This window comes from Saccharomonospora sp. (genome assembly GCF_027317685.1).
Taxonomy (GTDB): domain Bacteria; phylum Actinomycetota; class Actinomycetes; order Mycobacteriales; family Pseudonocardiaceae; genus Saccharomonospora.
Window position 1 is genome coordinate 1 of the sequence record NZ_DAHVQP010000046.1, and the last position, 44,332, is coordinate 44,332.

At 66.4% G+C, this 44,332-nt stretch carries 40 protein-coding genes and 1 pseudogene; 15 read left to right on the plus strand and 26 right to left on the minus strand.

Features of this window, described 5'->3' with window-relative positions; genetic code table 11:
- Positions 1-163 precede the first annotated feature (163 nt).
- Positions 164-574, plus strand: a pseudogene (locus tag M7H19_RS06030) (TIGR02206 family membrane protein); the annotation flags it as partial.
- 54 nt (positions 575-628) lie between these two features.
- Here M7H19_RS06030 and M7H19_RS06035 read toward each other — a convergent pair.
- From M7H19_RS06035 to M7H19_RS06050, 4 genes are read right to left on the minus strand one after another with little or no spacing between them, the layout of a single operon-like run.
- On the minus strand, positions 629-2,680 hold the full coding sequence (locus tag M7H19_RS06035) for a M3 family metallopeptidase (protein WP_298178043.1): 2,052 nt from the start codon (positions 2,678-2,680) through the stop codon (positions 629-631).
- The gene (locus M7H19_RS06040; protein ID WP_298178046.1) at positions 2,677-3,390 is read right to left on the minus strand and encodes a histidine phosphatase family protein; all 714 of its coding nucleotides are present in this window, start codon (positions 3,388-3,390) and stop codon (positions 2,677-2,679) included. The genes M7H19_RS06035 and M7H19_RS06040 overlap by 4 nt, the downstream gene beginning before the upstream one ends.
- 9 nt (positions 3,391-3,399) lie before the next feature.
- Positions 3,400-4,260, minus strand: coding sequence for an undecaprenyl-diphosphate phosphatase (locus M7H19_RS06045; RefSeq protein WP_298178048.1), 861 nt, complete (start codon positions 4,258-4,260; stop codon positions 3,400-3,402).
- Entirely contained in the window at positions 4,260-5,303 is a 1,044-nt protein-coding gene (locus M7H19_RS06050) for an LLM class F420-dependent oxidoreductase (protein WP_298178050.1), read from the minus strand. Before M7H19_RS06050 ends, M7H19_RS06045 begins: the two co-directional genes overlap by 1 nt.
- Positions 5,304-5,388: 85 nt before the next feature.
- Between M7H19_RS06050 and M7H19_RS06055 the strand changes: the two genes are divergently transcribed.
- From M7H19_RS06055 to M7H19_RS06065, 3 genes are read left to right on the plus strand one after another with little or no spacing between them, the layout of a single operon-like run.
- Positions 5,389-6,354 carry an aldo/keto reductase gene (locus M7H19_RS06055; RefSeq protein WP_298178052.1) on the plus strand — a complete coding sequence of 322 codons (966 nt, stop codon included), beginning with the start codon at positions 5,389-5,391 and terminating at the stop codon, positions 6,352-6,354.
- The gene (locus M7H19_RS06060) at positions 6,351-7,409 is read left to right on the plus strand and encodes a hypothetical protein (protein WP_298178054.1); all 1,059 of its coding nucleotides are present in this window, start codon (positions 6,351-6,353) and stop codon (positions 7,407-7,409) included. Before M7H19_RS06055 ends, M7H19_RS06060 begins: the two co-directional genes overlap by 4 nt.
- Positions 7,406-7,633, plus strand: a complete 228-nt coding sequence (locus M7H19_RS06065; RefSeq protein WP_298178056.1) for a DUF5703 family protein — start codon at positions 7,406-7,408, stop codon at positions 7,631-7,633. The genes M7H19_RS06060 and M7H19_RS06065 overlap by 4 nt, the downstream gene beginning before the upstream one ends.
- 125 nt (positions 7,634-7,758) lie before the next feature.
- Here M7H19_RS06065 and M7H19_RS06070 read toward each other — a convergent pair whose 3' ends face one another.
- Positions 7,759-8,379, minus strand: coding sequence for an L-threonylcarbamoyladenylate synthase (locus M7H19_RS06070; protein WP_298178058.1), 621 nt, complete (start codon positions 8,377-8,379; stop codon positions 7,759-7,761).
- Positions 8,380-8,530: 151 nt separating this feature from the next.
- Between M7H19_RS06070 and M7H19_RS06075 the strand changes: the two genes are divergently transcribed.
- Positions 8,531-8,755, plus strand: a complete 225-nt coding sequence (locus M7H19_RS06075) for a hypothetical protein (protein ID WP_298178060.1) — start codon at positions 8,531-8,533, stop codon at positions 8,753-8,755.
- A gap of 217 nt (positions 8,756-8,972) precedes the next feature.
- A complete protein-coding gene (locus tag M7H19_RS06080; protein ID WP_298178062.1) occupies positions 8,973-9,194 on the plus strand; it encodes a hypothetical protein in 222 nt (73 codons plus the stop codon).
- Between the two features lie 179 nt (positions 9,195-9,373).
- Here M7H19_RS06080 and M7H19_RS06085 read toward each other — a convergent pair whose 3' ends face one another.
- The 5 genes from M7H19_RS06085 to M7H19_RS06105 form a co-directional block, all read right to left on the minus strand.
- The gene (locus tag M7H19_RS06085; protein ID WP_298178065.1) at positions 9,374-10,192 is read right to left on the minus strand and encodes a xanthine dehydrogenase family protein subunit M; all 819 of its coding nucleotides are present in this window, start codon (positions 10,190-10,192) and stop codon (positions 9,374-9,376) included.
- On the minus strand, positions 10,189-10,662 hold the full coding sequence (locus M7H19_RS06090) for a (2Fe-2S)-binding protein (RefSeq protein ID WP_298178119.1): 474 nt from the start codon (positions 10,660-10,662) through the stop codon (positions 10,189-10,191). Before M7H19_RS06090 ends, M7H19_RS06085 begins: the two co-directional genes overlap by 4 nt.
- A 5-nt stretch (positions 10,663-10,667) precedes the next feature.
- Entirely contained in the window at positions 10,668-12,923 is a 2,256-nt protein-coding gene (locus M7H19_RS06095) for a xanthine dehydrogenase family protein molybdopterin-binding subunit (protein ID WP_298178067.1), read from the minus strand.
- A 167-nt stretch (positions 12,924-13,090) separates the two neighbouring features.
- The gene (locus M7H19_RS06100) at positions 13,091-13,585 is read right to left on the minus strand and encodes a hypothetical protein (protein ID WP_298178068.1); all 495 of its coding nucleotides are present in this window, start codon (positions 13,583-13,585) and stop codon (positions 13,091-13,093) included.
- Positions 13,586-13,632: 47 nt separating this feature from the next.
- A complete protein-coding gene (locus M7H19_RS06105) occupies positions 13,633-15,264 on the minus strand; it encodes an NAD(P)/FAD-dependent oxidoreductase (protein WP_298178121.1) in 1,632 nt (543 codons plus the stop codon).
- A gap of 80 nt (positions 15,265-15,344) precedes the next feature.
- On the opposite strand from M7H19_RS06105, the gene M7H19_RS06110 reads away from it, so the two are divergent.
- Positions 15,345-16,436 carry an NAD-dependent epimerase/dehydratase family protein gene (locus tag M7H19_RS06110; protein ID WP_298178070.1) on the plus strand — a complete coding sequence of 364 codons (1,092 nt, stop codon included), beginning with the start codon at positions 15,345-15,347 and terminating at the stop codon, positions 16,434-16,436.
- 20 nt (positions 16,437-16,456) lie between these two features.
- Here the strand turns inward: M7H19_RS06110 and M7H19_RS06115 are convergent, their stop codons facing one another.
- Positions 16,457-16,897: an SRPBCC family protein gene (locus tag M7H19_RS06115; protein ID WP_298178073.1), complete on the minus strand. Its 441-nt coding sequence runs from the start codon at positions 16,895-16,897 to the stop codon at positions 16,457-16,459.
- A 215-nt stretch (positions 16,898-17,112) separates the two neighbouring features.
- Here M7H19_RS06115 and M7H19_RS06120 point away from each other — a divergent pair, with 215 nt between their 5' ends.
- On the plus strand, positions 17,113-18,081 hold the full coding sequence (locus M7H19_RS06120) for a bile acid:sodium symporter family protein (RefSeq protein WP_298178123.1): 969 nt from the start codon (positions 17,113-17,115) through the stop codon (positions 18,079-18,081).
- Between the two features lie 13 nt (positions 18,082-18,094).
- On the opposite strand, the gene M7H19_RS06125 is transcribed toward M7H19_RS06120, so the two are convergent.
- Positions 18,095-18,460, minus strand: a complete 366-nt coding sequence (locus M7H19_RS06125) for a hypothetical protein (RefSeq protein WP_298178075.1) — start codon at positions 18,458-18,460, stop codon at positions 18,095-18,097.
- 207 nt (positions 18,461-18,667) lie between these two features.
- On the opposite strand from M7H19_RS06125, the gene M7H19_RS06130 reads away from it, so the two are divergent.
- The 3 genes from M7H19_RS06130 to M7H19_RS06140 all read left to right on the plus strand — a co-directional run bounded on the left by M7H19_RS06130 (position 18,668) and on the right by M7H19_RS06140 (position 22,459).
- Positions 18,668-19,216, plus strand: coding sequence for a DUF2231 domain-containing protein (locus M7H19_RS06130; RefSeq protein WP_298178125.1), 549 nt, complete (start codon positions 18,668-18,670; stop codon positions 19,214-19,216).
- Between the two features lie 88 nt (positions 19,217-19,304).
- A complete protein-coding gene (locus tag M7H19_RS06135; RefSeq protein ID WP_298178077.1) occupies positions 19,305-21,377 on the plus strand; it encodes a glycogen debranching N-terminal domain-containing protein in 2,073 nt (690 codons plus the stop codon).
- A gap of 59 nt (positions 21,378-21,436) precedes the next feature.
- On the plus strand, positions 21,437-22,459 hold the full coding sequence (locus M7H19_RS06140) for a glycosyltransferase family 4 protein (protein ID WP_298178079.1): 1,023 nt from the start codon (positions 21,437-21,439) through the stop codon (positions 22,457-22,459).
- Here M7H19_RS06140 and M7H19_RS06145 read toward each other — a convergent pair.
- The gene (locus M7H19_RS06145; protein WP_298178081.1) at positions 22,441-24,666 is read right to left on the minus strand and encodes a DUF6351 family protein; all 2,226 of its coding nucleotides are present in this window, start codon (positions 24,664-24,666) and stop codon (positions 22,441-22,443) included. The genes M7H19_RS06140 and M7H19_RS06145 overlap by 19 nt on opposite strands.
- Positions 24,667-24,879: 213 nt before the next feature.
- Here M7H19_RS06145 and ligD point away from each other — a divergent pair, with 213 nt between their 5' ends.
- Positions 24,880-25,848 (plus strand): non-homologous end-joining DNA ligase, encoded by a 969-nt coding sequence (gene ligD, locus M7H19_RS06150; RefSeq protein WP_298178083.1) that lies wholly within the window; start codon positions 24,880-24,882, stop codon positions 25,846-25,848.
- A 143-nt stretch (positions 25,849-25,991) separates the two neighbouring features.
- On the opposite strand, the gene M7H19_RS06155 is transcribed toward ligD, so the two are convergent.
- The 10 genes from M7H19_RS06155 to M7H19_RS06200 form a co-directional block, all read right to left on the minus strand.
- Complete coding sequence (locus M7H19_RS06155) at positions 25,992-26,825, minus strand: SAM-dependent methyltransferase (RefSeq protein WP_298178085.1); 834 nt, start codon at positions 26,823-26,825, stop codon at positions 25,992-25,994.
- Positions 26,826-26,959: 134 nt separating this feature from the next.
- Positions 26,960-28,492 carry an acetyl-CoA acetyltransferase gene (locus M7H19_RS06160; protein ID WP_298178087.1) on the minus strand — a complete coding sequence of 511 codons (1,533 nt, stop codon included), beginning with the start codon at positions 28,490-28,492 and terminating at the stop codon, positions 26,960-26,962.
- An 81-nt stretch (positions 28,493-28,573) separates the two neighbouring features.
- On the minus strand, positions 28,574-29,608 hold the full coding sequence (locus M7H19_RS06165) for an electron transfer flavoprotein subunit alpha/FixB family protein (RefSeq protein WP_298178090.1): 1,035 nt from the start codon (positions 29,606-29,608) through the stop codon (positions 28,574-28,576).
- Positions 29,609-30,382 (minus strand): electron transfer flavoprotein subunit beta/FixA family protein, encoded by a 774-nt coding sequence (locus tag M7H19_RS06170; protein WP_298178092.1) that lies wholly within the window; start codon positions 30,380-30,382, stop codon positions 29,609-29,611.
- Entirely contained in the window at positions 30,379-32,913 is a 2,535-nt protein-coding gene (locus M7H19_RS06175; RefSeq protein ID WP_298178094.1) for an FAD-dependent oxidoreductase, read from the minus strand. Before M7H19_RS06175 ends, M7H19_RS06170 begins: the two co-directional genes overlap by 4 nt.
- A 105-nt stretch (positions 32,914-33,018) precedes the next feature.
- Entirely contained in the window at positions 33,019-34,710 is a 1,692-nt protein-coding gene (locus M7H19_RS06180; RefSeq protein ID WP_298178096.1) for a formate--tetrahydrofolate ligase, read from the minus strand.
- A 14-nt stretch (positions 34,711-34,724) separates the two neighbouring features.
- On the minus strand, positions 34,725-35,531 hold the full coding sequence (locus M7H19_RS06185) for a methylenetetrahydrofolate reductase (protein ID WP_298178098.1): 807 nt from the start codon (positions 35,529-35,531) through the stop codon (positions 34,725-34,727).
- 94 nt (positions 35,532-35,625) lie between these two features.
- Complete coding sequence (locus M7H19_RS06190) at positions 35,626-36,858, minus strand: glycine cleavage T C-terminal barrel domain-containing protein (protein WP_298178100.1); 1,233 nt, start codon at positions 36,856-36,858, stop codon at positions 35,626-35,628.
- Between the two features lie 199 nt (positions 36,859-37,057).
- Complete coding sequence (locus tag M7H19_RS06195) at positions 37,058-37,531, minus strand: DUF3592 domain-containing protein (protein WP_298178102.1); 474 nt, start codon at positions 37,529-37,531, stop codon at positions 37,058-37,060.
- Between the two features lie 117 nt (positions 37,532-37,648).
- Positions 37,649-39,118, minus strand: coding sequence for an aldehyde dehydrogenase family protein (locus M7H19_RS06200; RefSeq protein WP_298178104.1), 1,470 nt, complete (start codon positions 39,116-39,118; stop codon positions 37,649-37,651).
- Positions 39,119-39,354: 236 nt separating this feature from the next.
- Here M7H19_RS06200 and rraA point away from each other — a divergent pair, with 236 nt between their 5' ends.
- Positions 39,355-39,861, plus strand: coding sequence for a ribonuclease E activity regulator RraA (rraA, locus tag M7H19_RS06205; protein ID WP_298178106.1), 507 nt, complete (start codon positions 39,355-39,357; stop codon positions 39,859-39,861).
- A 41-nt stretch (positions 39,862-39,902) separates the two neighbouring features.
- On the opposite strand, the gene M7H19_RS06210 is transcribed toward rraA, so the two are convergent.
- Positions 39,903-40,481, minus strand: coding sequence for a TetR/AcrR family transcriptional regulator (locus tag M7H19_RS06210; RefSeq protein ID WP_298178108.1), 579 nt, complete (start codon positions 40,479-40,481; stop codon positions 39,903-39,905).
- A gap of 197 nt (positions 40,482-40,678) precedes the next feature.
- On the opposite strand from M7H19_RS06210, the gene M7H19_RS06215 reads away from it, so the two are divergent.
- On the plus strand, positions 40,679-41,233 hold the full coding sequence (locus tag M7H19_RS06215; protein ID WP_298178111.1) for an NAD(P)H-dependent oxidoreductase: 555 nt from the start codon (positions 40,679-40,681) through the stop codon (positions 41,231-41,233).
- Here M7H19_RS06215 and M7H19_RS06220 read toward each other — a convergent pair.
- Positions 41,208-42,620: an APC family permease gene (locus M7H19_RS06220; protein ID WP_298178113.1), complete on the minus strand. Its 1,413-nt coding sequence runs from the start codon at positions 42,618-42,620 to the stop codon at positions 41,208-41,210. The two genes, M7H19_RS06215 and M7H19_RS06220, sit on opposite strands and share 26 nt — an antisense overlap.
- 227 nt (positions 42,621-42,847) lie before the next feature.
- On the opposite strand from M7H19_RS06220, the gene M7H19_RS06225 reads away from it, so the two are divergent.
- Entirely contained in the window at positions 42,848-43,672 is an 825-nt protein-coding gene (locus tag M7H19_RS06225) for an oxygenase MpaB family protein (RefSeq protein WP_298178115.1), read from the plus strand.
- An 86-nt stretch (positions 43,673-43,758) separates the two neighbouring features.
- On the opposite strand, the gene M7H19_RS06230 is transcribed toward M7H19_RS06225, so the two are convergent.
- Positions 43,759-44,332 (minus strand): alkaline phosphatase family protein (locus tag M7H19_RS06230; protein ID WP_298178117.1); only part of this gene is annotated, 574 nt, incomplete at its 5' end.

Sequence of the window (44,332 nt, forward strand, 5' to 3'; positions counted from 1 at the left end):
GACCAGTCCTCGCCGACCAGCGTCCACGACGCCACCAGCTCCTCGTCCGACCACTCCATCTGCATGGCACCGGACCATAGAAGACCGCTGTAATACAGCTCACAGCGAGTCGGCTACTCACTGGTTACTTTGCGGCTCAGGACAGCTTCGGGAGTTCCAGGCCTACTACTGGTGCCTCTCGCTGTCCACACAAGCCCTCGTATCCCCCGTTCTCGCCGGTCCCGACTTTCCCCACTACGAGTTCCTGGCGTTCTGGGCACTACACCTGTTGGTCGTATGGGCTGCCGTGTACCTCACTTGAGGGCTCGGACTGCACCCTTTCTGGCGCGACTACCGCATCGCGGTGACGGTCACCGTGGCTTGGGCCACCACCGCGATGGTGTTCAACAGTCTCACCGGCACCAACTACGGCTATCTCAACCACAAACCCGACACCGGCTCTTTCCTCGACCTGCTCGGCCCTTGGCCGTGGTATCTGCCGGCAGAAGTCGCACTCATCCTGGCGGCCTGGGCACTGATCACCTGGCCGTGGGCACGACGCTCCTCAGGTCGTGGGCGGCGACACAGCCCGTGACACCGGGTGCTCGCCGCCCACGACAGACTCCTTGACTGCCCTCGGATCGCCCGATCAGGCTCCCGTCAGACCGCGACGCACCAACAAAGGCTCGATCTCCGGAGCCCGACCACGGAAGTTCGCGAACGCCACCATCGGGTCTATACTTCCGCCCTTCGCCAGCAACTCACGGCGGAAACGGTCACCGTTGGCTCGGGTCAGACCACCGTTCTCCCGGAACCACTCCACCGTGTCGGCGTCGAGCACCTCACTCCAGATGTAGGAGTAGTAGCCGGCCGAGTAGCCATTGGCGAACACGTGCGCGAAATACGTACTGCGATACCGCGGCGGCACCGCGTCCACAGCCACGCCCGCCTTCCGTAGTGCCTCGGCCTCGAACTCGGCCACATCATCCACTGTCGTGTCGGCGTCCAACATGTGCCAAGCCAGGTCCAGCAGCGACGCGGCCAAGTACTCCGTCGTGGCGAATCCCTCACCGTAGGCGCGGGACTCCTCCAACCGCTTCACCAGCCGCTGCGGCAACGGTTCTCCCGTGCGGTGGTGCTTGGCGTAGTTCGCCAGCACCTCCGGCCACAACACCCACATCTCGTTGACCTGCGACGGGAACTCCACGAAATCCCGGGGAACGTTCGTGCCCGCGCACGTCGGGTACCGGGTGTCCGAGAACAAGCCGTGCAGTGCGTGACCGAATTCGTGGAACATGGTCACCACCTCGTCGTAGGTCAGCAGCGTCGGCTCACCCTGTGGCGGCTTGGTGATGTTGAGGTTGTTCACCACCACCGGACGGCGCCCCAACAGCCCCGACGGCTCGCAGTAGAAGTTCATCCACGCGCCACCGCGCTTGGATTCCCGCGCGTAGTAGTCCCCCAGGAACAAGCCCAGCAGAGCGCCGTCGGCGTCGTACACCTCGAACACCCGCACGTCCGGGTGGTAGGTGGGCAGGTCCTGCCGCTCGCTGAACGTCACCCCGTACAGCTTGTTGGCCGCGTAGAACACGCCGTCCCGCAACACCGTGTCCAGCTCGAAGTACGGCCGCAGCTCCGCGTCGTCGACCTCGAACCGGCGCTTACGCACCCGCTCGGCGTAGAACGCCCAGTCCCACGGCTCCAGCGAGTGGTTCTCACCCGACCTCGTGATCTCGTCGGCCAGTTCCGCGGCCTCAGCGCGTGCGTTGGCCACCGCGGCCGGAGCCAACCGGCGCAGCATGTCCAACGCCGCGTCCGCCGTCTTCGCCGTCTGGTCCTCGATCACATAGGCCGCGTGGTGCGGATATCCCAGCAACGCGGCGCGCTCGGCCCGCAACCGCGTGATCCGCGCCAGCACCTCGGTGTTGTCGTACTCGTTCCCTCGGTTTCCCCTCGCGATCGAGGCCCGGAATATCCGTTCCCGCAGCTCCCTGTTCTCCAGCGAGGCCAAAAGTGGTTGTGCCGTCGGCAGCGACAACGTCAGCAGGTAGCCACCGTCGTGCCCCCGTTCCGTCGCGGCCTCGGCCGCCGCCGCGATCTCCGCGTCGGACAACCCGGCCAGTTGCTCACGATCGGAGACCAGCACCGCCAGGTCGTTCGTATCGGCCAGCAGGTTGTTCGAAAACCGTGTGGACAGCGACGACAGCTCGGCATTCAGTTCCCTCAACCGTTGCCGGTCGGTTTCGGGCAGCGCCGCACCGGCGCGAACGAAGTCCAGGTGGTAGCGACGCAGCAACCACGCGGACTCGGCGTCCAGCTCCAACGTCTCCCGACGCTCGTAGAGCTCCTCGATCCGGGCGAACAACGCCGGGTTCAGGTGGATGGCATCGAAGTGTTCGGCCAGTTTCGGCGCGACCTCGGCGTGGACGGCCCGCAACGTGTCGTTGGTGTGGGACGCGGCGAGGTTGAAGAACACCGAAGCGACCCGGTTCAGCAGTTGCCCCGAGCGCTCCAACGCCACGATCGTGTTGCCGAACGTCGGTGGCTCCGGATTGTTCGCGATGGCCTCCGCCTCGGCGGCGTGTTCGGCCATGCCCGCCTCGAACGCGGGCAGGAAATGTTCATCAATGATCCGGTCGAACGGTGGCAGCTCGCAAGGCAGCTCACTCGGCGTCAACAGCGGGTTGTCCGCGTTCGTCACGATCGATCCTTTCGTCCCGTCGTCCCCCCGATGTCGGCATCGGAGGACAACGTGCCTCGTCGACGTCGTTTCGGTTTCGGCGGCACGATCCCGTCCAGATCGCCGCCGTGGTCGTTGACCCTCAGCACGAACGGCCGCGTCTGCGTGTAGCGGACGACCGACACCGAGCCGGGGTCGACGACGATGCGTTGGAAGGCGTCGAGGTGCTGACCGAGCGCGTCGGACAGCACTGCCTTGATCACATCACCGTGACTGCACACCACCCACACCGCGTGTTCACCGTACTCGCCGGTGATGCGGGCATCGTGATCTCGCACGGCGGCCACCGCCCTGGCTTGCATGGCAGCCAGCCCCTCGCCACCGGGGAACACCACCGCGGACGGATGCGACTGCACCACCTTCCACAGAGGTTCCTTGGCCAGTGACTTCAGTTCGCGACCGGTCCACTCCCCGTAGTCGACCTCGGATAACCGGGAGTCGGTGGTCCGATCGAGACCTCGGTCGGCCAACAGCGGCGCCACCGTCTGCCTGCACCGCAGCAACGGCGAGGTCACCACGGCAGCGACGGGTATGCCGGCCAGGCGCTGCACCAACGCCTCGGCCTGCGCACGGCCGGTCTCGTCGAGGCCCACTTTCGGTGTCCGGCCTGCCAGCACACCCGAGCTGTTGGCGCTTGACCGGCCGTGCCGCAGCAGGATCACAGTACCCACGAGGCCACCCTACGGGTTCGCCCCCGCCTCCCCCACGGTGGCAGGCCCCGCGTCCGGGTCGAGCACTCCTGTGAACACCAGCACCAACACCGCAAGCCCGAGGGCGACGCGGTAGATCACGAACGGCAGGAAGCTGTTGTTCTTGATGTAGGACATAAGCCACGCGATCACCGCGTAGCCCACCCCGAAGGACACGATGGTGGCCAGCAGAGTCGGCCCCACGCCCGGCGCGTCGCCCGCGCCGATGTCGGTCAGCTTGTACACCCCCGAGGCGAGCACGGCGGGTACCGCGAGCAGGAACGCGTACTCCGCGGCGTCGGCACGCTTGTAGCCGAGCAACAGCCCACCGGTGATGGTGCCGCCCGAACGTGACACGCCGGGGATGAGCGCCAACGCCTGCGCGAATCCGTATCCCAGACCGTGCGGCACGGTCAGCTGGTCCAGCTCGCGCTGCTTGCTGCCCATGCGGTCAGCGACCAGCAACAACAGGCCGAACACGATGAGCGTCGTTGCTGTCAGGCGTAGATCTCGGAACACGCTTTCGATGCGTTCCTCGAACAGCAGGCCGAGGACACCGATCGGGATGGAACCGATGATGATGAGCCAGCCCATCCTGGCATCGGGGTCGGACCGGTACTCCCGCTTGGTCAGCGAAAGGAACCAGTTGCGCAGGATACGGCCGATCTTCCGGCTGAAGTACAGCAGCACCGCGAGCTCGGTGCCGATCTGCGTGACAGCGGTGAACGCGGCACCGGGGTCGTCCCAACCCGCGAACGCCGCCGTCAGTCGGATGTGCGCGCTCGACGAGATCGGCAGGAACTCGGTCAGCCCCTGCACCAACCCGAGAACGAGCGCTTCGAACCAGCCCATCAGGCCGCTCCCGACCTTTCCAACGCTTCCACTGCCGTACGCAACACGTCGGCGCCGAGCGCCGGGTCGACGAACGGGGCCAGGCTCAACGTGGTCACGCCTGCCTCGGCGAACGCGGCCATGCGCTCGGCGATCCGCTCCGTCGGACCGAGCAACGACGTCGCGTCGAGGAATTCCAGGGGCACCGCCGCCATCGCTCCCATGTAGTCCTTGGCGAGGTAACGCTCCTGCACCTCAGCGGCGGCGTCGGCGAAGCCCATCCGCACCGCCAGGCGGTTGTAGAAGTTCTTCTCCCGGCTGCCCATACCACCCAGGTACAGCGCCGCATAAGCGCGCACGGAATCGGCGCACACGGTCCAGTCGTCACCGGGAACGAACGGCACGGTCGGCGCGATGTCGAGTTCACCGAGGTCACGACCGGCCCTGGCGGCCCCGGCCTTCAAATGGTCGAGTTGGGTGCTCGCGTGCTCGGGAGAGAAGAACACCGGCAGCCACCCGTCGGCGATCTCCCCGGTGAGTTCCAGGTTCTTCGGCCCGATCGCGGCCAAGTAGGTGGGGATGCGTTCCCGCACGGGGTGCACGGTCAACGCCAGTGCCTTGCCGGGCCCGTCCGGCAGCGGCAGCTGGAAGTGCTTCCCGGAGTAGCGCACCTTCTCCCGCCGCAACGCGGCCCGCACGATGTCCACGTACTCGCGGGTGCGCCCGAGTGGCGCGGTGAACCGGACACCGTGCCACCCCTCCGACACCTGTGGCCCCGACACTCCGAGTCCGAGCCGGAACCGCCCACCGGAGAGCGTGTCCAAGGTGGCGGCGGTCATGGCCGTCGCAGCGGGAGTGCGCGCCGGGATCTGCAGTACCGCGCTGCCGATGTCGATCGACGACGTCTGGGCCGCGATCCAGGCCAACACCGTGGGCGCGTCGGAGCCGTACGCCTCCGCGACCCACACCACCGAGTAACCGAGTGTGTCGGCCTCCTTGGCCAGTGCCAGATTGGACGCGTCGTTACCAGCGCCCCAGTACCCGAGATTCAGCCCTAGTCGCACGAACGTCGACACTAGCGGGCGGCCTCCGACGAGCTGACACGCCTTCGTCACGAGCTCGTTCGAGTGACGGTTAGGCTCTGGCGCTATGGAAAGCCGTCAACTCGGCACCTCCGGTCTTCGGGTGTCCCGGTTAGGGCTAGGCACCTTGTCGTGGTCGACCAACACTGACGCCGAGGACGCCGCCAACCAGCTCGCGGCGTTCGTCGACGCCGGTGGCACCCTCGTCGACACCGCCGACATCTACGGCGACGGCGAGGTCGAACGACTGCTCGGATCTCTCCTGGGCCACCTGGTGCCACGAGAGAGTGTGGTAATCGCCACAAAGACTGTCGCTCGTCGGGGCGACGGACCATTCGACGGTGGCGCGTCCCGAGGAGCGCTGTTGTCTGCGCTGGACGGCTCACTACGCAGGCTCGGGGTCGACCACATCGATCTGTGGCAGCTGCACGCCTGGGACACCGCGGTACCGATCGACGAGACCCTATCCGCCCTCGAGTACGCGCTACGCAGCGGCAAAGTCCGCTATGTCGGTGTGTGCAACTACACGGGCTGGCAGCTGGCAACGGCCGCCGCGAACATGCGGGAGAACCGGATCGTGTCGATCCAATCGGAGTACTCGCTGCTGGAACGCGGCATCGAACGGGAAGTGGTGCCCGCCGCGGCCCACCACGGCATCGGAGTGCTGCCGTGGGCCCCGCTCGGGCGGGGCGTGCTGACCGGTAAGTACCGCACCGGCACTCCCGCCGACTCGCGCGGCGCCTCCACCGTCTACGCCGGCTACGTCGAGCAGCACCGCACCGAACGAGCGGCGCGCATCGTGGAGGCGGTCGTCACCGCGGCCGAGGGACTCGGTACCTCGCCGCTGTCGGTGGCGCTGGCATGGGTGCGGGACCGTCCCGGTGTCGTGGCACCGATCGTCGGTGCCCGGGACAAGAGTCAGCTCGCCGGTTCGCTCGCCTCCGAGTCTCTTACCTTGCCCTCTGCGATCAGGGCCGCACTCGACGACGTCAGCGCCATCGAGTTCGGCTACCCGGAACGGTGGCTGTCATGAACGTCCGTAAGTCCCGCGCCTTCCCCCGTGTCACCTCGGTGGTCCTGGCCGCCGTGCTGGTGTGGCCGCTGGTGGCCTGCGCCGACGACGGCGAGGTCCAGGACGAACTGCAGGTCGTCGAGAATCCGACAGCCGCCACCGCACCACCGTCGCCGGAAACCACGACCGCCCCCGAAGGGGTGGTGATCGGCGCGGACGACGAAGCTCCGATCGGTGACGTCACCGCGTTGGCCACGGACTCGGACACTGGCGTGCTGGCCGTTGCCGTGCAGGACCCGGATCAGGTGTTGCTCTACGACCTCGACACGCTCGAGGAACCGGCGCAGGAGCCGACAACGGTGGTGGAACTGCCCGGTCCGGCTGAACAACTCACGGTCTCGCAGAACACCCTCGTCGCCGCCGTGCCGTCCGCGAGCGTCCTCGCCCGCATCTCCCTTCCCGAGGGAGAACTGCACACGACGTCGATACGTGGCCGCCCCACCGGCACCGCACCGTTCGAGGACCGGCTCCTGGTCAGTCTGCGGGAGAGCGAAGCGGTCGCTGTCGTCGAGGACGGCCGCGTGGTGTCCACCATCCAAGGCGGGTTGAACAGCGCTGACGACGTGGTCATGGCCGATGGGTACCCGGTCGTGCTCGACCGCCTCCGCAGCGCCGTCTTCGCCGTCGACGTCGAGGGCCGAAACATCGGTGAAGGACTCCGCGCCGGTCAGGGCGCCACCAACATGGTGACCGACTCCTTCGGACGAGTGTTCACCATCGATACCCGCCGCGGCGCCGTTCTGGCGTTCTCCACCGACCCGCTGCTGTTACGGCAGCGCTACCCGGTTTCCGGCGGTGCGTACGCACTCGCCTACGACGAGCGGCGCCACTTGTTGTGGGTCACTTTGACCGAACGCAACGAAGTGGTCGGCTTCGACGTACGCGGTGGCGAGCCGACGGAGAAGCATCGCTACCCGACCATCCGGCAGCCGAATTCGATTACGGTCGAGGAACGGACGTCCCGAATCGTGATCGGCTCGGCAGCCGGGGAAGGGATCCAGGTGATCGCTCCATGACGAATACCGAAGTCGTGACCGACGATGACTGGGAGTATCGCCGGGTGCAGCTGCCTCCGGGGGTCTCTCGTTTGACCGCGACCGTGCAACTGTCGTTGCAGGCCGAGTTCTCGGGTTGGGAATTGTCCAACGTCCGGCTGTATTCCGACGGCACCCGCAAGATATGGGTGCGTAGACGTCGCTCGTCGACTGCGGCGGGCCTGCTGCCCGGATTCATCGTCTAGCTCCGGGCAGCGCTTCTTCCGAGCTGCTTTTCCGGCTCCGATAGGGATGCTGTCAGCGACCCTATCGGCTCGCTGTGTGCCCCACACCGACCTTCGCCCAGGGGAAGATCCAGGAACGCCGTGAGTCAGCGGAACCGTTCGGGGTCGCCGGCTCCTTCACGCACGATCTCCGGAAAACCGTCGGAGAAGTCGACCACGGTGGTGGACTCGGCACCGCAGTCACCGGAGTCCAGCACCACGTCCACCACCGTGTCCAGACGTTCCTTGATGTCCCACCCCTGGGTCATCGGCTCTTCCTCGCCGGGCAACAGCAGCGTGCTCGACACGATCGGCTCACCCAGTTCCGCCAGGAGTGCCTGTGCCACCGCATGGTCGGGAATACGTGCGCCGACGGTCTTCTTCTTCGGGTGCCATAGCTGACGCGGCACCTCCTTCGTGGCGGGCAGGATGAACGTGTAACTGCCCGGCACAGCGGATTTGATGGCACGGAACACCGTGTTGTCCATGTGGACGAACTTCGCGAGCTGCGCGAAGTCCCGGCACACGAGGGTGAAGTGGTGCCGCTGGCCCAGCTTTCGGATCGCGCGGATACGGTCCATGCCCTGCTTGTTACCCAGCGCACAACCCAACGCGAAGCAGGAGTCGGTCGGATAGACCACGACACCGTCCGACCGCAACGCTCTCACCGTCTGTGCGATGGCGCGCGGCTGCGGGTTACGCGGGTGCACGTCCACATATCTCGCCACGCCAACAGGCTAGGTGATGCGCGACACAAAGACCACCACGGTGTCCCGACCCACCGAGCCGGTTTCGACACCCCCACCGTGGCCGGCCGTGATCGGCTGTGATCGTCGCCGGACGCCGAGACCCCGAGGACGGCTGGCACAATCTGGGCACATGACCGAACAACCACAGCGCCCCACAGTCAACCTGTCCCGACGACGACTGATCTCGGTCGCGCTCATGACGGTTGTGGGGATCACTCTGTTCGTGGTCGCGATCCTCACCACCGAACCGAACTGGATGATGTGGTTCTTCGGCGTTCTCATGTTGCTGAGCGCTCTCGCGTTCTGGACCACCTACGCCATCTACCTCCACAAGCGCCGCAACGCCGGGCGGTGAGCCGCTCGAACGGGACCACCGTGCCAACGACACGGAAGGGCGCGATGGCAGCTGATCGGCCGGTGACCAGGCGATACTCCCGCGACTGTCCGACCTGAGTGTGTACAACGAACTGGGCGGCGCAGTCCTGCAACGTGGTGGTTAGTTCGGTCGGGGCGGCCTCGCCGTGGTTCTCGCGACCACCGGATAGTCGGGGCAGCTGGCACAATCCGGGCGCATGATCGAACAACCACAGCGCCCCACAACCAACCGATCCCTGCAAGAACTGGCTCCGGCCGCGTTCATCTCGGCCATGGGGATCATGCTGCTCGTAGTCGTGGTCCTCGCCATCGAACCGACCTGGCTGAGGTGGCTCGTCGGCATCGCCATCGGGCTGAGCGAAGTCGCGTTCTGGGCCCTCTACCTCACCCATCGTCGCAAGCGCCGCGCCACACAGTGAGCCGCTCATCCGGGTCCGGCCGCGGGCGCCCATGGATACGTGAACGGAGGACGAGATGAGTGGCTCCGTTCGCGGGTGATGAGGACATGTCGGCTGACAAACCGTGCCACCCGGCCCCAGTCGCGGTCCACAGTGGAGAACTTTGGCTGTGGACCGACCCCGGGGCCGGGTGGCGCGACTCAGCCGCGTTGGTCCGCCTGCAGAAGAGCGCGCTCGGTGAGTACCCGGGCCAGGTGACGGCGGTACTCACTCGTCGCGTGCGGTTCGTCGGCGGGGCTGGTGCCCTCGGCCGCCAGACGAGCGGCCTCGCCGATCGACGCGCCGTCGGCCAGGGCCCGCTCGGTGGCTTCGGCCCTCATCGGCGTTCCCGCCATGTTGATCAACGCGACCGCCTGTCCGCACACGGCCACGCCCACGATGGCCCAGTCGATGGAGCGGCGCGTGAACTTCTCGAATCCCCACCCCACGCCGGTCCGTTTCGGCACGCGTATCTCGGTGAGCACCTCGTCCGGGCCGAGGGCGGTGGTGAAGGGACCGAGGAAGAACTCCTCCGCCGCGATAGTGCGCTGACCAGTCCGGGTACGCACAACGAACTCGGCGTCACAGGCCAGCAACGCGGCGGGCAGGTCAGCCGCGGCGTCTCCGTGCGCCACCGACCCTCCGATGGTGCCTCGATGCCGCACCTGGGGGTCGCCGATCGTGCCCGCGACATGTGCCACCAGCGGCACGTGTCTCTCCAACAGCGGGTCGGACACCAGATCGTGGTAACGGGTCATCGCCCCGATCGCGATGTGATCGTCCTCGTCTCGCACATAGGACAGTTCACGCAGTCCCGCGATGTCCACGACGATCTCGGGCGCGGCCAGGCGCAGCTTCATCAACGGCAACAGTGAGTGCCCGCCCGCCAGAAGCTTCGCCTCGTCACCGTGTTCGGCCAGTACGGCCAACGCGTCGTCCACGGAGGACGCCCGTCGGTATTGCAAAGCGGCAGGGATCACTGGCCGACCTCCTGACCGGACGCGTCGATCACCGCATCGACGATGTTCTGATAACCGGTGCAGCGGCAGAAGTTGCCCTCGATCCCCTCGCGCACCTGCTCCCGCGTGGGTTTGGGGTTCTCCTCCAACAACGACGCCGCCGCCATGATCATGCCGGGGGTGCAGAAACCGCACTGGAGCCCGTGCCGTTCCTTGAATGCCGTGCGCAGCGGATGCTCCTGCCCGTCCTCACCACCGGCCAGCCCCTCCAGCGTCGTGACCCGGTGGCCGTCCGCCTGTGCCGCCAACATCGTGCAGGACTTCACCGACTCGCCGTCCACCAGGACGGTGCACGCACCGCAGGACGTGGTGTCGCAGCCGACGTTGGTGGCCGTCAGCCCGGCGACATCGCGCACGAAGTGCACGAGCAGGGTCCGGTCCTCGACCTCCTCGGAGACCGTCTGTCCGTTGATCTCGATCGTGACGCGCAACGCTGTCAATCCGCCTCTCGTACTCGCGCCAGTGCCTCCCACACCCGCATCGGGGTCGTAGGCATGTCGATGTGTGTCACGCCGAGGTGCGACACCGCGTCCACCACGGCGTTCTGCACCGCGGGCGTCGACCCGATGGTGGCGGCCTCGCCGATACCCTTGACTCCCAACGGGTTGCGGTCGGTGGGAGTGGCCATATCCACCAACTCGAAGTCGGGTAATCCCGTGGCCGTGACGAACGAATAGTCCGCCAACGTGGCCGTGGTCGGGTTGCCGTCGGCGTCGTAGTCCATCACCTCCAGCAACGCCTGCGCCACACCTTGCGCCAGACCGCCGTGCCGCTGTCCCTGGAACGTCACGGGGTTGAGCACGGGTCCGGCGTCGTCCACCGCGACGATGCGCCGCAACGTCACCTTGCCGGTGAGGGTGTCCACCTCGACCACCGCCAGGTGGGCGCCGAACGGGAACGTCGGTCCGACCTCGTCGAACCACACGTCCGCGGACAACGCTCCGGGTTCGGCCTCGGCAGCCAGGTCCGCCCAGCTCACAGAGCCGGCGGCCCCGGCCCCGCGCACGCGCCACGCGCCCGCCTCGACATCCAGTTCGAGGTCATCGGCCGACGCCTCCAGCGCATCGGCCGCCAGTCTGCGAGCCTTGTCGATCACGTCGTCGGCGGCCTTACGGATCGCCGAACCACCGAACTGCAACGACCGCGACCCCATCGTGCCCACCCCTTTGGGCACCTCGTCGGTGTCTCCGTGCCGCACCGTGATCCGGTCCATCGGCACGCCGAGCCTGTCGGACAGCAGCATCGCCAGCGTCGTGTGAATGCCCTGACCGTGCGGTGAGACGCCGGTGTACGCGGTGACACTGCCGTCCGGGTTGATGTCCACCCGGCCACTGTCACCCTTTCCATCACCACCGGTGATCTCGACGTAGGTCGACATCCCGATCCCCAGCGCGACTGGGTCGCCCGCGGCGCGCCGTCGCGCCTGTTCCGCCCGCAGGTCGGCGTAGCCCGCGGCCTCCAACACCTTGTCCAACGCGGCGGCGTAGTCACCGCTGTCGTAGGAGGCGCCCGTGGGCGTGGTGTGAGGGAAGGCGTCGGGCGGAATGAAGTTCTTCCTCCGCACGTCGGCTGGGTCGGCGCCGATCTCGGCGGCGAACAGATCGATGGCCCGCTCCACCGCCGCGGTCGCCTCCGGTCGCCCCGCACCGCGGTAGGCGCCGATGGGGGTCGTGTTGGTGACCACCGTCTTGCTGACGGTCTCCACCTTCGGGAACCGGTAGACGCCCGGGGCCATCATCTCGGTCAAGGTCGGCAGATACAGCGTGCGTGGGTAGGCGCCCGCGTCCTGCACCACCTCCAGCCGGAAGGCGAGGACCGTACCGTCCCGCCTGCCACCGATGGTGATCGTGTTGCGCTGTGCCCGGCCGTGCGTCATCGAGGTCAGGTTCTCGCTGCGGGTCTCCGACCACCGCACCGGCCGTCCCACCCGGCGTGACGCCCAGGCCAACACCACCGGTTCGGGGTCGGTACCGATCTTCGCGCCGAACCCGCCCCCGACGTCCGGGGTCACCACACGGATCCGTCCACTGTCGAGGCCGAGTCCCTTCGCCACAGCCGACTGGGCGAAGTGCGCGTTCTGCGTCGACAGCCACAGGGTCAGTCGACCGTCGTCGCCCCATGCGCAGGCCGCTCCCCGAACTTCGAGAGGAGCAGCCGCCAACCGCTGGTTGACAATGGTCTTTCGGACCACCACCTCGCAATCGGCGAAGGTGTCCTCGGCGAAGTCACCGCCGTTGGTGTGTGCCACGTTGTCACCCAGTTCCGGATGCACCACCGTGTCACCGGCCAACGCCGTCTCGATGTCCGCCACCACGTCGAGTGGCTCGTAATCCACATCGACGAGCTCTGCCGCATCGGCGAGTTGATACCGATGTTCGGCGAGTACGAGAGCCACCGGCTCCCCGACGTAACGCACGACACCGTCGGCAAGCCACGGCTGCGTCACCGGGCCCGCCTTCCCCGGCTTCAGGTCCAGGTCGGCGGCCGTGTAGACCGCGACGACACCGGGAGCGGCCAGCGCCTCCGATGTATCGATCGAAGTGATGGTCGCGTGCGCGATCGGACTTCGCACGAACATCGCGTGGACGGCGCCGGTGAGCGCGTCCTCACGAAGGTCGTCGATGTAGGTGCCGCCCGTCGTGATCAGTTTCTCGTCCTCGACGCGGACCACCTTGGTGCCGACGATGCTCAATCTCAGCCTCCCGCTCAAACTCCGGCGACGATCATGCCTAATCGACCGGTGTGGACGCCAATGCGGGAGAAAAGATTTTTCAACGAACGGTCGACTTCGCTACGACCGAGCTGAGCGACTTTCGTATGATTACGCCGTTCGCATGAACGGGGTGCCCGGCAACCGGCTCAGTCGAACGCTTCCTCGGCGTAACGGGTGTGCAGCCGACGCGCGGTCTCGATCTGACGGTCGGCCCTGGAGAGCAATTCGTCCAGTGTGGCGGTGTCCAATCGATCGTCCCTCCGCGCCCTGGCACGTAGGCTCCGCCACAATCCGGCCTTCGCCGTCAACACCATCGTGGCGCCTTCCAACTCCAACACCGGGCTCGCGGGAGAGGGCTTCAGCAGCCTGCCGTTGAGCTTCAACCGGCCTACCTTCTCACCGGCCCAGGCCGCGATGCTTTTGTAAGCACGTACGGGCACGTCCAATGCGGCCATGATCTCCCGCAACCTACGCAGGTCCTCCACCAGCTCGTCACGCAAGGCGGCCAGGTCCGCCGCATGTACGGAATTCCGCTGTTGGGAAGCCAGTCGCCGAACCAACTCCGCGCCACCGACAGCGATGGCATGGTGGTCGTTGAGATAGGTCGCGAAGACGAGATCAACGGTGTCGGTGCCGAGCATGGTCGCCGAATACCCGGAACAGCCGTTTCGACACTCAACCGGTCCGGTCAGTTCGGGTACAGAGCGACATGCACAGAACGCATGAGACGGCCGTACGCCGCTCCTGCTAATCCCGCCCTCGCCAACGCCGCCTTCGCCGCATTGGAGCCCGGACCACCGTGGACCGCGCCACCGGGATGCGCCGAGGCACTGGCCAGATACAACCGATCGACAGGCGTGTCCGAGCGGCCCATCCCCGGCACGGGCCGGAAGACGAGCTGTTGATGCAGGGCCGCGGTACCACCGTTGATAGCACCACCGACGAGGCTCGGCTCCCAACGATGCAGATCGGTGGGGCTCAACACATGCCGGTTGCGGATACAAGCCGTGAACCCGGGGGCGTGCCGCTCGACGATGTGCTCCATACGGTCGACGAAACGGCGCACCCTGTCCCGATCCCACGCCAGTCCCTGCGGCACGTGCGTGTACGCCCACGCGACCTCGGTGCCTTCGGGCGAGCGGGTGGGATCGGTCGTGGTCATCTGTCCGAGCACGAGCATCGGTTCCACCGGCACCTGTCCCGAGGTCAGCTCGGCACTGTAACGCGAAAGCCCGTCGAGATCGCTGTCCAAATGCACCGTACCCGCACGTCCGACATCCGGGTTGCTCCACGGAATGGGTCCGGACAACGCCCAGTCCACCTTGACCGTCGCGTCGTCCCACTGGAAATTCTCCAGGTCGGACAGCAGTCGCGACGGTAGATGCTCTTCGCCCACCAACTCCCGATAGAGCACTGGCGCGGGCACATCCGCCAATACCGCCTTCCGCGCGCGCACAAGACTCCCGTGCTCATCACGCACCCCAACGGCCCGGCCCCGCGCCACCAACACACGCGTCACGGCACGCGAGCACTCGATGCGCCCTCCGCGTGTCCTCAGCCGGGCAGCCAATGCTTCGGTGAGGCCACCCGCCCCTCCCTCGGGCACCGGGAAACCGACGTCCTGCCCCAGCATGGTGAGCAACCAGCCGAACACCGAACTCCCCGCGGTATCCGGGCCGAGATCGCTGTGCAAAGCATTGCCGGCCAGAAGCAGCCGCGCACCGTCGCCACGGTAGGTCTCCTCCCCCAGCGCCCGCACGGGCATCGCCAACATGCGTGCGAACCGCAGCCCGTCGGCCAGACCGAGTGTGCGCACCAACCGCGACGCGGGCCGCACCGGAGGAAAAGGGGAGAACAATGTGTCCAGCAGCGACTCCTTCACCCGGAGCCACTGATCGAATTGGAGCCGCCAGGCCTCTCCGTCCCGTGCGTCGAAGGTCGAGAGCGAGGCGACGGTGGCCTCGAGATCACGGGAGAGCACAGCGGCCCTATCATCCGGCAGCACGTGCGCGAGCACCGCGGGAGCGTGCCGCCAGCGCAGTCCGTACTGCTCCAGGTCCAGACCACGGATGACCGGTGAAGTCACCGACAACGGATAGAAGGCGCTGAACACATCGTGACGGAACCCCGGTTCGGTGAGCTCGGCCGTTCGGACGGCTCCCCCCACATAAGGCGTGGCCTCCAGCACCAATACATCCCAACCGGCATCAGCCAGCAGGTTGGCGGCCACCAAGCCGTTCTGTCCCGCCCCGATGACAACGGCATCCACCGTGTCACCCGCTGCCACACTCGACCCCGGTGCACCCACGGCCTTCGACATACCCACCAGACCCGATCCTACACTTCGGCCGTCAGCGGACGGGTGTTTCACACCGACGCCGACCGGGGATCTCAAAAAGCGTGGCAGTCGGCGCAACGGTGGTCGTCACCGGAGCTACAGGCAATGTGGGAACGGCGTTGCTACGGCAACTCTCGACCACGAACGACATACGCGTCACCGGCGTGGCCCGCCGCATCCCGGAACCGGACACCGAACCGTACCGGCATGCTCGGTGGGTCTCATGTGATCTCGGCGAACCCGACGCCGTGGACACCCTCACCACCGCTCTCGACGGCGCCGACGCCGTAGTGCACCTGGCCTGGGCCATCCACCCGCGGCGCGACGAACCGTCCCTGTGGCGCACCAATGTCACGGGCACCCGCCACCTGCTTCAGGCAACCGCTCGGGCAGGTGTCGAACGCCTGATCGTGGGTTCGTCGGTGGCCGCCTACTCACCCACCTCACGATGGTCGATGGTCAGCGAGGACTGGGAGACAGGCGGCATCGACACCAGCGCCTACAGCCGCAGCAAGGTGTGGCTGGAACGGGAACTCGACACGTTCACCCAACACCACCCCGACATCACGCTGAGCCGGGTCCGACCGTGCGCGATCCTGCAACAAGACGCCGCGGGCGAGTTCGCACGCTGGCTGCTCGGCGACCTGGTACCCGGCCGCTGGATCGGACGGCCGTGGCTTCCCCTCCCCCTGTGGCCACAGCTGCGAATCCAGCTCGTCCACGCCGACGATGTCGCCGCCGCGATCATCGCCGTACTCAACCGACAGGCCGCCGGGTCGTTCAACCTCGCCGCCGAACCCGTATTACACGCCCACGACATCGCCGGCACACTCGGTGGAACGCGCCTGCCCGTGCCGAAGTCAGTGTTGTCGGCGAGCAGCGGACTCGCCTGGTGTGCCGGGCTGTATCCCCTGCACCCGGGATGGCTGGAACTCGCCGACAAGGCCCCACTGGCCGACACCACCCGGGCGAGAGCCGAGTTGGATTGGGAGCCTGCGCACAATGCCAAGGAGACCTTGGCCTCCCTGGTCTCCGGGCTACGTGAAGGTTCGGGGACCACCAGCCCGGCGCTCGCACCGGAAACCGCCGAACCCCTGTGGCAGAGATGGAGATCGGTAACATGGGGCACGCCGAGCCACCAGTCACAGAGCTGAACCGCTCACCCGAGCCTCTCTCACGCCGTCTTACCGACCACGATGTCCTGCAACCTGGCCAGGGCCTCAACGTTGCGGGGACGTAGCAACAATGCCTGCAGCGGCTCCGGCAGCAACCCCACCGGCCCACTCACGATCTCCTCGGCCAGGCTCACCCGTGTGCCGTGTTCGCCCTCCGGAATCAACGTGACCCGGATACGCGCCCGCCCGAACAACCACAGCCGCGCATCCAACTCGACCATGCGCCCGGGTGAAACCGCCGTCACCGTGGACACGTCCGGCACCTGAACCGGCCACATCCCCGCTTTGTGGTGGATCCGGCTCCCCTCGGCGGGCCAGGCGGCATCCACCTTGCGGATATGCGCATTACCGACCACCCAGCCCGCATAAGACCAGCCATCGGACAGAACCGCATACACGCGCTCCTGACCCGCCGGCATCACTCGACTCACCTCGATCATCGCGCCACACCTCCATGGGCGCTATACCCACGACGGCACCCGTTGACGCACGAGAACACCGCATCCGGGCCACCGGCTCCGAGCGGCCGTCTTGCTGTAGTGACACCTCCACCCGACGTGGTGACCGAAGTGGTCTACGACGTCGGATCGTTCAGTCTCGCCGTCGCACGCCGTACAGTGTGCCTTCACTCCATCGCAGGTTGTTGAGGGGCAACATGGGTGCGCAACGTGGTCCGCTCGCGGCGGTCGCCGATTTCGCCAGCCGCTGGTTCGCGGTGCTCGTGCTGGCCGGCGGGCTCGTCGGTCTGGTACTCCCCGACCAGACGGCGACACTGGCAGGTCACGTACCTCTGCTACTCGGGGTGATCATGTTCGGGATGGGCCTGACCCTACGGCCCGCCGACTTCGCGCTCGTGTTGCGCCGCCCCTGGGCCGTGCTGCTCGGCCTCTGTGCCCAGTTCCTCATCATGCCTCTGACGGCAGTGGCGGTGAGTTGGGTCTTCGGACTCTCCGGACTGTTGCTGACCGGCATGGTGCTCGTCGGCTGCGCCCCCGGTGGCACGGCCTCCAACGTGATCGTCTACCTGTCCCGGGGCGATGTCGCGCTGTCGGTGACACTGACCTCGGTGGCCACGATGCTGGCGCCCGTACTCACCCCACTGCTGGTGCTGTGGCTGGCCGGGTCGGACCTGCCCGTGGGTTTCCTGGACCTGTTCTCCTCGATCGTGCAGGTCGTTCTGCTCCCGGTCTCGGCGGGCATCGTGGTACGTGTTCTGGCGGGACGCCACGTGGAGAAGGTGCTTCCGTACCTGCCTTTGGTATCGGTCACCGGCATCGTCGTCGTGGTCGCCGCCATCGTCGGCGCCAACGCCGACTCCGTGATCTCCAGCGGCATCCTGCTGGTGGCGGCGGTCATCACGCACAACGGGTTGGGGCTGCTGCTGGGTTACTTCGCGGCGAAAGCCGCGCGGCTCGACGAGTCGGCCTGTCGTGCCGTCAGCGTGGAGGTCGGCATGCAGAACTCCGGACTGTCCGCCAGTCTCGCCACCGCGCATTTCGCGCCTTTGGCCGCTCTGCCCGCCGCCCTGTTCTCCGTATGGCACAACGTGTCGGGTTCGATGTTGGCAAGCTACTGGGCCAAACGACCGACGCGAAAGCCGCGCAGGATCTCGCGTCGAACATGACTTCCCGGCCAGGTCAGTAGTCGTCGGTGTTGTCGTTGGAGTCGAACGGGAAGAACTCGAATCGCACGAAGTCGTGGCGCGTGCCCACACGCACCACTCCTGAGACACCCTGGCGTCGTAGATCGTCGAAGGTGCGGGCCAGATTCTCCGCTGCTTTGTCCGGATAGCTGTCGGTCTGGATAAGCGTGCGATGCAGCTGCATGACCTCCCACCCCTCTCTCGTCCCACTCCCCACGGAAACGGCGAGCGTGACGTCGAGCAGCCACCGTGGTCTCTTCCCGGGCAGCTCCGGCGTCTGATGACTTTCGATACCCACGATGTGGTCCGCTCTGACCAGTCCGTCGTTGAGCGTTGTGACCCAGATGTTCTCCAGCCCCATGTGTGTGCGAGTACCCGAAGAAAGATCGATGCATGCGTGGCTGGGTTGTCATTGGCTGTGGAACACTACAGCCAATCCGTATAGGGCGTTATACAAAAGACTGTCGGTTTTCACTCGATCAGGTGGTTTTCGCTCCGTCACCATCGCGATGGAGTCTCACCGGACCGGCCTAGATTCCCCGTCGCCGGAGTGGGTACCACACCCGGGATGATGCTCAACCGATTGCTGCGTGCCGCTGAGTCAGTCGACCGCTTCGATGAACCCAGCGAGAAACTGGCACACCGACTACGTCGAATACTGAAGAACCGTCCCGCGGACCGTGTACTGCGCGGTTCCTGGATAGGTCACCCCGCTCACCCCCTCATCGTCACCGTTCCCATCGGGGCCTGGGTGTGTTCGGCGGCGTTCGACGCGCTCCGGCAACGCGAAGCCGCACGCCGACTCATCGCCATCGGCGCCCTCACCGCACCCCTCGCCGTCATCACCGGATTGGCGGAGTTCTCCCGACTGTCCACCGTGCAGCGACGTGTCGGCGCTCTCCATTTGTCGACCAATGTCGTGGCACAAGCGTGTTACCTTATCTCCCACCGCTGCCGGACCCGCGAAGCCAAAAGTGCCGGAACAGCTGGAACAGCCGGAACACTGTGGGGGCTCGCCGGTCTGGCCGCGGTCGCGGCGGGCGGCGCACTCGGCGGTCACCTGTCCTACGCTCTGGGCGCAGGCGTGCACGAGTGGCAGGAAGGCCCCGAGGCCTGATGCCGTCCCGGGTGTGCCCGCCGCACGGCCAGACCCGCGGCGGGCACACCCGTCGTCATCCGCAGCGACCACGCCGAGGAGGTCCGGCATGACGGTGACCCTCGTCCACGGAACATCGTTCTGTGTGTGTGATGACGACGGCGAGTTCGGCGGAGCTCTCGCGGAGGGCACTTTCTACCAGGACACCCGCATCCTCTCCGGGTGGAATCTGCGTATCGACGGCAAACCCGTCGAGCCCATCACCGTGCAGGTCCCCGAACCGTTCCAGGCACGGTTCGTCGGCCGGGCCCACTCGAGTGAGGGGGAAGGGGAGAGCTCACTACTCGTTCGCAGGGAACGCTACATCGGCGGCGGCATGCGCGAGGACCTCATCCTCCGCAACTACGGCCGCACCCGGGTCGTGTGCACGGTCAGTTTCCGCGTCGCGGCCGACTTCGCCGACGTCTTCGAGGTCAAAGCGGGCCGTATCCGCGACAAGGGCCACCATGCCGTCGAAGTCACCAGCAGTGGTCTGTACCTCGCCCGGTACCTCGACTCCACCAGCAGAGGCGTGCGTATCACCGGACTCACCATCGACGGCAAGCACGCCGAGTACTCCCGCGACCGGGTCAGCTTCCGGGTCGTCGTCCCGCCCGGCGAGGAGTGGTACTCCTCCGTGGCCGCTCTCCCCGTCATCGACGGTACTCCCATCACCCCACTGTTTCCGAGGGAACGCCCCGTCGAGCTGTCCGGGCCCGCCGTACTCACCCGCCGCTGGCGTGAGGAGAGCCCGGTCCTGAGCTATTCCGACAACCGGACGCTCGCCACCACCCTGCAACGCAGCAGGGAGGACCTCGGATCCCTGCGCATGTTCGACCCCGACCACCCCGGTGACGTCGGCATCGCGGCGGGTGCGCCGTGGTTCATGGCGTTGTTCGGTCGCGACTCGCTGATCGCCTCACTGATGTCGCTCGCCGTCGATCCCACACTCGCACTCGGCACCGTGCAAACACTCGCCCGGCACCAGGGCACCACCGTCGAGCCCAACAGCGAGGAGGAGCCCGGCCGCATCCTCCATGAAGTGCGTTTCGGCGCCGACGTCTCGTTGGCTCTCGGCGGCAGCCACATCTACTACGGCAGTATCGACGCAACACCCCTGTTCGTCATGCTGCTCGGCGAACTCAGCCGTTGGGGCATCGGCAAGGACCGTGTCGAGGCGCTGCTCGGGCACGCCGACCGTGCGCTGGAGTGGATCGACCGCTACGGCGATCGCGACGGCGACGGCTTCGTCGAGTACCACCGCGCCACCGACAAAGGACTGGTCAACCAGGGTTGGAAGGACTCCTGGGACGGCATCAACTTCGCCGACGGAACCATCGCCTCCTCCCCCATCGCACTGTGCGAAGTCCAAGGCTACGTCTACGCGGCGTTCGTGGCCCGTGCCGAACTGGCGGAAAGCTTCGGGGACCACGAGGGCAGTAGGTACTGGCAGACTCGTGCTGCGAAAATGAAACAACGGTTCAACGAACAGTTCTGGTTGCCCGACCTCGGTCGCTACGCCCTCGGACTCGACGGTGACAAACAACCGATCGACGCCGTAGCGTCAAACATCGGACACTGTCTGTGGACGGGAATTCTCGATGAGGAACGGGCCGGCTCCGTCGCGGATTCTCTTCTCTCCCCCGAGATGTTCACCGGCTGGGGAATTCGCACTCTGTCGACGGCCATGGGCGCGTACAACCCCATGAGCTATCACAACGGTTCCGTGTGGCCGCACGACAACGCCATCATCGCCGCAGGACTCATGCGTTACGGGTTCATCGAGCACGCGCAACGCGTCGCCGTCGCCATCCTCGACGCCGCTACCGCGTTCGACGGCAGACTCCCCGAGCTGATGTGCGGCTTCGACCGCACCGAGTACACCACCCCGATCCCCTATCCCACCTCTTGTTCACCTCAAGCTTGGGCTTCGGCGGCACCGATCCACCTGTTGCGGAGCCTCCTGCGTTTCCAGCCATCACTCCCCCACCGACGCCTGCGCATATCCCCTGCGTTACCGAAGTCTTTCGGAGCGTTACAGATCGATGACGTTCCACTCGGAGGAAGCCGGATTTCCATCGAAGCCAAGGGAACCGACGTACGGGTCGGACATCTACCGACCGACATCGAATTGGTTCATTAGGTCGTAGGACGTTCCGCACGGCGCTGTTTACCCCACCACCCCAGGGGAATGGGGCGAGCATGAGTTCATTGAGAATCGCCATGGTCGCTCCCCCGTGGTTCGAACTACCTCCCAACGCATACGGCGGTATCGAAGCCATGTGCAGCGACCTCATCGAACAACTCACCCTCCACGGTCTCGACATCACGCTCGTCGGCGTCGGGCACAACGGCACACCGGCGGATTTCGTGCCGACCTACGACAAGCCGAACGAGAGCAGGCTCGGCCAGGTCTTGCCCGAAGTCACCCACGCCTCGGCACTGACCGAAATCATCGAGAAGATCGACCCGGATGTCGTGCACGACCACAGTCTTGCGGGACCGTTGATGGCGCGTGGACGCACCATGCCGACCGTCGTCACCGCGCACGGCCCCGTGAACGGCGAAATGGGACAGTACTACCGGGGCCTCGGCGACAGCATACAACTCGTGGCCGTGTCCGACGCCCAACGTCGACTGTCACCCGATCTCAACTGGGTCGGCACTGTCCACAACGCAGTTCGCGTGGAACGGTTCCCGTTCCGGGAGAACAAAGACGACTACGCGCTGTTCCTCGGCAGAGCATGTGTCGAGAAGGGCATTCCCCAAGCCATCGAGGCAGCACGTCGCGCCGGTATACCTCTCAAGATCGCTGCCAAATGCCGCGAACCCGAGGAGAAAGCCTACTTCGATCGGGTGATCGAACCGCTGCTCGGCCCGGACATCGAGTGGCTCGGTGAAGCCGACCGCGCGCGCAAGGTGGAGCTCCTCCAGTCAGCCCGTTGCCTCGTCTTCCCCGTGTGCTGGGAAGAGCCCTTCGGCATCGTCATGGTCGAAGCCATGGCATGCGGCACGCCGGTCGTGGGTTTCCGTAGAGGGTCCGTTCCCGAAGTCGTCACCCACGGCCGGACCGGCTATGTGTGCGACGACGTCGAGACTCTGGCCCAGGCCATCCGCAAGACAGACGAGCTGTCACCTCACGCCTGCCGCAGAGAGGCCGAGTTGCGCTTCGACGTCGACATGATGGCCGACCGCTACGCGCGCATCTACCAGTCCGTTCTCTGATCGGAGACAACGGACACTTGCTGCGCTTCCTCCACTGGATAACGCAGCCAGGTGCCCATCGGAGGCTGCTGCTCCACTCCGGGCTGGGAGTAGTCGCACACGCCGTCGGGGAAGGTGGCGAGCAACCGCCGCCACTGGTCCTCCCCCAACGACACCTCGTAATCAGCCGGGTCCACTGGCTTGAGCTGGCACTTCACGACGTCGGCCGCAACGTCCTCACCCGCCACCTCGCGGGGGAAGGACGCCGACGGATACCACTTCTCACACTCGCTTACCGGGTTCCGATCCAACCGCTGCGCCACGAAAACCGGATTCTCATCGCGTGAGTTGCAGCCCTCCCGTAATCCCGGGGGCTTCGCTCGGGCGATGTCCTCGACACTGAAAGGAGCCGGGCCCGTTGTATCCATATTGGTCAACCAGTTATCCATATGGACGATGGCACTACGCAGCAACGGACTGCGGGTGCTGAATCCGCCGTAACGGTCGTCCTCCAACAAACTCACCTGGTTGGCGGCCGACCCATTCGCCTCCCGTAACCGCTCCCGCATCGAGAAGGTGTGGTAGCGCACGTGGATGTCACCGTTCGGGCTGTCGTCCTGGTAGGCCCGGTAATCGATGATCGGGACGGTCGCGAGCCCTCCGCCACCGTTGGTGAGTCGGCCCGTTCGATAACCGGCACGGATTGCCACTGGATCGGCCTCTGTGCGCTCGTCCACGATGTTGGCGTCGTGATCGAATCCACCCACGCGGGCATTGAGGTCGAGGAACTGCTCGACCGTGATGGCGCCGTCGTTGAGCGCCGCCAGCCCGTACTGAACACCCACGTTGTCGAGTGGCCTGCGCGCGAATCCGGTCTCCGGGTCACGTCCGTAGACGTTGACCGCATGGTCGTACACACCACAGCGCACTCCTCGAGGATTGGTCTTTGGGTGGTATCGCTGTTCGGCAGGGACCATGTCGCAGTACGCCGTCGGATCGATACGACGCGCTCCCACGGCGACGTTTGGCGCCGTCTCGTAACGCAGGAATCCCGTAACGGCCCGCTTTTGCTCCTGTGTCCAGGCGATCTCGGACCCGGTGAAGTACTCGTGCAACAGCCACGCGTCGGTGATGAAGTTGACGGTACTGAACGTCACCTCGGGAAACGAACAGCCCACGATGATGCCGTCGAAGATGCCCGGATAGTTGTCGACGATCTGGTGCGCTTGGTACGAGCCTCCGGAACAGCCGAAGCCGATGGTGTGTTCGATCGGGCCATGGCGTTCGACGAATCGTTCCTTCACCATCATCGCGGTCTCCGCCGCCGTGACGTCCGCACAATTGGCGCCGTACACGTTCAATGACGACGACATCATGCCGTAACCACGGCCGAGCAGGAAGTCGTCCGTGACTCCACCGGTTGTGTCGCCCTGGCGGTACCAACCGTTCACACATCCGCCGCCGAGGGTGTAGAAGACTCGACCGTTCCAGGCCGACGGCGGCGTAACCGGACTCGGCTCCGGCTCTTCCAACGGGTCGTGCAGTACCGTCAGCTGATAAACGCCCCGGTTGGCCGTACCCGTCTCCATCCGCACGATGTACGGGACCCGCTCGCCTTGTGAAGTGATGGTCGCGGCCAGGTCCTCCGGATAGTCGGCGGTATCGTCCGGCCACGGCGCGAACGCGCCATCGGTGGTGCGGTAGAAATAGTCCACTCTGGTTTCGACGGAACAGTTCTCGTCGAGAGGCTCTCCCAGCGTGCCGCCGATCACGGGAAGTTGGAAGTCCGCGGTCTCGCACAGGAACGGCTTCTGTTGCGGGCCGGAGAACACCGGTCCCTCGGCGGGATGGTTGGTGAGAGAAAGCTCGGCCCGGAGGTTTTCCTGTCCTGAAACGGTGGCCACCATGTGGTTACGACCGTCGCTCAGCCCGCTGACATAGCCGGTGAGCGTCCCCGCCGAGCCGTCCGCGGCGAACTCTTCGGTGATCTCCTCCCCGTTCAGCCACACGGTGACGGCGCGCAGCGGTACCTCGCCCGGTACATCGATACGCAGGACCGTGTCCCCGGCGGTGACCATGTCGGGACGTCCGGACAGTACCGACAGAGACAGCTCGTCGCTCGCGGCCACACTTTCCGCCGGTGACAACGCCACGAGCAATGTCGAAAGCGGGACCACGACCAGCGCGGCGACACCATGTCTCGTTGTCCGACTCGTTGCACGTCTCACCGAGCTGCTTCCCTTCACCGACCTCAGCACCACCACAGCGAGGACGTAATGTAACCGATGTGAAACGCACGGTGATTCCCTCTTTTGGGCATACTCCCCTTTTCTCCCCCGGACGTGATCGAACTCAGGCGTCGTCACCGTCACTTCCGACGAAAAGTCCCCCATACGGGTGTGTCAGCTGCGCTCAGCCCGGGCGGCCTCGAACATGAGAACATGGCCCCACCGACGCCGCTGCCGCCAATGCTCGCCGTGTCCGGCGACGTGCCCGAAGACGACGAGTGGGTCTACGACTGGAAATGGGACGGAGTGCGGGCGGTCATCGGGATCGCGGGTGGGGAAGCAGCCGAGGTCCGCGTGTACTCGCGCACTCTGCGAGACATCACCAGCCGTTATCCCGAGCTACATGAGCTCGCTGCCTCCACTCGCAGAAAGCTGCTGCTCGACGGTGAGATCGTCGCACTCGATGAACAGGGGCGCCCCGACTTCGGCCGACTTCAGTCCCGTGCGCAGGTCGGCCTGCCCACTCCCCGCCTGCTGCGCGAGGCGCCCGTCCACTACTACGCGTTCGACCTGCTCGTCGTGGACGACGAGGGTCTCTGTGAACTGCCCTACCACCACCGACGGGACTGGCTCGCCGATCTCGGCCTGCCCGCACCTCCCACCGTTCGCACGCCCGATCCTCACGCGCAGGTCTCCGGTAACGGGCTTTTGGAAATCGCGGCCGAGCACGGATTCGAAGGGATCATGGCGAAGCACCGTGACTCGGTCTACCGGCCCGGTACGCGCTCGAAGAGCTGGGTGAACACCGCGCTGCGTGTTCCTCAGGAAGTGGTGATCGGCGGCTGGGTGCCCGGCAGAGGCCACCCCGACACGCTGGGAGCCCTGCTCCTCGGCGTCTACGACACCTCCGGCGCGTTGACTTACGTCGGGTCCGTCGAAACAGGCTCTCCCGACGCGGCGACGGCCGCCCTGTTCGACAAGTTCGAATCACTGACGAGGCCGTCGAGCCCTTTCTCGACCCCCGTCCCCCGAACGCGGGCACGGCACGCTCAATGGGTGGAACCCGATCTCGTGGGCGAGGTGGAGCACCGGCGGTGGACACACGACCGCAAGCTCTGGCGGCCGTCCTGGCGAGGTCTGCGTACCGGCCGGGCTCCGGACGAGATCATGTTGCCGTTCTGATCCTCGCGCGATGCCACCGGAAGCCATCCCATGACGGTCCGGCCGAGTGGTGGCCCAGCCGGAAAGAGCGCACCGACCGTGGACGGTCGGACGTTTCCGCAAGCACTCGGGCCCTCGGACGCAGCACCTCCGCCCGGATCCGCTCACACCTTGCGCCCGACTCCCGCCAAGCCACGAGACCGCGCGGGCTCACCGCTGTACGGGTCCTCGCCGCCGGGACGCCACTCCGGCAGCCACACCAAGCCCGGCTCCACCATCTCCAGTCCCTCGAAGAACGAGGCGATCTCCTCCCGCGATCGCGGCATGGCCGGGCTGTTGGTCTTCTTCGTGTAGGACTCCGTGAGTTTTTTCGACACTTCCATCGTCTCGGTGTCCGACGGGTCGACGTGGATGTGGGACAGCGCCAACAGGCTGCCCTTGGGCAGACGTTCGCGGTAGTAGGCGAGCACCCGTTCCGGGTGCGTTTCGGGCGGCATGAAATGCAGCAATGCCACCACGAGCAGCGCGATCGGTTCGCTTTCGTCGATCACCCCGGTTTCGAGGACCCTGTCCCACAGCAACGCGCCGTCGAAGTAGTCCGCGTCGATGGCCCTGTGCCGGTCGGGGTCCGCGGTTTTCTCCAGCAGGATCTCGGCGTGTGCCTGCGCGATCGGCTCGTTGTCGATGTAGACCACGCTGCACTCCCCGGGCGCCACCTCGTCGGCGACCTCGTGCACGTTGCCCTGCGTCGGCAGTCCCGAACCGATGTCCACGAACTGTCGAACTCCCTGGTCGACGGCGAACCGGACCGCACGCGCCAGAAAGGCCCTGTTCGACCGGGCGAAGTCACGGATGTCGGGCAGCAGGCGTAGCTGTTCCTCGGCGAACGCCTGGTCCACCGCGTAGTTGTGCACGCCACCGAGCAGGTAGTCGTACACCCGACCCACCGACACCTTGTTCACCGACTCCGCGAGCCGGTCGGCGTTGCTCGCCGACATGGAACACGCTCCCTTGCCATGATCGTCTTCGTTGTGCCGGTCAGTCTGCACTGTCCCAAATCACGTGTGTACACCGCACCGCTCATCGCAATGAAACCGGTAGCGAACAGCAGCGAAGGTACTGGTCTTCCGGGTCAGACAGTGGCACCGACCCGCAGGAACGTCCCTTCAGGTCCTACCGGTGAGACTCGTACACCTCGCCCGACGACCTCGGCACCCGATGCGAGGGACAAGACCCGGGCGCTCTCCTGGTCTCCCGGCCGGATCTGGCCGCAGATCCGCGTTCCGTCCTGTGCTCGGGCGATGAGGAATGCTTGGGACGGCGCGTCGTCGCGGCCGTACTCGACCGTCGCCGTTTCGACCACCACCTGTTCGGCGTCACCGTCGGCCGGTGTTCTGAGCACCGGCACACCGTCCCGTGTCTCAGTCGACACGGGGTCAGGGGTTCCCGCATAGCCACCGCCGCGCGGTGTCCTGCCGAGGAGAACGACGTGCTGATCGGTGAGATAACCACCGTTGGCATGCACGAGTCCCACTTCGGCTCCCGCCCGCAATCGCTCCACCACCGACACCACGCCGTGCAGGGTGTAGCTGCTCAACGGGCCACCGAACGAGGAGTGACCTCCGGTCACGGTCGGAACCACGTCCTCCGTGAGCCCCAGCGCCCGGATCACCAGCTTGGGCACGACGGGGAAACAGCTGTAGACATCGATGATGTCCAGCTGCGCCACGTCGACTCCGCATTGGTCCAGACACCGGTGCAAAGCCGATTCCAAGGCCGCGGAACGCGCGAAGTCGGGCCGGGCGAGCACGTCGGAGGAGTCACTCGCACCCGCGCCACCCCACACGTGCACGATCCGGTCCTCATCGATCCCATATTCCCGGGCGACCGCCAACGAGGTCACGAGCACCGCCACCGCCTGGTCGACATGTGGCATCGCGTTCATCGACAGCGGATAAGGCTCGCACACCATCCGGTTATCCGGGCCGACGGTGACGATGTCGTCGACGGTACGTGGTGTCGGCCTCCACGCGGCGGGATTGCGGGAGGCCACCTCGGAGAACGCCGCGTAGAGCCGAGCCGACCACGCGTCCGCCTCGCTCGGCCGTTGTCCCAGCGCATAGCGCAGTCGGTTCTCGAACAGCGGGTAGACCCTGGTCGGCATGATGAGCCCCGCGGCCTGCATGGCGGGGCTTCCCAAGTCGTCGGGGTCGAAGGCCGGCGGCCCGCCGGGCGCCGCGGTCCACCCTTGCTCTCCTGCCGGGTCCGTCCCGGACTTGATCAGCGCCGACACCGACGCCTGCGCTTCGGCACCCACGAGCAGCGCTGCGCGCGAAGTGCCGTCAGCGATCTCCGCCGCCGCGGCGTCGAGCACCGCCGCGGGCCAGTGCCCTCCCACGGTGGTAGTCGACACGCGACTCGGGGAAGCACCCAGCCGCCTGGCGAGCAAGGACGGAAGATCTCCATAGGCCCAACTGCTGGTCTTGACGGCCGTGATCGTGTCGACGGCGGTCAGCAACGCGTCGGCTCCTGCATCCTTCGCCGCGCGGCGAGCGGCCTCCTCGGCCAGATCCAGCGGCTCGCGGGCCGCCTCGCGTGTCCGTTCCGGATTGTTACGCAGTTGGCCGACACCGATGAGCACGGGTAGCTGTGACTCGTCCGGCATCGCGCACTCCATGGTGTCCCGAGATCGACCGGCTGAAGGGCGACGGTAACACGCACCGACACCGGCGGGTCGTGACCCACCTCACCGAGAAGCGACTGAAGGGACCGCCGTCCGCGAACGCGCTCGGGATCGGAGTTCGGCCACGACGGCAGCGAGCACCTCTTGGACATCCCCGATGACCGCGTAATCGGCTCGCGTGACCATCGGAGCCTCGGGGTCGGTGTTGATCGCCAAGATCGTCCGGGAATCCATGCAGCCCACCCAATGTTGGGTGGCACCGCTGATGCCGCATGCGATGTAGAGCTCGGGCGCGACCTTCGTCCCGGTCAGTCCCACCTGGTCCGAATGGGGGCGCCAACCGTTGTTGGTGGCCACTCTGGAGCACCCGACAGCCCCGCCCAACAGGTCGGCCAACTCCTCCAGCACCACATATCCCTCGGCTCCGCCCACTCCTCGGCCGCCGGATACAACGACCGGGGCGGTGGCCAACGTGGCCCCCTCGGCCGCGGCCGCTCGTTCGACGACTCGCGCGTCGACGTCGTCGGCTTCCACCTCGGCGGGGTGCTCATACACCGCGCATTCCGGAACCGGTTCCGTCGCGACCGTCTCCACTCCGCGGGACACGGTGAGCAACTTGATCGGCGCCGTCAAGCGCGCGTCCTCCAGGAGCACTCCCCCGGCACGTTCCCGGGTCGGTGTCCACGACGAGGACGACGAACCCGACCAGTCCTCCGCAGCAGCGCCGTCCACGGTGTCCACTACGTCCACACAGTTCGTCGCCAACGGAAGCCGGGCCCACGCGGCGGCATGTGTCAGGACCTCCGCCGCACGACCGTCGGCGGGTGCGACAACGGCGTCGGGAGACCACGACTCGAACCATCGGGCCAGCGTCGCCCCCAGCGTCTGCGGCGTCGAATCGGCCAGTCCGGGATGGCACAACACATGTAGTGTGCCGACGCCCAGCCTCGCGAGCTCCTCCGCCTGCTTTCGCAGAAGAGGACTTCCTTTTCCTTCCGCGGTGACCGTGACCGCCTCCACCGGCAGTCCCGTGCCCCGAGCGAAACCGACGACCTCCTCCGCCGGTTCCGGTCCGTCGATCAGAGTCAGCACGGTCATTCACATCACCCCGAGTCGTTCGAACACGTTCACCACGGCGGGAGCCGCATCGGCCCCGTGGCCCAGCACCACGGTCTCCTCGTCGTTCTCCTCCGGTTGGCGCAACCCCGCCGTTGCCAGCCCTCCCCGAGCGGGCTCCGCACCGATCGACCACACCGGCGCTTTCCGGGCCCGCAACCGGCCCGGCATGCTCGGGTACCTCGGCAAGTTCAACCCTTCCTTGACGGCCACGACGGCGGGCATCGGCACGCGGCACACCTCCACATCGCCGGCTACGTCTCGCCGCAACGACAGGTCCTTCGAGGACGCATCGACATCGACCCCCTTCACGGAACCCACCATCGGTAGGCCGAGTTCGGCGGCCACGCGAGGGCCGACCTGGCCGTGTTCGGCGTCGGCCGAGGCCACTCCGAACAGCAACAGATCGAACCGCTCCTCATCGTCGGCGACGAGCCGTTCGACGGCGCCGACGATGGCCTCCGCCGTGGCCTGCGGGTCGAGCTCCGTGGTACCGGTTTCGACGAGAGCGCCCCTGTCTGCGCCCATCGCCAGCGCATACCGCACCTGTTCCTCCGCCTCGGCGGGACCCACGGTCAGCACCGTGGCCCGACCGCCGTGCGCGGACACCAGTCCGACGGCCTCCTCGACCGCGCACTCCTCGTGCGGACCGATGGTGAATCCCAGGTGCCGGGTGTCGATCCCCGAACCGTCCGCGGTGACCGGAACCTTCGCGCCGAACGCCGGAACCCGCTTCACACACACGAGCACGTTCATGCCGCACCGCCCTTCATCCGGGTGTCGTCGGGATCGAACAACGGTGTGCGGCCGACCCGAGCGACCGTCACGGGATAGCGCTCCCCCATGTACTCCACGCGGAGAGCGGTGCCTTCCACAGCGTGCTCGGGCGGCAGGTACGTCATCAGCAGGTAAGTCCCCAGAGACGGCGCCGAGCCCGCGCTCGTCACGTGTGCGGGCCGCCCACGACGATCGACGATCCGTTCCCCGTCGGGGGTCAGGATCGGTTCTCCCCCCTGGGGATAGCGGGCCATGCCGGAGGAGTCCACATGATCGCTCGGCGCTCCCATGTCGAGCGTGCACAACACGGCCGCGGGCTCACCCGACCTGGCTTCGAGGTAGGGCTGCTTACCGATGAAGTCAGCCGATTTCACCTTCGGCAACGCCAGGCCCGCCTCCACGGGGTCGTGTTCGGCGTCGAGCTCGGCTCCCATCAGGCGGTAGCCCTTCTCCAGCCGTCCCGTGGTGCCGTATACGCCGATGCCGGCGGGCACGATTCCGTGGGGTTCGCCGGCCTCGGCGATCGTGTCCCACAACCGCAAACCGTGCTCGCACGGAGCGTGCAACTCCCACCCGAACTCGCCGACGTAGGAGATGCGCAGCGCCAGTACCGGCACGGTTCCCACGGTGATTTCCCTGGCCCGGCCGAACGGGAGAGCGGAATCGGAGACGTCGTCGTCGGTGGTCGCCGACAGGACGTCCACTGCCCGGGGCCCCCACAAGCCGAGTGTGCAGACGGCCGAGGTGACATCGGTGAGCACGACAGAACCGTCCTCCGGGAGATGCCGGGTGAACCAGAACTTGTCCCGTGCTCCATCGGCGGCACCCGTGATCACACGGAAATGCCGCTCACCGAGCCGCACGATGGTGAGGTCGCTGCGGAATTTCCCGTTCGGCGTCAGCACAGGGGTGTAGACGACCGCCCCGGTCGGGCGGTCCACCTGCGCGACCACCATCCTTTGCAGGTAGTCGAGAGCTCCGGGACCCGCGATGTCGAACTGGGCGAAGGCCGACAGGTCGATCATCGCCACTCGGTCCCGCATCGCCAGGTGCTCGGCGTCGCTGATCGGCGACCACCACCGCGCGTCCCACTCGTGCGGCCGGTCGGCGATCCGATCACCGAACTCGGTCAGCAGGTTCCGGTTGGATTCGTACCACTGTGGGCGTTCCCAGCCTCCGACTTCGAAGAACTCAGCGCCCAGTTCGGTCTCCCGTACATGAAACGGGGAAACCCGCTGGGGCCTTGCCGATGTCCACTGCTCTCGTGGATGCACGATCCCGTAGGTCTTGTTGAACCCTTCCGCCGCCCTCGCCCGTACGGCCCGTCGTGTGCGCTGGTGCGGATAGAACCGCGCGATGTCGATGCCGTGGAGATCGATCTCCGTGGTGCCCTGGGTCATCCACTCGGCCATCATCCGGCCGACACCGGGGCCTTCCTTGATCCAGACCGCTGCCGCCGACCACAGGCCCGCCACCTCGGGCGTCTCCCCTAGAACCGGCGCGCTGTCCGGAGTCATCGACAGCAGTCCGTTGATCGCATGCCGCACCCCGACCTTCGGGGTGTCGAGAACGGACCCGAACAGAGCGAGCGCGTCCTCCAGCTGTGGATCGAAGTCCTCCTGAGTGAACGGCAACTGCGTCGGTGACAACGCCGAGTCCGCGATCGAGGGGATCTCGTCGGGCTCGTGCAGGATCGGCCGATGCGCGTACGAACCGATCTCGAGATCCGCGCCGCTTTGCCGCTCGTACATCATCGCGTCCATGTCCCGCACGATCGGATAGGCGATCTCGGTGTTCGTGCCTTCCAACTCCGGGATCGGACCCACGTCGATCATTTGGTGAACGGCGGGAACGAGCGGGATACGTGCCCCCGCCATCTCGGCGATCCTCGGACTCCACACGCCGCACGCGATCACGACCGTGTCGGTGGCGATGTCGCCAGCATCGGTACTGACCCCACGCACTCGTCCGTCTGCCACGCAAATCCCGGTGATCTCGGTGTTCGCCCTCACCGTGAGCGCCCCGAGCTCACTCGCTCGCTCGCGCATCAACGCGCCAGCCTGGAGCGGATCGACCACAGCGGTCGAAGGAGTCCAGAACCCGGCGGAGATCCGTTCCGGATCGACGAAGGGCACAAGGTCCGCGACCCGACGCCCGTCGATGAGCTCGGCGTCGACCCCCCACGCACGGGCCGAGACCATCCTGCGCCTCAATTCCTCGACCCGCTCGGGCGCACGGGCGATCTCCACACCCCCGCAGGTGGTGAGCACGCCGAGCTTCTCGTACTGGCGCATGGAATCGACCGTCAGAGCCGTAATCGTCTTCGAGTGGTCCACGGGAAAGATGAAGTTCGAAGCATGGCCCGTGGAGCCACCCGGGTCCGGCAACGGTCCCTTGTCCAGCAACACGATACGGCGCCACCCCGCCTCGGCCAGGTGGTAACTCACCGAATTACCGACGATTCCCGCCCCGATGACGACGACGTCGGCCTCAGCCGGGAGCTCACTCATGGAGTCCTCCTTCTATTTCGCGGGGCACCCGGTCGAACTCCACGAGCACAAAACCAGCCTGCCTCGCGAAGTCCTCCGTGCTCCTGCGGGGACGTCTCACTTCCCTCATGCCAGCCCCACCACCTGACCCGCTTCGTCGATGTCGATGTGTTCGGCCGCCGGTTCCGAGGACAATCCCGGCATCGTGCGCATGTCACCGCAGATGGGGTAGACGAACCCCGCGCCCACCGAGGCACGCACCTCCCTCACCGGGAGGCGCCAATCCGTGGGCGCTCCTTTGCGGCTCGGATCGTCCGACAGTGACAGGTGTGTCTTGGCGATACACACCGGCAGGGAACCGAACCCGGCGCGGGTGTAGGTGTCGAGCTGCTTGCGCGCCGTGGGACTCAGGTCGATTCCGTCGGCGCCGTACATACGTCGGGCCACCACCTCGATCTTGTCGGCCAGGGGGAGGTCATCCGGGTAGAGATAGGTGAACGTGCTCGGTTCCTCGCACGCCGCTGCCACGGCTTCGGCCAGCTCGGCCGCTCCCTTACCGCCTTCGGCCACGTGCATGCTCACGGCCGCGCGCACGTCCTCCTCCGCCGCGATGTCGAGGATCGCCCGGTGCTCGCTGTCGAAGTCGCTTGTGAAAGCGTTGACCGCCACGACGGGAGTGACACCATGCGCCCGGATGTTGGCGAGCTGCTTGCGCAGGTTCTCGGCTCCCGCATACACGTCGCCCGGGTTCTCCAGCAGCATCTCCTCCGGCAGCGGTTTGCCCGCCACGACGCGGTAGCGACCGGAGTGGGCCTTCAAAGCGCGCACGGTGACCACCACGACGGCGGCGTCGGGTACCAGGCCGGAGGCCCGACACTTGATGTTGAAGAACCTCTCGGCCCCCATGTCGGCGCCGAAACCGGCCTCGGTGACGAGATAGTCACCGCAACGAGTTCCGATGAGATCGGCCAGCACGGAGGAATTGCCGTGGGCGATGTTCCCGAACGGGCCACAATGGACGAGAACGGGCACCTGTTCCACCGATTGCATGAGGTTCGGTTTGATCGCCTCACGCAGCTGCACGCACATCGCGCCTGCCCCACGCAGCTGCTCCGCCGTCACCGGCGCACCCGACCGGTCATAGCCCACCACGATGCGGCCGAGCCGCTTCCGGAGGTCCGCCAGCGATGTGGACAACGCCAGCACGGCCATGACCTCGCTTGCGGCGGTGATGTCGAACCCCGTCTCGCGTGGCACACCGTCCTGTTTGCTGCCGAGGCCTGTGATGATCCTCCGTAGGTCCCGGTCGTTGACGTCGAGCACTCTCCGCCACGTGATGGAGAACGGGTCGATATCCAGCTCGTTGCCTTTGTGCAGGTGATTGTCGAGCAACGCCGCAAGAAGGTTGTGCGCGCTGGTGACGGCATGGAGATCGCCGGTGAGGTGGAGGTTGACGGCCTCCATGGGCACCACCTGCGAGTAGCCGCCTCCGGCCGCGCCGCCCTTGATTCCGAACGTCGGCCCCATCGACGACTGGCGGACCGCGATGACGGCACGCTTGTCGAGATGGGCGAAGCCCTGTCCGAGTCCCACGGTGGTGGTGGTCTTGCCCTCGCCGAGAGGAGTCGGCGTGATCGACGAGACCACCACGTAACGCGCCCGTGGCCGATCGGCGAGCTCGTCGAGTGCGTCCAACGAGATCTTCGCGGCCGAATTGCCGTAGGGCTCGACCAGGTGTGAGCCGATGCCCATGTCGGCCGCCACATCGATCAGGGGTTTACGGAAGGCCTTACGCGAGATCTCCAAGTTCGTCGGCATCTGTTCCTCGCTCCTTACTCGACGTGACGTGCTGCCACCTCGGCCACCCACTCGGCGGTGGGGGTGAGCCGGTTGAACGTGTAGAAATGCAGCCCGGCGGGCGCGCAGCCGCCGTCGGCCACGTGCGCGTCGAGCTCGGCGAGAAAACGGCTGGGTCGATACCGTCTCGGTCCGGCCAAAGTCCTCACCATCGACCGGTTCTTCCGCAGAAACGCCAAGGAGTCCCCGACTCCGATCCGCGACCCGATCCGCAACAGCGTGGCTGGATCCACCGTGCCGGCGAGCCCGACCATGACCGGTAGGCGCACCCCGTGGTCGTGCATATCGCGGAGGAACCGGCACACCACGGTCGCGTCGAAACACAGCTGACTCACCGCGTAGTCGGCGTGTTCCCGTTTGGCGTCCAATGCCGTCCACAACCGCTCGTCCGGGATCTTCGGATGCCCCTCCGGGTAGCACGGGATGCCGACTCGTCGCGGCCTCCGCCCCGATTCCTCAATCTCCCGCAGCAGCGACAGGCCGTCGGCAAATGGTCCCGCCGGGGGGGTGACGTCCCCGGCGACGACGAACACCTCATCGATCTGCGCTCCCGCCAGCCGGTCGAGCAGGTCGCGCAAGTGGACGGTGTCCCGCACCTGACGGGCGGCCAAGTGCGGGACCGCGTACAGCCGCTGTGCGGCGAGCTTCTCGCAGAGTGCCACGGTGGCTTCGAGTCCGTACGACGCGGAGGCCGTCACGGTCACCGTCGTCTCCTCCGGCAGTCGAGCCGTCTGATCGAGCACATCGGTCAACGGCAGGACCTCGAACCGTGGGCTCTCCAACAGAGGACCCAGGGTGTCCAGCCGGGGTGACGACCGCGCTTTCCTGTGTCGGCAGAGCCTCATCGTGGCCCCCTCCCCGTGGCGCGTCAGCGCATCAGTGCTTCGGGGTCGCCTTGCTCGGGTCGACGAAAGGCTTCTCCACCACCGTCGCTCCCCGCCGTCCGGTGGGGGTATCCACGGTGACCTCCGTACCCACGGCGCTCAGCTCCACGGGCACCATCGCCAGTCCGATGTTGGCATCCAGGCGGGGTGAGTGGCAGGCGCTTGTCACGGTTCCCACCGGCTCGGCCCCACCGTTGAACACCGGGAACGCCTCGATCATCGAGCTGTCGTTGTAGCTGCCGAGGGGCGTGCCGTCGATGCGCAGCCCGACCATGATCCTGCTGACGCCCTCGGCCCTGGCCCTGCGCAATGCTTCCTTTCCGACGAAGTCGGCCTCCTGGTCGAGGTCGACCATCCAGTGATAGTCGTAGCCGACCTCCAGTGGGTTGGTGTCGAGCGTGATGTCGCAGCCGTAGGCCAACATGCCGGCCTCGATCCGGCGGATGTGGCAGGGGCCGATCGGCCGTAGCTCATGTGGGCGGCCCGCTTCCCACACGCGATCCCACAGTCGTTCGGCGTCTCGGGAGGCGTCGATGAGGTAGAGCTCGTAGCCGAGCTCGCCCGAGTAGCCGGTGCGGCTCACGACCACACGCATGTCGTCCAGTTCGTATTCCCGGAGCCGGTAGTACGGGATCTCCAACACGGATTCCCCGAACAGATCGGCCATGAGGTCCTTGGCCTTCGGCCCCTGGATCTGCAGCGGCGCCACGTCGGCCTCTCGGATCGTGACGTTCCAGTCACCCGCGTGGGCGAGCCCTCTCGCCCACAGACCGACATCGCTGTCCGCGAGGGAGAGCCAGAAGCGGTCGTGTTCCAGCCGCAGCAGAACGGGATCGTTGATGATTCCCCCGTCGGGCGCGGTGATGAACACGTACTTGCACTGTCCCACGTCGCATTTGGTCAGATCACGCGGGATCAGCATGTTGGTGAAATCGAACGCGTCGGGTCCGGTGATCTCCAACTGGCGTTCGACGCCCACGTCCCACACGGTGACGTCTTCCAGCAGCGCCCAGTACTCGCCGATGGGATCACCATAGTGCCGAGGGTGATAGGTGTGGTTGTAGACGCTGTAGCACGCGGCACCGTGCGCGCGGGATTTCCAGAAGTACGGCGACTTACGCAGTCGCGGGTAGAGCAGGATCGACGGCTCCGGCACCACGGTGGCCAGCGGAGTGGGGGTCTGCTGGGTTTCGTGGGCGAAAGATGGGTGGATGACCTCGGCCATGGGGCACCTCGATTCACGCCCGGGACGGTCATGGTCGCTTCCGAACGCGAAGACCACGCTCGGTTCATGTTGTTGCTTATTGCGCAACTAGTTGCGATATATACAACTCCAGTGTGAGGCGCGTCGCGATTTCCCGTCAAGCTCGCGCCGAGTCCTCACTCGCTCGAGCCAATACCCGCGTGTCACCGCGGCACACCCGTCAAGCGAGCACGAGCCATGCCAGCGGCAGCACAGCGAGCACCATCCACATCCCGGCCAACACGGCAATCGCGTATTTCGGCGCAGGACACTCGCCCGCCAGCACGACCCGGCTCGAATCGCGAGGATGCCGGTACACGGTGACCTGAGCGCCCTCCGAGTACTTGGCCCATATCCGTCCGCACCTACTGGCGGCACGGTGTTCCGTCCCGTCGAGGTCGGTCCAACTCACCACCGCGTGGCGCAAGGGCATTCCTTTTCCGCTTCTTGCGCCCGAGTCCACCACGGTCTTTCCGTTCCCCGCGACGAAGGTGATCCGGTCGGACACCGTCATGCCCTCTCCGGTGACCTCGCCCAGCGCCTCGGCACCCTCCCGCCGCAATCGACGCAACGAACCCCAGCTTCTCACCGCGAGCGTCAGGAAGAAGCCTCCCACCACACACAAGAACAAACCCAGCACAGCGTGTGTCGCCATGCGCACTGTGACGGGTCGGGGCGAAGGCGGGTTCCAGCGTGTCGCACCCTGTGGGCCGCCATCACCGGATCGGACGCGGCCACAGCGGCCCACAGGGCGACACGAGTCGTCAGAACATCAGAACGGATAACGCTCGATCGACGACTGCATCGTGATCCACTGGGTCTCGGTGAACGACTCCAGGTTGGCCCGGGTGCCACCGAAACGCCCGCCCACGCCGGACGCCTTCGTGCCACCGAACGGGATCGTCGCCTCGTCGTCGACCGTCTGGTCGTTGATGTGGACCATGCCCGACTCGATACGGCCGGCGAGTTCGAACGCCCTGAACGCGTCGGAGGTCAGGATGCCGACACTCAAACCGAACTCGCTGTCGTTGATGATCTCGATGGCCTCGTCCACGCTGTCGTAGGTGACGACGGGGGCCACGGGGCCGAAGATTTCCTGCCGGAAAGCCGGGCTGTCGACGGGCACGTTCGCCAACACCGTCGGCCGGTAGAACAGGCCGTCGTATTTCCCACCCGCCAGCAACGTCGCCCCCGCGGACACCGTGTCGGTCACGATGCGGTGGATCTGTTCCCGCTGCCGCTCGTCGATGACAGGGCCGAGCACGTTGCTCTCGTCCGTGGGGTCTCCGACGGTGACTGCCTCGGCCTTCGCCGCGAGCAGCGCCGTGAACTCGTCCGCGAGCGAGGCGTGGACGAGGTGCCGTCCCGCCGTCATGCAGATCTGCCCCTGGTGCAGGAACGAACCCCACGCCGCGGCCGACGCGGCGGCCTCGACATCGGCATCCGGCAACACGAGCAGCGCGTTGTTGCCGCCCAATTCCAAATGCACGCGCTTGAGCAACGGCGCGGCGGCCTCCCCGATCTTGCGCCCCGCGGGGGTGGAACCGGTGAACGAGATGCACGGTACGTCGGGATGAGCCACCAACGCCTGTCCGACCTCGGCCCCACCTGGCAGTACTGTGAGCAGCCCGTCGGGCAGTCCCGCCTCGGTGAGCAACTCGGCGAGAGCGAGACCACCCGAGATCGGCGTACGGGGGTCGGGCTTCAACACCACGGCGTTGCCCACCGCCAATGCGGGCGCGACCGAACGCATCGACAGGATGCCGGGGAAGTTGAATGGCGAGATCACTCCCACCACCCCGATCGGCACCCGACGGGCAAGCGACAGTCGTGGCTTGGTGGACTGCAACAGCTCACCGTAGGGCTGGGAGGTCAAAGCCGCGCACTCGTCGAGCTCCGAGACCACCAGCCCGACCTCGAACGACGCTTTACCCCGCGCCGAACCCGACTCGGGGACAAGCCACCGGAGCAGCCGGTCGGGGTCGGCCTCCAGCAGACGCGCGGCCCGACGCAGCACCGCGGCACGCTGGTCGTACGTAGCGGCGGCCCACTCGCGCTGAGCCTGCTTCGCCCTGGCGACAGCGCGGTCGACATCGGCGGAGGACGCCTCATCGACCTCGGCGAGGACGTTGCCCGTGGCGGGCTCGGTCACCGTCAAGGTGCCGCCCGTGGCCGCCGGGGAAGACCACCGCGCAGGACCACCGGGAACGCCCGTGTCCGAACCGGCTGTACTGAGTGTCACCTGAATCCTCCTCGATACAGGACTGTGTTCACCCGCTCACCCAAGGAAGCGGGAAGCTCACGATGACGGATACGCGCACCGTGTTCTCCGGTGGGATCAGTCAGTGACTCAAAGAAATCAGCAAGTCACTTATGGCGTCGACATGTCGAGATGTTGCTCACCCCGCCCCCGCACTCCTGCCGGTGTCCGTCTCGATGCGTCACCATGGGATCCCCCGGCGAGACGAAAGGCTGCCCGTGACCGACCCGACCCAGACGCCCTCCACGACCCCGTCCTTCACCACCGCCGACCTCGTCGACGAATACGGCGATCGGCTACGGGTGTGCGACACCCAGTTCCAGCAGTTCGGCGGGCACCGGGTGTTCTCCGGACGGGTCCGCACGATTTCGTGCCACGAGGACAACGGGCTGGTACGTGAACTCCTGCGCACCCCGGGCGACGGCTGCGTACTGGTCGTCGACGGTGGAGGTTCCGTGCACACCGCGCTCACCGGCGACCTCATCGCCACCTCCGCGGTCGAGAACGGCTGGGCGGGACTGGTGATTCACGGCGCCGTACGGGACAGTGCGGCTCTCGCCGAACTCCCACTCGGCGTCAAGGCTTTGGGAACCAACCCGCGCAAGAGCTCCAAAGCGGGACGAGGTGCTGTCGATGTGCCCGTGGGCTTCGGCAGTGTCACGTTCATCCCGGGAGACCACCTCTACGCCGATGACGACGGCGTGGTCCTGCTGCCCGCCAAGTAAGGAGCGGGCAACCGGGTCGAGGACGGCCACGCGTTCCTCGATCAAGTGCACAAGCGGGAGACGAGGTCGACCCAGCCCGCTTCCAATCGCGCCAACCCCAGCTCGCGTTGCCGCAACAAGTGGTGCGTCAGCGCCGTGTCGAGATACCCCAAAAGCGCATGGCTCAGTAGATCGGCGTCGGCACGGGGATCGAGGGAACGCACCAGCATGGCGACGTGCGTGCGCCGCACCTGGTAGGCCGGGACGAGAAATCGTCTCTGCGCGTCCAACGCGGCGGCCAGGTAGAGGTCGTGGTACTCCTGTTCGTGCTGGAGCACGGCCGCGCCGAACGCCCTTAGCCTGGCACCCGGGTCGGCACCCGGGCCGAGCGGCGGCGGTCCGCTGAGGAACCTGGCCTGTAACTGATGTTCAGCGCGATCCAGCAGGGCCATCAACAGGCCTGTGCGGTCGCCGAAGTGGCGAAAGATCGTGCCTTTACCCACTGATGCCTCGGCCGCGACCGCGTCCATCGTGAGGTTGGTCGCGCCGTGCCGGGCCGCGAGGCGAGTCGCCGCGTCGAGCACGCGAGCACGGTTGCGGACGGCATCGGCGCGCTGACCTCCGTGTTCGTGACGGTTCACAAGCCCGAGAAAGACTTCACCTCGGCCACGACCGGCCTGCGGTGACGAGGACGGAGCGCACACATGCGGCAGGGTAACCCGCACCACGTCCCGTTGACCAACATTGTGCGCCCTTGTTACACACAAAAACGGACTATGGTCCGTTTCTGTTCTCGCAGTGCGGGCCGCCGAAACACCAGCCTGTGGGAGAGAAAGTCATGACAGTCCGTGTCCTCACACTCGTCGGCAGCCTCAGAGCGGGGTCACACAACCGGCAACTCGCCGAAGCGGCCGTCGAACACGCTCCCGACGGCGTACACGTCGAGATCTACGACGACCTCGCCGATCTGCCGTTCTACAACGAAGACATCGACACCACGGACACCGTCCCCTCGGCCGCGACCCACCTGCGCGAAGCCGTCACCGCGGCCGACGCCGTGCTCCTGTGCTCGCCCGAGTACAACGGCACCATTCCCGCGGTGTTGAAGAACGCCATCGACTGGCTCTCCCGCCCGTTCGGCACGGGCGCGCTGCAGAACAAGCCCACGGCCGTGGTGGGCACCGCGTTCGGACAATACGGCGGAGTGTGGGCGCAGGACGAAGCCCGCAAGGCCGCGGGCATCGCGGGCGCGAAGGTCCTCGACTCGGCCACACTGTCGATCCCTGGTTCGGGCACCCGCTTCGCCGAGACCCACCCGCGAAACGACACCGAAGTGATCGAAGGTCTGCGCAAGGTGCTCGACGAACTCACCGCTCACGCGACGGCTGTCTGACGGCGAGCAACCGTTCCTCGGCGTCCGGCCCCGGCCGGACACGAGGAACCCGCCGACCGAGCAGCACTCCGAACGCACCCCACAACCCGACCACGATCCACTCCGGCGTCGTGAGCCCGCTGGGCATTCCCGGCAGGAACAGCACCGCAAGCCCGAGTCCGAACGCGACGGCGAGACAGCCCACCACACGCCCCGCGGGAACCCGGAACGGTCGATCCAGCTCGGGCTCGTTTCGCCGCAGAGCCAAAAACGTCAGGGCCACCATCGTGTACGCCACGATGATGGCCAACCCGCCCGCGTCGACCATCCACGTCAGAAGCTCACTGCCGAAGAACGGTGCGATCACGGAGAACGCGCCGACGAACAGGATCGCGTTTCCTGGCGTACGGAAGCGCGGATGCACCCTGCCGAACCAGGCGGGCATCATGCCCGACTGCGCCATCGCGTAGAGCAGCCTGCTCACCCCAATGACGAAACCGTTCCAGCTCGTCAGAATTCCAGCGATGCCGCCGAGCACGAGCACATTCCCCATCACCGAGCTGTCCCACAACGCGGCCATGCCATCGGCGGCCGCGAGACCGGAAACACCGAGGTCGTCGGCCGGCATGGCCGACCCGACGGTGAGCATGACCAGGATGTACCAAGCCGCCGCACAACCGACCGAAAGCACGAGAATGACGCCGACCTGACGGAACGGCACCTTGATCTCCTCGGCGGTCTGTGGGATCACGTCGAAGCCCACGAACAGAAACGGCACCGCCATGAGCACCCCGATGGTCCCACCGAGACCCGAACCGAACGCGGGCCGCAGATGTTCGGTGGTACCACCGATGAACGCACCCGCGAGCAGCGTGGCTCCGACCGCGCACAGAAACAACACCGCGATGGTCTGGAACATCGCCGCCGGACGCACGCCGACATAGTTCAGCGCCGTCATCACCACCGCTGCCAGCACACCGACGAGCACCCACATGCCGTAGACGTCGGAACCCGCCACCGACCACAGGCGTGCGCTCTCCAGCCCCGGGACCAGATACGACAGACTCTCCGGCAGTGCGACGGCCTCGAAGGCCACCACCGTGATGTATCCGAGGACGAGCAACCACGACGTGGCGAACGCGGGCCGTGCCCCCATACCGCGCAGGACGTAGTTGTGCTCACCGCCCGCCTTCGGTATGACCGATACCAGTTCTGCGTAGGTGAGCCCGATGAGGGACACCACCACACCCCCGACCGCGAACGCCGACGCGGCTCCCAGCGCCCCGGCATCCCGCAGGAAATCGCCGGTCAGCACGATCCAGCCGAAGCCGATCATCGCCCCGAACGCGACCACAAGCACGTCCCACCGACCGAGTACGCGGACCAGCGCGGTGTTCTCGTCGCTCACCTTGCCTCCCGTCCCCGGAGATCGCCTCCATGTCGCGGAGTGCCAGACAGAGTCCCAGAGAGTCCCAGACAGCGTCGAGTCACGGCAACCGCCGATCGCGGTCCCACCGGGTGGCTCCGTGATTTGCGGATCTCGCTACGTAACTCGCGGACACGACTACACAGCCTGCGGACACGACTGCGTAAGCTGAGGTCGCGTGCAAACACGTCCTCCCGGGAGGGTTCCTCGTGCGGCCCATACGACCTCGACAGGATGTTCGCGCACACACGGTCATCGGCGCCGGCCTCCTCGCGGGCGGCGCGAACGTCATCATGCAGCTGGCGTTACCCGCTGTCGGTTACGGTGTCGTGGAAAGCCGGGTGGACGACGGCAACATCTACAGAAATCCGGCGAAACGCACCCGCACCACCCTGACCTATCTGGCCGTGGCCATGCTCGGCACGGACGACGAGCGTAAGGCTTTCCGCCGCGCGGTGAACCGGCAACATGCCCAGGCGCGCTCCACCGCGACAAGCCCGGTGCGTTACCACGCTATGGACCCCGAACTGCAGCTGTGGGTCGCCGCCTGTCTGTACCGGGGTGTCGAGGACGTCCGCCGCGTCTTCGTCGGTGAGGTCGACGCCGACACAGCCGATCGGATCTACGCGCAGTCGGCGGCGCTGGGCACCACACTGCAAGTGCGGCCGAACATGTGGCCCTCGGACCGAGCCGAGTTCGAACGGTACTGGCAGAGGTCGCTGAAGCACATCTCCATCGACGACACCGTCCGGGAATACCTGTACGGAGTCGCCACCCTGCGCATGTTCCCCCGCCCCGTGAGGATCCTTTTCGGAAGATTGAACAAGTTCATCACCACGGGTTTTCTGCCTCCACCGTTTCGGGAGCAGATGCGACTTTCCTGGTCGGACCGGCACCAACGCCGCTTCGACCGGATGATGTCGGTACTGGCGGCGGTGGTGCTGCGTCTGCCCAAGCTGCTGCGGGAATTCCCCTACAACGCCCTTCTGTGGGACCTGCGGCGTCGACTACGCACCGGCAAGCCCCTGGTGTGAGCGCTGTTCGCGGCTCACCGACGCGGCGAGACCACCATGGCACCGGGCGAGACGAAGACCGCGGCCGTGGCTCGGAGCGCAGGCGGCTATGTCGGCGGAAGTGCCGACGGGAGTGTGACCTGGAATGCCTCACCTCGCACCTCGCCGTCGTAGCCGCCTTCGGGTTCCGGCAGACCGAACAGAGCGCCCACGGTGGGTGCCACATCGACCGTGGTCGCGGCGGCGGAGGAGGTGTGCCCCGTCCGTACGACCGGGTGGCCTCCCGACACGAAGAACGGGATCGGCTCGGTGGCCGGGTGTCCGTGGTTACCAGGGATCGGGTTCGACCACAGTTCCGGGTCGGTGAACCGCCACCCCGCTCGGCAGTACACGACGAGGTCACCCGCACGCGGGCCGAGTCGCAGCTCGTCGGGCGAGTGCACCGACAGCACACCGTCGACTCCCGGGACGAGCTCGCGCATCCGGTCGACGGCGTCCGCGCGTTCGCTGTCGGCACCGGTGAAGGTCAACAGGTCGGCCCCGCCGTTCTGCGCGATCGCCACCCGTCCCGCCAGGAACGGGTCGGCTTCCAGCACCGGCGTCAACGAGATCACGCGGTGGGTCATCGACCAGTCCATCGAATGGTCGGCGAGGACGAGCAGCACGCTCGTGTCCCACCGG

What these genes read in the sequence shown, in the direction of transcription:
- M7H19_RS06045 (WP_298178048.1), bottom strand. Translation starts at nt 4,260, where the DNA reads ATGGGCTGGTTCGAAGCGCTCGTTCTCGGGTTGGTGCAGGGGCTGACC.
- M7H19_RS06055 (WP_298178052.1), top strand. Translation starts at nt 5,389, where the DNA reads ATGGAAAGCCGTCAACTCGGCACCTCCGGTCTTCGGGTGTCCCGGTTA.
- M7H19_RS06060 (WP_298178054.1), top strand. Translation starts at nt 6,351, where the DNA reads ATGAACGTCCGTAAGTCCCGCGCCTTCCCCCGTGTCACCTCGGTGGTC.
- M7H19_RS06065 (WP_298178056.1), top strand. Translation starts at nt 7,406, where the DNA reads ATGACGAATACCGAAGTCGTGACCGACGATGACTGGGAGTATCGCCGG.
- M7H19_RS06075 (WP_298178060.1), top strand. Translation starts at nt 8,531, where the DNA reads ATGACCGAACAACCACAGCGCCCCACAGTCAACCTGTCCCGACGACGA.
- M7H19_RS06080 (WP_298178062.1), top strand. Translation starts at nt 8,973, where the DNA reads ATGATCGAACAACCACAGCGCCCCACAACCAACCGATCCCTGCAAGAA.
- M7H19_RS06100 (WP_298178068.1), bottom strand. Translation starts at nt 13,585, where the DNA reads ATGCTCGGCACCGACACCGTTGATCTCGTCTTCGCGACCTATCTCAAC.
- M7H19_RS06105 (WP_298178121.1), bottom strand. Translation starts at nt 15,264, where the DNA reads ATGTCGAAGGCCGTGGGTGCACCGGGGTCGAGTGTGGCAGCGGGTGAC.
- M7H19_RS06115 (WP_298178073.1), bottom strand. Translation starts at nt 16,897, where the DNA reads ATGATCGAGGTGAGTCGAGTGATGCCGGCGGGTCAGGAGCGCGTGTAT.
- M7H19_RS06120 (WP_298178123.1), top strand. Translation starts at nt 17,113, where the DNA reads ATGGGTGCGCAACGTGGTCCGCTCGCGGCGGTCGCCGATTTCGCCAGC.
- M7H19_RS06125 (WP_298178075.1), bottom strand. Translation starts at nt 18,460, where the DNA reads ATGGGGCTGGAGAACATCTGGGTCACAACGCTCAACGACGGACTGGTC.
- M7H19_RS06130 (WP_298178125.1), top strand. Translation starts at nt 18,668, where the DNA reads ATGATGCTCAACCGATTGCTGCGTGCCGCTGAGTCAGTCGACCGCTTC.
- M7H19_RS06135 (WP_298178077.1), top strand. Translation starts at nt 19,305, where the DNA reads ATGACGGTGACCCTCGTCCACGGAACATCGTTCTGTGTGTGTGATGAC.
- M7H19_RS06140 (WP_298178079.1), top strand. Translation starts at nt 21,437, where the DNA reads ATGAGTTCATTGAGAATCGCCATGGTCGCTCCCCCGTGGTTCGAACTA.
- ligD (WP_298178083.1), top strand. Translation starts at nt 24,880, where the DNA reads ATGGCCCCACCGACGCCGCTGCCGCCAATGCTCGCCGTGTCCGGCGAC.
- M7H19_RS06155 (WP_298178085.1), bottom strand. Translation starts at nt 26,825, where the DNA reads ATGTCGGCGAGCAACGCCGACCGGCTCGCGGAGTCGGTGAACAAGGTG.
- M7H19_RS06160 (WP_298178087.1), bottom strand. Translation starts at nt 28,492, where the DNA reads ATGCCGGACGAGTCACAGCTACCCGTGCTCATCGGTGTCGGCCAACTG.
- M7H19_RS06165 (WP_298178090.1), bottom strand. Translation starts at nt 29,608, where the DNA reads ATGACCGTGCTGACTCTGATCGACGGACCGGAACCGGCGGAGGAGGTC.
- M7H19_RS06170 (WP_298178092.1), bottom strand. Translation starts at nt 30,382, where the DNA reads ATGAACGTGCTCGTGTGTGTGAAGCGGGTTCCGGCGTTCGGCGCGAAG.
- M7H19_RS06175 (WP_298178094.1), bottom strand. Translation starts at nt 32,913, where the DNA reads ATGAGTGAGCTCCCGGCTGAGGCCGACGTCGTCGTCATCGGGGCGGGA.
- M7H19_RS06180 (WP_298178096.1), bottom strand. Translation starts at nt 34,710, where the DNA reads ATGCCGACGAACTTGGAGATCTCGCGTAAGGCCTTCCGTAAACCCCTG.
- M7H19_RS06190 (WP_298178100.1), bottom strand. Translation starts at nt 36,858, where the DNA reads ATGGCCGAGGTCATCCACCCATCTTTCGCCCACGAAACCCAGCAGACC.
- M7H19_RS06195 (WP_298178102.1), bottom strand. Translation starts at nt 37,531, where the DNA reads ATGGCGACACACGCTGTGCTGGGTTTGTTCTTGTGTGTGGTGGGAGGC.
- M7H19_RS06215 (WP_298178111.1), top strand. Translation starts at nt 40,679, where the DNA reads ATGACAGTCCGTGTCCTCACACTCGTCGGCAGCCTCAGAGCGGGGTCA.